Source organism: Bacillus sp. FSL K6-1106, from assembly GCF_038005245.1.
Classification (GTDB): Bacteria; Bacillota; Bacilli; order Bacillales; family Bacillaceae; genus Bacillus; species Bacillus altitudinis.
Genome location: NZ_JBBOSV010000001.1, coordinates 230,687 through 288,357, shown reverse-complemented (window position 1 = coordinate 288,357; position 57,671 = coordinate 230,687). Strand labels below are relative to the sequence as shown.

General features: G+C 41.4%; 55 protein-coding genes and 1 other annotated feature (2 of these 56 running past the window's edge). Of the genes, 1 reads left to right on the top strand and 54 read right to left on the bottom strand.

Annotation, left to right across the window (positions count from 1 at the left end; genetic code table 11):
- From pyrE to MHI20_RS01255, 51 genes are all read right to left on the bottom strand, one after another.
- A protein-coding gene (pyrE, locus tag MHI20_RS01505; RefSeq protein WP_017359346.1) for an orotate phosphoribosyltransferase crosses the window boundary here: on the bottom strand, positions 1–298 show its start. 341 nt of this gene lie to the left of the window's left edge; 298 of the gene's 639 nt are visible here — the first part of the coding sequence; it begins with the start codon at positions 296–298; its stop codon lies beyond the left edge, outside the window.
- A 7-nt stretch (positions 299–305) separates the two neighbouring features.
- Positions 306–1,010: an orotidine-5'-phosphate decarboxylase gene (gene pyrF, locus MHI20_RS01500; protein ID WP_178896656.1), complete on the bottom strand. Its 705-nt coding sequence runs from the start codon at positions 1,008–1,010 to the stop codon at positions 306–308.
- Positions 982–1,914 carry a dihydroorotate dehydrogenase gene (locus tag MHI20_RS01495; RefSeq protein ID WP_017359348.1) on the bottom strand — a complete coding sequence of 311 codons (933 nt, stop codon included), beginning with the start codon at positions 1,912–1,914 and terminating at the stop codon, positions 982–984. Before MHI20_RS01495 ends, pyrF begins: the two co-directional genes overlap by 29 nt.
- On the bottom strand, positions 1,908–2,684 hold the full coding sequence (locus tag MHI20_RS01490) for a dihydroorotate dehydrogenase electron transfer subunit (protein WP_163116150.1): 777 nt from the start codon (positions 2,682–2,684) through the stop codon (positions 1,908–1,910). Before MHI20_RS01490 ends, MHI20_RS01495 begins: the two co-directional genes overlap by 7 nt.
- Entirely contained in the window at positions 2,681–5,896 is a 3,216-nt protein-coding gene (gene carB / locus MHI20_RS01485) for a carbamoyl-phosphate synthase (glutamine-hydrolyzing) large subunit (protein ID WP_039166760.1), read from the bottom strand. The genes MHI20_RS01490 and carB overlap by 4 nt, the downstream gene beginning before the upstream one ends.
- Positions 5,881–6,975, bottom strand: coding sequence for a carbamoyl phosphate synthase small subunit (locus MHI20_RS01480; protein ID WP_340936380.1), 1,095 nt, complete (start codon positions 6,973–6,975; stop codon positions 5,881–5,883). Before MHI20_RS01480 ends, carB begins: the two co-directional genes overlap by 16 nt.
- On the bottom strand, positions 6,972–8,258 hold the full coding sequence (locus tag MHI20_RS01475) for a dihydroorotase (RefSeq protein ID WP_035392124.1): 1,287 nt from the start codon (positions 8,256–8,258) through the stop codon (positions 6,972–6,974). Before MHI20_RS01475 ends, MHI20_RS01480 begins: the two co-directional genes overlap by 4 nt.
- The gene (locus MHI20_RS01470) at positions 8,242–9,165 is read right to left on the bottom strand and encodes an aspartate carbamoyltransferase catalytic subunit (protein WP_024720323.1); all 924 of its coding nucleotides are present in this window, start codon (positions 9,163–9,165) and stop codon (positions 8,242–8,244) included. Before MHI20_RS01470 ends, MHI20_RS01475 begins: the two co-directional genes overlap by 17 nt.
- Positions 9,166–9,295: 130 nt before the next feature.
- Positions 9,296–10,624: a uracil-xanthine permease family protein gene (locus tag MHI20_RS01465; RefSeq protein ID WP_024720322.1), complete on the bottom strand. Its 1,329-nt coding sequence runs from the start codon at positions 10,622–10,624 to the stop codon at positions 9,296–9,298.
- Between the two features lie 155 nt (positions 10,625–10,779).
- On the bottom strand, positions 10,780–11,322 hold the full coding sequence (pyrR, locus tag MHI20_RS01460) for a bifunctional pyr operon transcriptional regulator/uracil phosphoribosyltransferase PyrR (RefSeq protein WP_007499718.1): 543 nt from the start codon (positions 11,320–11,322) through the stop codon (positions 10,780–10,782).
- A gap of 170 nt (positions 11,323–11,492) precedes the next feature.
- Entirely contained in the window at positions 11,493–12,407 is a 915-nt protein-coding gene (locus MHI20_RS01455) for an RluA family pseudouridine synthase (RefSeq protein WP_007499719.1), read from the bottom strand.
- Positions 12,404–12,871 (bottom strand): signal peptidase II, encoded by a 468-nt coding sequence (gene lspA / locus MHI20_RS01450; protein ID WP_008344942.1) that lies wholly within the window; start codon positions 12,869–12,871, stop codon positions 12,404–12,406. Before lspA ends, MHI20_RS01455 begins: the two co-directional genes overlap by 4 nt.
- A 94-nt stretch (positions 12,872–12,965) precedes the next feature.
- Positions 12,966–13,340, bottom strand: coding sequence for a TraR/DksA family transcriptional regulator (locus tag MHI20_RS01445; RefSeq protein WP_008344944.1), 375 nt, complete (start codon positions 13,338–13,340; stop codon positions 12,966–12,968).
- 160 nt (positions 13,341–13,500) lie between these two features.
- The gene (gene ileS, locus MHI20_RS01440) at positions 13,501–16,266 is read right to left on the bottom strand and encodes an isoleucine--tRNA ligase (protein ID WP_242731985.1); all 2,766 of its coding nucleotides are present in this window, start codon (positions 16,264–16,266) and stop codon (positions 13,501–13,503) included.
- A gap of 59 nt (positions 16,267–16,325) precedes the next feature.
- Positions 16,326–16,563, bottom strand: a binding site (T-box leader).
- Between the two features lie 59 nt (positions 16,564–16,622).
- On the bottom strand, positions 16,623–17,117 hold the full coding sequence (locus MHI20_RS01435) for a DivIVA domain-containing protein (RefSeq protein WP_008344947.1): 495 nt from the start codon (positions 17,115–17,117) through the stop codon (positions 16,623–16,625).
- Between the two features lie 26 nt (positions 17,118–17,143).
- A complete protein-coding gene (locus tag MHI20_RS01430; RefSeq protein WP_017367204.1) occupies positions 17,144–17,920 on the bottom strand; it encodes a YlmH family RNA-binding protein in 777 nt (258 codons plus the stop codon).
- 54 nt (positions 17,921–17,974) lie between these two features.
- The gene (locus tag MHI20_RS01425; RefSeq protein WP_024720319.1) at positions 17,975–18,256 is read right to left on the bottom strand and encodes a YggT family protein; all 282 of its coding nucleotides are present in this window, start codon (positions 18,254–18,256) and stop codon (positions 17,975–17,977) included.
- Between the two features lie 6 nt (positions 18,257–18,262).
- Positions 18,263–18,721: a cell division protein SepF gene (sepF, locus tag MHI20_RS01420; RefSeq protein ID WP_017359354.1), complete on the bottom strand. Its 459-nt coding sequence runs from the start codon at positions 18,719–18,721 to the stop codon at positions 18,263–18,265.
- Position 18,722: 1 nt separating this feature from the next.
- The gene (locus MHI20_RS01415; RefSeq protein WP_026050091.1) at positions 18,723–19,412 is read right to left on the bottom strand and encodes a YggS family pyridoxal phosphate-dependent enzyme; all 690 of its coding nucleotides are present in this window, start codon (positions 19,410–19,412) and stop codon (positions 18,723–18,725) included.
- Positions 19,413–19,418: 6 nt separating this feature from the next.
- A complete protein-coding gene (gene pgeF / locus MHI20_RS01410; RefSeq protein ID WP_268355681.1) occupies positions 19,419–20,282 on the bottom strand; it encodes a peptidoglycan editing factor PgeF in 864 nt (287 codons plus the stop codon).
- Between the two features lie 212 nt (positions 20,283–20,494).
- A complete protein-coding gene (locus MHI20_RS01405; RefSeq protein WP_008344958.1) occupies positions 20,495–20,731 on the bottom strand; it encodes a YlmC/YmxH family sporulation protein in 237 nt (78 codons plus the stop codon).
- A gap of 79 nt (positions 20,732–20,810) precedes the next feature.
- The gene (locus tag MHI20_RS01400; protein ID WP_024720316.1) at positions 20,811–21,587 is read right to left on the bottom strand and encodes an ABC transporter ATP-binding protein; all 777 of its coding nucleotides are present in this window, start codon (positions 21,585–21,587) and stop codon (positions 20,811–20,813) included.
- Positions 21,588–21,715: 128 nt separating this feature from the next.
- Positions 21,716–22,072 carry a PTS glucitol/sorbitol transporter subunit IIA gene (locus tag MHI20_RS01395; protein WP_007499733.1) on the bottom strand — a complete coding sequence of 119 codons (357 nt, stop codon included), beginning with the start codon at positions 22,070–22,072 and terminating at the stop codon, positions 21,716–21,718.
- Between the two features lie 26 nt (positions 22,073–22,098).
- A complete protein-coding gene (gene srlE, locus MHI20_RS01390) occupies positions 22,099–23,109 on the bottom strand; it encodes a PTS glucitol/sorbitol transporter subunit IIB (RefSeq protein ID WP_024720315.1) in 1,011 nt (336 codons plus the stop codon).
- A gap of 13 nt (positions 23,110–23,122) precedes the next feature.
- A complete protein-coding gene (gene srlA, locus MHI20_RS01385; protein WP_003210918.1) occupies positions 23,123–23,653 on the bottom strand; it encodes a PTS glucitol/sorbitol transporter subunit IIC in 531 nt (176 codons plus the stop codon).
- 31 nt (positions 23,654–23,684) lie between these two features.
- On the bottom strand, positions 23,685–24,101 hold the full coding sequence (locus tag MHI20_RS01380; RefSeq protein WP_340936369.1) for a transcriptional regulator GutM: 417 nt from the start codon (positions 24,099–24,101) through the stop codon (positions 23,685–23,687).
- A gap of 12 nt (positions 24,102–24,113) precedes the next feature.
- Positions 24,114–25,358 (bottom strand): NAD(P)H-dependent oxidoreductase, encoded by a 1,245-nt coding sequence (locus MHI20_RS01375; RefSeq protein ID WP_007499740.1) that lies wholly within the window; start codon positions 25,356–25,358, stop codon positions 24,114–24,116.
- Between the two features lie 243 nt (positions 25,359–25,601).
- The gene (locus tag MHI20_RS01370; RefSeq protein ID WP_024720314.1) at positions 25,602–26,540 is read right to left on the bottom strand and encodes a sugar-binding transcriptional regulator; all 939 of its coding nucleotides are present in this window, start codon (positions 26,538–26,540) and stop codon (positions 25,602–25,604) included.
- Between the two features lie 150 nt (positions 26,541–26,690).
- Complete coding sequence (sigG, locus tag MHI20_RS01365) at positions 26,691–27,470, bottom strand: RNA polymerase sporulation sigma factor SigG (protein ID WP_003211879.1); 780 nt, start codon at positions 27,468–27,470, stop codon at positions 26,691–26,693.
- A gap of 143 nt (positions 27,471–27,613) precedes the next feature.
- Complete coding sequence (sigE, locus tag MHI20_RS01360) at positions 27,614–28,333, bottom strand: RNA polymerase sporulation sigma factor SigE (protein WP_007499746.1); 720 nt, start codon at positions 28,331–28,333, stop codon at positions 27,614–27,616.
- Positions 28,334–28,392: 59 nt separating this feature from the next.
- On the bottom strand, positions 28,393–29,322 hold the full coding sequence (gene spoIIGA / locus MHI20_RS01355) for a sigma-E processing peptidase SpoIIGA (protein ID WP_017367198.1): 930 nt from the start codon (positions 29,320–29,322) through the stop codon (positions 28,393–28,395).
- Between the two features lie 249 nt (positions 29,323–29,571).
- On the bottom strand, positions 29,572–33,891 hold the full coding sequence (locus MHI20_RS01350) for a S8 family serine peptidase (protein ID WP_414642606.1): 4,320 nt from the start codon (positions 33,889–33,891) through the stop codon (positions 29,572–29,574).
- A 301-nt stretch (positions 33,892–34,192) separates the two neighbouring features.
- Complete coding sequence (gene ftsZ / locus MHI20_RS01345) at positions 34,193–35,338, bottom strand: cell division protein FtsZ (protein ID WP_007499752.1); 1,146 nt, start codon at positions 35,336–35,338, stop codon at positions 34,193–34,195.
- Between the two features lie 33 nt (positions 35,339–35,371).
- A complete protein-coding gene (gene ftsA, locus MHI20_RS01340) occupies positions 35,372–36,694 on the bottom strand; it encodes a cell division protein FtsA (protein WP_007499754.1) in 1,323 nt (440 codons plus the stop codon).
- Between the two features lie 159 nt (positions 36,695–36,853).
- The gene (locus tag MHI20_RS01335; RefSeq protein ID WP_003210988.1) at positions 36,854–37,222 is read right to left on the bottom strand and encodes a small basic family protein; all 369 of its coding nucleotides are present in this window, start codon (positions 37,220–37,222) and stop codon (positions 36,854–36,856) included.
- Complete coding sequence (locus MHI20_RS01330; RefSeq protein ID WP_007499758.1) at positions 37,222–37,947, bottom strand: DUF881 domain-containing protein; 726 nt, start codon at positions 37,945–37,947, stop codon at positions 37,222–37,224. The genes MHI20_RS01335 and MHI20_RS01330 overlap by 1 nt, the downstream gene beginning before the upstream one ends.
- Positions 37,948–37,967: 20 nt before the next feature.
- Positions 37,968–38,657 carry a DUF881 domain-containing protein gene (locus MHI20_RS01325; RefSeq protein ID WP_340936364.1) on the bottom strand — a complete coding sequence of 230 codons (690 nt, stop codon included), beginning with the start codon at positions 38,655–38,657 and terminating at the stop codon, positions 37,968–37,970.
- Positions 38,654–39,433, bottom strand: coding sequence for a cell division protein FtsQ/DivIB (locus MHI20_RS01320; protein ID WP_007499762.1), 780 nt, complete (start codon positions 39,431–39,433; stop codon positions 38,654–38,656). The genes MHI20_RS01325 and MHI20_RS01320 overlap by 4 nt, the downstream gene beginning before the upstream one ends.
- Before the next feature lie 136 nt (positions 39,434–39,569).
- On the bottom strand, positions 39,570–40,481 hold the full coding sequence (gene murB, locus MHI20_RS01315; RefSeq protein WP_340936363.1) for a UDP-N-acetylmuramate dehydrogenase: 912 nt from the start codon (positions 40,479–40,481) through the stop codon (positions 39,570–39,572).
- A 30-nt stretch (positions 40,482–40,511) separates the two neighbouring features.
- Positions 40,512–41,606 (bottom strand): undecaprenyldiphospho-muramoylpentapeptide beta-N-acetylglucosaminyltransferase, encoded by a 1,095-nt coding sequence (murG, locus tag MHI20_RS01310; protein WP_335350262.1) that lies wholly within the window; start codon positions 41,604–41,606, stop codon positions 40,512–40,514.
- Between the two features lie 198 nt (positions 41,607–41,804).
- Positions 41,805–42,905 carry a stage V sporulation protein E gene (gene spoVE / locus MHI20_RS01305; protein WP_007499768.1) on the bottom strand — a complete coding sequence of 367 codons (1,101 nt, stop codon included), beginning with the start codon at positions 42,903–42,905 and terminating at the stop codon, positions 41,805–41,807.
- Between the two features lie 59 nt (positions 42,906–42,964).
- On the bottom strand, positions 42,965–44,311 hold the full coding sequence (murD, locus tag MHI20_RS01300) for a UDP-N-acetylmuramoyl-L-alanine--D-glutamate ligase (RefSeq protein WP_414642620.1): 1,347 nt from the start codon (positions 44,309–44,311) through the stop codon (positions 42,965–42,967).
- A gap of 9 nt (positions 44,312–44,320) precedes the next feature.
- Positions 44,321–45,295 (bottom strand): phospho-N-acetylmuramoyl-pentapeptide-transferase, encoded by a 975-nt coding sequence (gene mraY, locus MHI20_RS01295; protein WP_007499771.1) that lies wholly within the window; start codon positions 45,293–45,295, stop codon positions 44,321–44,323.
- A 136-nt stretch (positions 45,296–45,431) separates the two neighbouring features.
- Positions 45,432–46,907, bottom strand: a complete 1,476-nt coding sequence (locus MHI20_RS01290; protein WP_024720307.1) for a UDP-N-acetylmuramoyl-L-alanyl-D-glutamate--2,6-diaminopimelate ligase — start codon at positions 46,905–46,907, stop codon at positions 45,432–45,434.
- A 211-nt stretch (positions 46,908–47,118) separates the two neighbouring features.
- Entirely contained in the window at positions 47,119–49,038 is a 1,920-nt protein-coding gene (locus MHI20_RS01285) for a stage V sporulation protein D (protein ID WP_019743279.1), read from the bottom strand.
- A gap of 125 nt (positions 49,039–49,163) precedes the next feature.
- Positions 49,164–51,314 carry a penicillin-binding protein gene (locus MHI20_RS01280; protein ID WP_045034300.1) on the bottom strand — a complete coding sequence of 717 codons (2,151 nt, stop codon included), beginning with the start codon at positions 51,312–51,314 and terminating at the stop codon, positions 49,164–49,166.
- 7 nt (positions 51,315–51,321) lie between these two features.
- Complete coding sequence (gene ftsL, locus MHI20_RS01275; RefSeq protein ID WP_025207292.1) at positions 51,322–51,669, bottom strand: cell division protein FtsL; 348 nt, start codon at positions 51,667–51,669, stop codon at positions 51,322–51,324.
- 36 nt (positions 51,670–51,705) lie between these two features.
- Positions 51,706–52,638 (bottom strand): 16S rRNA (cytosine(1402)-N(4))-methyltransferase RsmH, encoded by a 933-nt coding sequence (gene rsmH / locus MHI20_RS01270; RefSeq protein WP_007499781.1) that lies wholly within the window; start codon positions 52,636–52,638, stop codon positions 51,706–51,708.
- Between the two features lie 66 nt (positions 52,639–52,704).
- The gene (gene mraZ, locus MHI20_RS01265; protein WP_003211163.1) at positions 52,705–53,136 is read right to left on the bottom strand and encodes a division/cell wall cluster transcriptional repressor MraZ; all 432 of its coding nucleotides are present in this window, start codon (positions 53,134–53,136) and stop codon (positions 52,705–52,707) included.
- A gap of 128 nt (positions 53,137–53,264) precedes the next feature.
- Positions 53,265–54,884, bottom strand: a complete 1,620-nt coding sequence (gene bshC, locus MHI20_RS01260) for a bacillithiol biosynthesis cysteine-adding enzyme BshC (RefSeq protein WP_159159610.1) — start codon at positions 54,882–54,884, stop codon at positions 53,265–53,267.
- 65 nt (positions 54,885–54,949) lie between these two features.
- A complete protein-coding gene (locus tag MHI20_RS01255) occupies positions 54,950–55,843 on the bottom strand; it encodes a 2-dehydropantoate 2-reductase (protein ID WP_159159609.1) in 894 nt (297 codons plus the stop codon).
- A gap of 210 nt (positions 55,844–56,053) precedes the next feature.
- Here MHI20_RS01255 and MHI20_RS01250 point away from each other — a divergent pair, with 210 nt between their 5' ends.
- Positions 56,054–56,533 (top strand): N-acetyltransferase, encoded by a 480-nt coding sequence (locus MHI20_RS01250; RefSeq protein WP_007499784.1) that lies wholly within the window; start codon positions 56,054–56,056, stop codon positions 56,531–56,533.
- 53 nt (positions 56,534–56,586) lie between these two features.
- On the opposite strand, the gene gerR is transcribed toward MHI20_RS01250, so the two are convergent.
- The 3 genes from gerR to MHI20_RS01235 form a co-directional block, all read right to left on the bottom strand.
- A complete protein-coding gene (gene gerR, locus MHI20_RS01245) occupies positions 56,587–57,126 on the bottom strand; it encodes a sporulation-specific transcriptional regulator GerR (RefSeq protein WP_249856005.1) in 540 nt (179 codons plus the stop codon).
- A gap of 138 nt (positions 57,127–57,264) precedes the next feature.
- The gene (gene rpmF, locus MHI20_RS01240; RefSeq protein ID WP_008354700.1) at positions 57,265–57,438 is read right to left on the bottom strand and encodes a 50S ribosomal protein L32; all 174 of its coding nucleotides are present in this window, start codon (positions 57,436–57,438) and stop codon (positions 57,265–57,267) included.
- A gap of 21 nt (positions 57,439–57,459) precedes the next feature.
- A protein-coding gene (locus tag MHI20_RS01235; RefSeq protein WP_268355677.1) for a YceD family protein crosses the window boundary here: on the bottom strand, positions 57,460–57,671 show its 3' end. 307 nt of this gene lie beyond the right edge of the window; only the last 212 of its 519 coding nucleotides appear in the window; the start codon falls outside the window, past its right edge; it ends in the stop codon at positions 57,460–57,462.

The following is a 57,671-nucleotide window of genomic DNA, read 5'->3' as shown; positions in this document are numbered from 1 at the left end:
GTGCTTTTGGTTTACTTCTTACATAACACATCGGTACATTCAGACGATCAGCTGCTAATGCCGCATGAGGAATGCCAGCTGTAGCTGTACCTGCGACAACTTCCGCTCCTTCAAAATGAGTGAGAATCAAGTCTTTTAAACCTTCCGCAATGTCCCCTCTGACCTCAGGATAAGACAAGGTGAGGCGATTGTCACAGTAAATCGGTGATTTGATACCGCTCGCCCATGTAAATGGTTCGTCTGGTTTTAAAGAGACAGCTTTGATTTGTAATAAATGCTTCGCGATTTTCGTTTTCATCCGGCAGTCACTCCCACTCTTTCAAAATTTGTTGATAAGCTTCCACTGGGTTTGTGGCTTTTGTGATCGATCTTCCCACAACAATCTGTGAAACACCCTGCTCTTTGGCAAAGGTAGGTGTCGCCACACGCTTTTGGTCATCCGTTTGATCATTTGGTAAGCGAATTCCTGGTGTCACAGTGAGAAAGGAAGGAGAGATTTGTTCATGAAGCTGTTTTGATTCATGAACAGAGCACACCACACCATCAAGTCCACTTTCATATGCCAATTGTCCATAATGAAGCACAGCCTCTTGCAATGGGCGGTTAATTAGTAATTCCTTTTTCATCATATCTTCTGACGTGCTTGTCAGCTGGGTCACTGCAATAATGCCTGGGCGATTTTGCCCGGCAGGGGTTCCGCTTTCAAGCCCCTCTACGGCCGCCTGCATCATTCTTTTCCCGCCGGCTGCATGCACATTCACCAAATCAACACCAAGTGCAGCAAGCCTGCTCATCGCTTTTTGCACAGTTGTTGGAATGTCATGAAGCTTTAGATCAAGGAAAATACGGCAATTTTTTTCTTTCAGTGTGTCAATAATGGCAGGACCTTCTTGGTAAAACAGCTCCATGCCGACCTTTACGAATAATGGAGTGCCTTCAAAACGATCTATAAAGGCGTGCGCCTCCTGTCCTGATGGAAAATCAAGCGCGATGATGGGCAAGTGCTTCATGTTTCCAGCTCCTTCCGATGCATTCCTCTACAGATGAATACCCATAAGCCGCTAACACATTCGGTAGTTCATCAATGATTTCCGGGCAAATAAATGGGTTCACAAAATTGGCTGTCCCAACAGCTACCGCACTTGCGCCAGCTAGTAAAAATTCAAGTACATCTTCAGCGCTTTGCACCCCGCCCATCCCAATAATCGGAATAGAAACGGCCTGACTGACCTCATGCACCATTCGGATGGCAACAGGTTTTACAGCAGGACCTGATAATCCGCCTGTTTTATTAGCAAGAATGGGTTTGCCTGTTTTTAAATCTAAACGCATCCCAATCAAGGTATTGATCATGGTGAGTCCATCCGCTCCAGCCGATTCAATCGCTTTAGCAATCTCAACGATATTGGCTACATTAGGTGACAGTTTCACATAAACAGGAACGGAGGAAACTTCCTTAACAGCTTTTGTCAATGTAGCCGCCATTTCTGGATCGGTCCCAAAGGCAATTCCGCCTGTTTTCACATTCGGACACGAGATATTCAGTTCAAGGGCGTGAACATTGCTTGCTTGACTAATTTGCTTTGCTACTTCAACATAATCATCAACTTGTGATCCAGCAACATTGGCAATAATAGGGGTATCGAACTGCTCAAGCCAAGGTAATTCATGTTCAAGCACGCCTTTTAGACCTGGATTTTGGAGACCAATCGCATTCAGCATACCGGCTCCTGTCTCAGCTACCCTCGGTGTCGGGTTGCCAAATCTCGGTTCAAGGGTCGTGGCTTTAATCATGATGCCGCCCAGCAAGGAAAGGTCATATAATGATGCGAATTCTTTTCCAAATCCAAAACAGCCTGATGCAGGAATGATTGGATTTTTTAAAGATAAGCCGGGTAATTCGATGTTTAGCATGATAGCGCCACCTCCTCCGCTTTAAAAACAGGTCCATCCAGACAAACTTTAACGTACGGTTTCTCGTGCTGATCGGTATGACAGACACAAGCAAAGCATGCACCGATTCCGCAGCCCATTCGTTCTTCCATTGAAATATAGACAGGCTTATCGGGATAAGAGTCTTTTAATGCTTTTAACATAGGTGTCGGTCCACAGGAAAGCAAGACATCAAAGTCCAGCTCATTCTCTTCAATGACATTTGTCACGAAACCTTTCAAACCATATGTCCCATCTACGGTTGCGATAAACGTATCTCCGAGTGCTTGAAACTTCTCCTCATAAAATACATCCTTTTTCGATTGAAAACCGAGAACATGCTTTACGATGACGCCTTTTTTCGTTAACCGCTTAGACAGTTCATATAGCGGAGGCACACCGATTCCTCCACCGACTAATAATGCGGTCTGTCCGGCCTGAACGACTGAAGGGTCATAGCCGTTTCCAAGCGGTCCTAACACATCGACTGATTCTCCCGCCCGCTTTTGGGAAAGGAGCTTTGTGCCCTCTCCCTCTGCGCGGTAAATGATGGTTGCTTCTTGCTTTTCGGCATGAATGTTGGCAATACTGATCGGTCTTCTCAGCAGCGGTGTCATGGATTCACTGACCTTTATATGAAGAAACTGTCCAGCTGTTTGAAAGGATTCAACAAGATCACCCTTTAATGTCATTTCGTAAATATGATCAGCGATCTCTCGGTTTGAGACGACCGTCAAGTATGCTTTTTTCATATCGTTACTGTCACCTCAGCATTCGTTTTCACTTCTGGCATTTCATCTGCTCTAAATGTCATGCTCTCTAGCACTCTTAAAATCGCTTCCGCTGTATCTAGTGACGTTAAGCAAGCGACACCATTTTCAACAGATTCACGTCTAATTCTAAAGCCGTCTCTTGCTGGCTGTTTTCCTTTTGTTAAGGTGTTGATGACAAATTGGGCTTCACCATTTCGAATGACATCCAGCAGATTCTTTCCTTCTTCTCCTATTTTGCCGACAACACTTGATGGAATGGAAGCTTGTTTTAAGTAATTCGCTGTTCCTTCTGTTGCTAAAATATGATAGCCGATGGAATGGAATCTTCTTGCAATCTCAAGTCCTTCTTCTTTATCTTTATCAGCCACTGTCAGGAGAACCGTTCCGTCTTTTGGAATTTGAATGCCTGATGCAATCAATCCTTTGTAGAGGGCTTTTTCGATTGTGACATCTTTCCCCATGACTTCACCTGTTGATTTCATTTCAGGCCCTAGTGTAATATCTACTCTTCTTAGTTTTGCAAAAGAGAAGACTGGAACTTTAACATATACGCCTTCTTGCTCAACATGAAGCCCTTCTTGGTAGCCATAGTTTTTCAGTTTTTCTCCTAAAATAACCTTTGTAGCTAAGTTCGCCATTGGAATGCCTGTAATTTTACTTAAGAATGGGACAGTCCGGCTTGAACGCGGATTCACTTCAAGTACATACACTTCACCTTTTGATAGAACAAATTGAATGTTCAAAAGCCCAATGATGTTAAGGCCTTTTGCGAGTTTAATCGTGTATTCTGCGATTTTCGCTTTGATGTCCTCAGACAAAGTTTGCGGCGGGTAGACCGCAATGGAGTCTCCAGAGTGAACGCCGGCTCTTTCAATGTGTTCCATAATGCCTGGTATGACAACCGTTTCTCCGTCAGACACAGCATCTACTTCAATTTCTTTTCCTGTCAAATACTTGTCAATGAGCACTGGATGCTGCGGATTGACTTTCACCGCATTCTCCATGTAGTGAAGTAGCTCAGCTTCTTGATACACAATTTCCATTGCACGGCCGCCTAATACATAGGAAGGACGGACAAGCACGGGGTAACCGATTTGATTCGCAATCGCTACTGCCTCTGGCACAGACGTTGCTGTCTTACCATTTGGCTGCGGCACGCCGAGTGTTTCTAATGTTTGTTCAAACTTGTCACGGTTTTCCGCACGGTCAAGGTCTTCAAGCGAAGTTCCAAGAATCTTAACCCCTCTATTTGATAATTCATCTGCTAAGTTAATCGCTGTTTGTCCGCCAAACTGAACAACGACACCTTCTGGTTGTTCAAGGTCGATGATGTGCATCACATCTTCTACAGTGAGTGGTTCAAAGTAGAGCTTATCTGAAATACTAAAGTCTGTTGAGACGGTTTCAGGGTTGTTGTTAATAATAATGGCTTCATAGCCTGCTTGTTTGATTGCCCACACTGAATGAACGGTCGCATAATCGAATTCAACCCCTTGTCCGATTCTGATTGGACCTGAGCCTAGCACGATGACACTTTTCTTATCTGTTCGTTCGGATTCATTTTCATCTTCATATGTGCTGTAGAAATACGGTGTTTCTGATTCAAATTCTGCCGCACATGTGTCCACCATCTTATACACAGGAACGATGCCTGCTTCTGTTCTTAGGTTATAGACATCTGCCTCATTCATATTCCATTCGCGACTAATATAAATATCTGAGAAACCTTTTTCTTTCGCTTCTTTTAAAACGTCTACATTGCCTTTGTTTTCTTTTAGTGTCTTTTCAAAAGCGATGATGCCTTCCAGTTTATGAAGGAAGAAATAATCAATTTTCGAGAATTCATGAATCTGTTCGACAGTATAGCCTCTTCTTAGCGCCTCAGCGATATAAAACAGACGCTCATCTCCTGCTTTGATAATCCGCTTTTCAAGCACTTCGTTCGTAATGTCCGCTTCGTCTTTTAATTCAATGTGATGCACATCCGCTTCAAGTGAACGAACAGCCTTTAAAAGAGACTCTTCTAATGTGCGGCCAATCGCCATGACTTCACCCGTTGCTTTCATTTGTGTTCCAAGTCGTCTGTTGGCAGATTCAAATTTATCGAACGGCCAGCGCGGGATTTTTGAAACAATATAGTCAAGTGCTGGCTCGAACGCTGCATATGTTTTGCCTGTGACTGGGTTCATCATTTCATCAAGTGTTAGGCCGACTGCGATTTTCGCTGCAAGTTTTGCAATTGGATATCCAGTTGCTTTAGACGCAAGAGCAGAAGAACGGCTCACGCGGGGGTTTACTTCGATAATATAGTATTGGAAGCTGTCTGGATCAATCGCCAGCTGTACGTTACATCCGCCTTCAATGCCAAGTGCACGGATCAGCTTGAGTGACACATTACGAAGCAGCTGATATTCACGATCACTTAGCGTTTGACTTGGTGCCACAACGATACTGTCACCTGTGTGGATGCCGACAGGATCAAAGTTTTCCATGTTACAAACCACAATGGCATGATCTCCGCTGTCACGCATGACCTCATATTCAATTTCTTTAAAGCCTGCGATACTTTTTTCAAGCAAACATTGTGTCACCGGACTTAACTTCAGTCCATTCTCGACGATTTCTTTTAATTCTTGCTCATTTGTACAAATTCCGCCGCCTGTTCCGCCTAGTGTATAGGCTGGTCTCACAATGACCGGGAAACCGATTTGATCTGTGAATGCCATCGCTTCTTCAAGGTTATGGATGATTTCACTTTCTGGTACAGGTTCATTTAATTCATTCATTAGATTACGGAATAAATCTCTGTCCTCTGCTTTTTGAATAGCTGACAGCTTGGTGCCTAGTACTTCAACACCGCATTCAGCGAGTACACCAAGATCTGATAATTCAACAGCAAGGTTCAATCCAGTTTGTCCGCCAAGTGTCGGCAAAATCGCATCAGGACGTTCTTTTCGAATGATTCGTGTTAAAAATTCTGGTGTCAGTGGTTCGATGTATACCTTATCGGCCATTTCTGTATCCGTCATGATCGTCGCAGGGTTAGAGTTCACAAGAACGACTTCATAGCCCTCTTCTTTTAGCGCTAAACAAGCCTGTGTGCCTGCATAGTCAAACTCCGCTGCCTGACCGATGATGATTGGACCTGAACCGATCACTAAAATCTTTTTGATATCTACGCGTTTTGGCATACTTCTTCCCCTTCTTTCTCAGTTGTATGAATCATGTCCATGAACTCGTCAAATAAGTAGTTCGCATCTTCTGGACCCGGTGATGCTTCTGGGTGATACTGGACAGTGAATGCTGGTGCTTCTTTATGTTTTAATCCTTCAATGGTATTGTCATTTAGCGCAATATGTGTGACTTCAAGCACGTCTTCATTAATGGCGCTAACCGTGTAGCCATGGTTTTGAGACGTCAAGGTTACCTTGCCAGTTGCTAGTTCTTTGACTGGATGATTGGATCCTCTATGCCCAAATTTCATTTTTTCTGTACTTGCGCCGCACGCAAGCGCGAATAACTGGTGTCCTAGGCAGATACCAAAGAGTGGTACCTTTCCAATCAGCTGCTGAATCATTTCAACCGCTTCTGGTACATCGACTGGATCCCCAGGTCCGTTTGAAAGCATGATGCCGTCTGGTTTTAACTGTAATACTTCATCTGCCGTGATATTGTGTGGCACCACAATAACATCACAATCTCGCTTATTGAGTTCGCGCAAAATGCCATGCTTCATGCCGAAATCGACAAGCACAATTCTTTTGCCTCTTCCTGGGCTTGGATACGCATTTTTCACAGATACTTGGCTTACTTGATCTGTTGGTAGCTGCATCGTTTGAAGGCGGCTCACAACGTCTTCTACTTGTTCATCCGGTCCTGCAAAAGCTCCTCTTAATGTACCTGCACTTCGAATCATGCGCGTGAGCTTGCGTGTATCAATGCCGCTAAGGCCCGGGATATTTTTCATTTTTAAATACTCATCAAGTGAGTATGAAGAGCGCCAGTTTGAAGGCTTTTCACAAAGCTCTTTCACGATCAGCCCTTTCACAAACGGTGTGATCGATTCAAAATCATCACGGTTAATGCCGTAGTTGCCGATCAGCGGGTAAGTGAGTGTGACAATTTGTCCGCAGTACGACGGGTCAGACAAAATCTCTTGATAGCCTGTCATCACTGTGTTAAAGACGACTTCTCCGACTGACGGTTCTAAGCTGCCAAAGCCTGTTCCTTCGAATACTGTTCCGTTTTCTAGCACTAAGCGTCTCTTCATTTTACTAGTCTCCCCTCTTCATAAACGACTTTCCCAGATGCAAGTGTCATGACCGGCCATCCTGATACAGTCAATTTGTCAAACGGTGTATTTTGTCCTTTAGATAAGAAGCTTTTTTTGTCAATTGCCATTTCTTTATTTAAATCAATCAGTGTGATATCAGCGATTTGACCTTCTTCCAGCTTTCCGTATGGAAGAGCAAAGGCTTCTGCTGGTTTGATGGTCATATAATCAACAAGTTCTTTTAATGTCCATTCCCCTGTTTTCACAAAACGTGTGTACAGAAGCGGGAACGCTGTTTCAAGTCCGACAATCCCAAATGGTGCCCTCTGCATCGTTTCGTTCTTTTCTTCTTCTGTATGCGGTGCATGGTCTGTGGCAATAAAATCAATCGTGCCATCTAAAAGTCCCTCGATCAGTGCCTCGCGATCTTCTGCTCCTCTGAGCGGCGGATTCATTTTATAGTTTGTGTCAAGACCTGGAATGTCTGCATCACATAAGAGAAGGTGATGTGGAGAGACCTCAGCCGTCACACGAATGCCTGCTTTTTTTGCATCGCGTACCACTCGGACGGATTCCTTTGTACTGATATGACATACATGATAATGACAATTCGCTGCTTCTGCTAAGAGGACATCTCTTGCAATATGCACCGATTCACAAATTGACGGTATCCCATTTAACCCATTTGCTTTTGAAAAGTCTCCTTCATGAACGCATCCTCCATAAATGAGTGAGTTATCTTCACAGTGCGCCACTATGGCTTGATCAAGGCTTGCTGCCTTTTTCATTGCTTCGTACATCATGCCTGCGGTTTGAATACCAACACCGTCATCCGTAAAGGCAAAAGCGCCCGCTTCTTTTAACGCTGCAAAGTCTGTCATTTCTTCGCCAATTTGTCTCGTCGTGATGGAAGCGTATGGCAGTACTCTTACAGATGAGGTCTCTTTGATTCGATTCATCAGCCATTCCATTTGTTCTTTTGTATCTGGAACTGGCCGTGTATTCGGCATTGCTGCAATGGTCGTATACCCGCCTCTTGCCGCTGCCTTAGAACCTGTTTCAATGGTTTCTTTTTTCTCGCCGCCTGGCTCTCTTAAATGCACATGCAGATCAATCAAACCTGGTGATACAAATAGCCCTGCTGCATCAATGACTTCTTCTCCGTCTTCTCTTTCTAAGTGACCCATTGCTTGAATCACTTTTCCTTCTACCCTAATATCCTGCTGCACTCTTTCCCCTGTGCTTGTTAAGATAAAACCGTTTTTAATGAGATATGACATAGACAGAATCTCTCCCTTTTTGATGTAGTCTGCTATTTTGAAAAGCTCTTTTTAACACAGCCATTCGGATATACACACCATTTTCCATTTGTTTAAAAATCCTTGACTGTTTTGACTCTACTAATGAATCATCTATTTCAACACCTCTATTTACTGGTGCTGGATGCATAATAATCGCTCTTTCTTTCATTTTGCTTGCCCTGTCTACTGTTAATCCATAAGTAGATAAGTAACCCTCATTGCCCATCTTTTCTGAGTGTCTTTCATGCTGAATTCTCAGCAGCATCACCACGTCAGACCGCTTCATGGCTTCGTCCACTTCGACATACGTTCCTTGAGGATTTTGTTCATCTTGGAAGGAAGCTGGTCCTGAAAAGAGCACTGTCGCTCCTAGTCTTGCGAGGACTTCAGCATTGGACCTTGCCACCCTGCTATGTTTGATATCACCATGAATCGAGATCGTTAATCCTTCAAAGCCGCCAAACTCTTCGAAGATCGTCATCAAATCCAGCAATGATTGTGTAGGATGCTGTCCGCAGCCATCTCCAGCATTAATGATTGGAATCCCGACCTTCCCAATCAGCTCTTTGTAATATTCGTCGGTACTGTCTCTGATGACACATGCCTTGACTCCGATGGATTCAAGTGTTTTCACTGTATCGTAAAGGGTCTCTCCCTTTTGAACAGAGGTACTTGCTGCGTCTAGGTTCAGCACATTCATTCCAAGTTTCTTCTCTGCCACCTCAAAGCTAAAACGCGTTCTTGTACTTGGTTCAAAGAAGAGGTTCGCTACAAATTCACCTGCTAAACCATGTTCCTGTTTCCCTTTTTTCAATGCACATGCTTCTTCAATCAGCTGTAAAATTTCTTCCTTTGACAAGCTGCTCATTGTCGATAAATCATTCATTTTTTCTGCCCCCTCTAGTTTTTCATCACTTTCAGGTTCAAAAAAACCCTAAGCCTCGGCAGCTTAGGGTTCTCCAAAAGAAGCAGGGGTGCTTTCGCACGTTCTGCTCCGTTTAGAACCCTTGTCAGCCTCACTGGACTTCTTTTAAAAGGTTTTCGGTATTCGATTCATTTGACTCATCATCTTCTGCCTTCTGATGCGGCAGAATCATGTTTAACAGGACGCCAGTAATGGCAGCGAGTGCCATTCCTGACAGCGTCAGATTGATTTGTTTCACCTCAATGAATGCCCCGCCAATTCCAATGACTAAGATGACTGATGCGATAATGAGATTGCGCTTTTCTTCAAAGTTCACTTTATGATCAATCAGGATTCGCAGTCCGCTTGAGGCTATGATTCCAAAGAGCAGGAACGAAACGCCCCCCATAACCGCGGACGGTACTGTACTGATTAATGCTGAAATTTTCCCAACAAAGCCGAAGCAGATCGCAAACACCGCTGCTCCGCCGATGACGAAGATACTGAACACTCTTGTGATCGCAAGGACGCCAATGTTCTCTCCATAAGTCGTTGTTGGAGGTCCGCCGATGAGTGAAGCGAAGATTGTCGCCGCACTGTCTCCTAAAATGGAGCGATGAAGACCTGGCTTTTTAATAAAATCTTGTCCAACAACTTTGCTTAACACGACTTGATGGCCGATGTGCTCAGACATGGTCACAAAGGCAACCGGCACCATCACTGTGAGAATGCTTAAGGTCACAGCAGGTGTATAGTCGACAAATGGCACAACAAAGTCTGGTACAGCAAACCACTTTGCGTCAATGACCGGCTGGAAGTTCACAATGCCTTGTGTTAAAGCAAAAAGATAGCCGCTGATAATGCCGATTAAGACTGGAATCAAGCTAAGGAATCCTCTTAGGAAGATCATACTAATAATGGTGACAGCGAGCGTGAAGCCTGCAACCATTAAATGCTTCAGGCTGTAAACAAGCTCCTTTGCATTTGGATCGACGTACATCGCCATGTTTACAGCTGTTCCAGCGAGTCCGAGTCCGATGACCATAATGACGGGTCCTACAACGACAGGAGGCAGAAGCTTCATTAGCCAACCTGTGCCGAGCCATTTGATAAATAATGCGATGAGTGCATATGCCACACCCGCCATAAAGGCACCTACCATTGCGGCTCCAGGGCCGCCGGTGGCTTTTACATTCAAGATAGGGGCGATAAAGGCAAAGGACGATCCAAGATACGCCGGAATTTGCCCTCTTGTGATGATTAAGTACACAATGGTTCCTACCCCGCTTGAGATGAGCGCAACGGCTGGGCTCATATCAATGATCTTTGGTACAAGAATGGTTGCACCAAACATGGCAAACAAGTGCTGCAGGCTGAGTGACAGCCATGTGAACGGTTTTGGGATATCTCGAATGCCTAAATTGGCTTTTTGCTGACTCATGATTTTCCTCCTAGATGTGTCCTTTTTCATTAAAAAAGCCTCTTTGCGAGTATGCGCAAAGAGGCCTAGAAAAACCGTACACGTCACTTTAGTCGTGTGCTCGGTGTCTCTGTTATTGCCCTCTTTGCAAACTCTCTGGAATGCATTTAAAAAGGTTATTTTTCATATATAGCGACAAGGTCGTTTTGATCTACTTCATTGAGCTGAACCATGACTGTCTCTGCTTTTGATGTCGGAATGTTTTTTCCGATATAATCTGCCCGAATCGGCAGCTCCCTGTGTCCCCGGTCGACTAAAACAGCCAACTGAATGGAAGATGGTCTTCCTACATCCACAAGCGCATCCATAGCTGCTCTCACCGTTCTGCCTGTGAACAGAACATCATCCACGACAATGAGTGTTTTGTCATTAATGTCAGCTGGAATGTCTGCACCCTTGACAAGCGGGTCTTGATTCTCTGTCTTTTTTGTCAGGTCATCACGGTATAGCGTAATATCCAGTTCACCCACAGTCACGGGGTTTCCTTCAATTTGCTCGATGCGCTCTGCAAGGCGCTTTGCAAGATGAATACCTCTTGTCTTGATCCCGGCCAGGATGACATCCTTCATCCCTTTGTTACGCTCAATCATTTCATGTGCAATACGGGTAAGCGCTCGTCTTATCGCTTGTTCATCAAGAATGACTGCTTTTTGTTCCATCTTTTACACCTCTTTTTGACAAATAAAAAGCCCCTTCTGCAAAGGGCAGAGAGGGGCGCTCATTTGTGCATACTCGTGCACAAATTGATCCGTTATCCTTCTCAGCCTCTCTGGACTGTTTTAAAGAATCTCAATTTCTTCGTTTATTATTTCAAAAAAAGAACGGCCTGTCAATCGTTATTTCTTAATGAATCGATAAAGCCCCGCATATCAGCTGGAATTGGAGCTGTAAACTCCATATATTCTCCTGTTCTAGGGTGATCAAATCCTAACACGCCTGCATGCAGCAGTTGTCCATTGAAATCAACGGTTTTTCTCGGGCCATATTTTGGATCTCCGGCAAGCGGATAGCCAATGTATTTCATATGAACACGAATTTGGTGGGTTCTTCCTGTTTCAAGGCGGCATTCTACAACGGTAAAGTCTTTAAAGCGCTCCATCACATCAAAATGAGTGACTGCCTGCTTTGCATTTTCTTTTGTGACCGTCATGCTTTGGCGATCTTTTTTGTCTCGACCAATTGGTGCATCAATCGTTCCAGTATCATGCTGAATGATGCCATGAACAACGGCTGTGTATTTTCTAGTGACCGTTTTCGCCACCAGCTGATTGACGAGTGATTCATGCGCCATATCATTTTTTGCGACCATTAAAAGCCCTGACGTATCTTTATCAATCCGGTGGACAATTCCTGGTCTCATCACACCATTAATGCCTGACAAATCATTGCAATGAGCCATGAGGCCATTAACAAGAGTACCTGTCACATGTCCTGGTGCTGGATGAACGACCATTCCTCTTGGTTTATTAACCACTAGTACATCTTCATCCTCATAATAAATATCAAGATCCATTGATTCCGCTTCTACATCTAGTGCTTCTGGATCTGGAATCTCTACTTTGATTTGATCTCCAGCTTGTACTTTATAATTGGCCTTCACTTGTTTTCCATTTACTTCGATGAGCCCATCTTTCACCCACTGCTGGACTTGGGTTCTTGACCATTCTGGTTCAGTTGTGCTTAAAAATTTATCAAGCCGTTCACTCGTTTGTTCTTCTGAAACGGCAATATTTACTTGATTCATGTAGTTGACTCCTTATTTTTCTTTCCATCTAACAGCATTTGAATAAAGAGCAGAATGACCCCCACACATAGAGAGGAATCTGCGATATTAAAGATTGGATAATGATAATCCCCAAATACAAAATGAGCAAAATCAACCACTTCTTGACGGAAAATACGGTCAATAAAGTTTCCAATCGCTCCGCCAAGCATTAAGGCAAGCGCTACGCCAAGTAGCTTGTCCTTTTGTCCATGTTTTTGCAAATAATAAACAATTCCTGCAATAACAACGAGTGTGATCACATAGAAAAACCACATTTGTCCTTGGAGAATCCCCCATGCGGCTCCTGAATTTCGGTGGGATGTGATGTAAAAGAAGCCATCAATCACAGGAATAGAATCACCGAGCATCATATGTTTGACAATGAGCCATTTTGTTAATTGATCTAAACAAATTATCACGAATGCGATTATGTAATAGAACACACACGTTCCTCCATCTTCATACTTTGGTCTTTAAGCATTTTATCAAGAAAACAGGAAGGAGTAAAGAAACTTTAGTTGACAGACAAAAACCTCCCTACATGTGGAAGGCTTCAAAATGAGAATCGTTTGATTCATAAGGATAAGGGGTGAATGCTTTTTTCTCGTATTGCTTATGATATAAAAAGTCGTCAGTCGTACGAGCAGTCGGAAGAATACTCATTTGTTCAATAGGCATTGTATGCCCTGTCGCCTCACATATGCCATAAGTTCCTTGTTCAATTTTTGCAATCGCGAGCGAAACATCTTGTAGTTCTTCTTTGATGTGATAAAGAAGCGTGGTCGTTTTTGCTTGATCAAACGTGACATGTTCAGCGGGTGAACGCAATGATGCATATTCAAACAGTTTCGATTGCAGTTCTTCTCTCATTTGAAGGAGTTCCATGTAAATCGTCTCTAGATCGCCATTCATGTCGCTGTTTCAACTCCTGCCCTGTCGTGATAATCATATTGTTGCCCCGCCTGTTCACTTTAAAGCCAAAAGATTTTTCCTTTCGTTCTAAACGCTGTCATTTTCTCTATATCAAAAACGCCCCGCTATATGCGGGGCGCTAGTTGGTGATATCACGCTGTTAATTCTGGTAATATTTCTCCACGATTTCAGCATTTTTGAGCGACAATGTTGGGTATTTTGGATTTGCGCCAACATCTTTTGAAATAATGCGGGAGCGTTCGCACAGTTCGCCTTCTGCTTTTTGAACAACAATACGTCCTGATGTGTATTCAGGCGCTGATGCGTCTGCATGCTTCTCATCTTCTACTGTTAACTCAGAAATGATAAACAGCTGCTTCACATCTTCTTTAATGGATGCAAGAAGGTTTTTCACTTCCTCTGTTGCATAAAGGGTCACACTCGCTTCAAGTGAACGTCCGATGACTTTCTCATTACGCGCAATTTCCAGCGCTTTTAGCACATCGTCACGTACTTCCATAAAGCTGTCAAACTTCACTTCTGTAGCTTCTGCTTGAGGAACAGCTACACCTTCTGGCATATCTGTTAACTGAACACTTGGCTCTTCAACAAAGCTTAAGTGGCTCCATAGTTCATCTGCTGTATGCGGAAGAATTGGTGCTGTTAGCTTCACTAACGCCATTAATGTTTCATAGAAAACCGTTTGCATGCTGCGGCGGTCTGGATGATCCGCATGCTCAATGTATACCACATCTTTTGCAAAATCGAGATAGAAAGAGCTAAGCTCAATCGTACAGAAGTTGTGGATGGCATGATAGACAACCGCAAATTCGTAATCATCATAAGCTTTTTTCACTTTATCAATCAATTTGTTTAATTTGATTAAGATATATTGATCCACTTCGCGAAGCTCTTCGACTGGTACTGCATTGACTGCTGGATCAAAGTCAAACAGGTTACCATGCAAGAAGCGGAACGTGTTACGGATTTTACGATAAACTTCTGCGACTTGTTTTAAAATGTCGTCAGACACTGGATGATCGGCTTGATAGTTGACAGAAGATACCCAAAGTCTAAGAATCTCCGCACCAAGCTGCTTCGCCACTTTCGTCGGATCAATCGTATTGCCTAATGATTTACTCATCTTGCGTCCTTCTTTATCAAGCGTAAAGCCATGGCTGAGAACACCTTTATATGGCGCTTTTCCAGTGACAGCAACTGCTGTAGATAAAGATGAGTTAAACCAGCCGCGATATTGATCAGAACCTTCAAGGTAAAGGTCTGCCGGACGAACGAGGTCATCTCGTTCTTCTAATACCGCTTGGTGAGAAGAACCAGAATCAAACCATACATCCATGATATCTTGCTCTTTTGTAAATTCACCGTTCGGGCTGCCTGGATGTGTAAAGCCTTCAGGCAATAATTCTTTTGCTTCTTTTTCAAACCAAATATTCGAGCCATGTTCTCTAAATAATTGAGAGACGTGCTGAATCGTTTCATCTGTGATGATTGGCTCACCATTTTCAGCATAGAAGACTGGGATTGGAACGCCCCATACACGCTGTCTTGAAATGCACCAGTCACCTCTGTCACGCACCATATTGAACAGGCGCGTTTCGCCCCAAGCTGGAACCCATTTCGTTTCTTTAATATTATCTAATAGTGCTTCTCTGAAATCTTTAATGGAAGCAAACCACTGAGCAGTTGCACGATAAATTGTTGGTTTTTTCGTTCTCCAGTCATGCGGATAAGAGTGCGTGATAAAGTCGAGCTTTTTCAATGCGCCTTTTGCTTCAAGCTGTTCTGTGATGGCTTTATTGGCATCCTCATAGAATAGTCCTTCAAAACCAGGTGCTTCTTCTGTCATCACACCTTTTTCATCTACTGGACATAACACATCAAGACCGTACTTCATACTTACGATAAAGTCATCTTCCCCGTGACCTGGCGCTGTGTGAACACAGCCTGTTCCTGCATCTGTTGTGACGTGATCGCCAAGCATCACAAGAGAATCTCTATCGTAAATTGGATGTGCTGCAACGACCTTATCTAATTCTTTACCTTTTAAGGTTTTCACAACTTCGTACTCTTCAAAGCCAAGTGTTTTTGCCACTTGTTCAACTAGCTCAGATGCGATGACATATCGCTCAGCACCCACTTGAAGCACGCTGTACTCTAGGTTTGGGTGAACACAAATGCCAAGGTTTGCAGGAAGTGTCCAAGGTGTTGTTGTCCAGATGATGAACTGCTCGCCGTTTTCAAGTACGCCTTTACCATCTTTCACTTTAAATGATACGTAAATCGATGGTGAACGTTTGTCCTTGTATTCAATTTCTGCTTCAGCAAGTGCTGATTCACTTGAAGGAGACCAGTTAACAGGCTTAAGACCTTTGTAAATATAGCCTCTTTTCGCCATTTCACCAAAGACAAGAATTTGCTGCGCTTCGTATTCAGGCTTCAATGTCACATATGGATTATCCCAGTCTGCTCTTACGCCCAAACGTTTAAACTGATTGCGTTGACCTTCTATTTGTTTCCAAGCATACTCCTCACATAGTTTACGGAATTCTGCTGTCGACATTTCTTTGCGTTTGACTTTTTTATTTTTCGTAAGGGCTGTTTCAATCGGTAAGCCATGTGTATCCCAGCCCGGTACGTACGGTGCATGGAATCCATTCATTGATTTAAAACGGACAATAAAATCTTTGAGGATTTTATTGAGTGCGTGCCCCATATGAATGTCACCATTCGCATATGGAGGTCCATCATGCAAAATAAAGGTTGGGCGTCCTTTTGTTCGCTCTAAAACCATTTGATAGATGTCTTTTTCTGCCCACTCCTCTTGGATTTCAGGCTCTTTGTTCGGCAAGTTCCCTCTCATCGGGAATTCTGTTTTTGGCATTAATAAGGTGTCTTTGTAGTTCATACCTATTCCTCCACATGCAAATTCGTATTAAAAAACAATAAAAAAAGCCCTCTCATCCCATAAGGGACGAGAAGGCTTGTCTCGCGGTACCACCCTTTTAGACAAGCGCTTTGAAATTGCCGCTTATCCACTCTAAAATCGTAACGTGATCTGACGCCTTTTCTTACTCATTCATTTCAGAAAAGGAACTAAAGGGGTGATCTCATTGCAGCGTTTCGTAATGTCAGGCTTCCACCGTCCCTGATTCGCTTTATTACGCATGTAACCGCTGCGAGTGTCCCTTTCAAACGTTTATCTCTTGTTAATTTATGATGGTATTATATGCAACATGAGCACGTCATGTCAAGGTGATGCGCTTATTCTTTTTCGTCAAAGACAGCGTCAACTTCATATTCCAGCAAATGATCCCAATCATCATTTTTCAGAAGATCAAGCTGAGCTTCGATGAGCATTTGGAAACGAGTTCTAAAGACTTTCGACTGTTTCTTGAGCTCTTCGATTTCCATTGCAATCTTTCTTGATTTTGATAACGCTTCGTTGATAATACGGTCTGCATTTTTCTCAGCTTCACGAATGATCAATTTCGCTTCTTTATCAGAATGACGCTTCACGTCTTCTGCTGCTTCTTGCGCCACAAGAATGGATTTGTTTAATGTTTCTTCAATTGTTGCAAAATGGCCTAGTCTTTCATCAAGCTCGTTGACTTTGTCTTCAAGCTCGTTCTTTTTGCGAAGTACGATCTCGTAATCTTTACGTACTTGGCTTAAAAACTCATTTACTTCATCTTCGTCATAGCCGCGAAAACTTTTTGTGAATGTTTTATTATGAATATCATTAGGTGTTAATGGCAATCTTGCCACCTCCAGATTCAAATTCGTTATGTCAGAAGCTCAAATGTTACTTTGAATTTATCTTTTTTCGTCTTCCCATCAATTGTTTTTAAGCTAAAGCGGCCAAATCCCCTGACAGAGAGCTGATCACCTTCACCAATTGTAAAGGAAGGGTCTTCAGTGACTTTCCAGTTTACTTTGACAAGACCATTTTTGACCAAAAGCTGTGCTTTTTGCCGAGACTGACGGCTGACAGCAGCACATACAGCGTCAAGCCGCAGTGAAGAAATCGTATCTTCTTTGATATCGGTTTTGCTGATGACTGGCTGAAGATCTGCCTTGCTGATTTCCTCTAATGAAACAGATGCTCTGCCGACATGCGTCAGCTGAGCCCGAACAAAATCGGCAACATCGCTTGTACAAATAAATTGCACGTTGTCCTCTGAAAACAACAAATCACCGAATTTTTGACGCTTCAGGCCTGTCCCAATGAGCGAACCGAGAAGGTTGGGGTGTTCTATCGAAATAAACTTTTTCGCATAGTTCACCTGAAAATAAGTCAGTTCAAAATCCTGTATGGTCGGTGCTAAATAGTCAGGATAGATCAAAGCCCTTTTCCGCTCCGCTTCCTCATAACCGCCAAAAAACATGAGACCCAGTTCATCAGAATGCTGAATCACGGACTGGGTAATGAACTGCTCACGCGGATCAAGAAAGTCTGTTAATTTCATTCGATATTGATCGAGTGCGATGTTTTTCCAGCCTAATACTTGGTCGACAAATGGCTGTTCGTCTTTTCTAAAATGTTGATAAATATCGCTCATTTTGTTCCCCTTTTATGTAAAAGAGCCTGGCAGATGCCAAGCCCGGCAGCCTGTTTACATGAATCGTACAATCATATTATAAAGACCAGTTAGTCCATACAATGATGCGAAACGAATCACAAGCAATGCCACAATTGGCGAGATGTCGATCATGCCAATTGGCGGAATAATTTTACGGAATGGTTCTAAATACGGTTCGCAAATGTTTGTCAAGAAGCGGCCAATCGCTGTTTCTCTTGCAGATGGTACCCATGACATAAAGATGTAAATAATGATCGCGAATGAGTAAATCGTTAATACAGTCTGTAGAAACTGAAAAATGTAATATAGAGTCACTTTGGTTTACCACCTCTGAGGTTCTTCCTCTGTCAATAGCTCTGATATTGTGCCAGATACATCCACATTATCAGGAGTGCAGAGGAATATATTCGAGCCAATACGCTGAATGTCTCCACCGATTGCATAAACCGTTCCGCTTAAGAAGTCGATGATTCGCTTTGCTTGATCGTGCTGAATGCGCTGCAAATTGACGACGACTGCACGCCGATTTTTAATATGATCTGCAATCTCTTGAGCCTCTGCATAAACACGCGGCTCACTTAACACCACTTTAGAGGATTTTTGCACGCTTTGCAAGCTGACGACATTTTGTTTTCCTGCCTGAGGACGCTCTTGAAATGCCGCTTTATCTTTTGTGTTTTTTTCTTCTTGTGCTGGTTCTCTTTCTTCATCAATATATTCGTACTCATACTCTTCATCATCGAGTGTGAAGAAGCTTTTAAACTTATTTTTTATGCTCATGTCACGCACCTCCTGTTTCATTTCCAACAAGTGAAGAGCCAATCCGAACAAATGTCGCACCTTCTTCAATTGCGATTTCAAAATCGTTTGACATGCCCATCGATAAATGCTGACAAGGTGCATTTACTTGGTTCAGTTGTTTTACCTCTTGTTGAAGGCTTTTTAATGTTTTAAAACAGTTTCGTATCACCGTGTGATCATCTGTAAATGGAGCCATCGTCATGAGTCCAGCAATTTCAATATGTTTGAAATCAGCCAGCTGTTTGACAAATGGAATCACGTCTTCGCTTTGTAAGCCGTGTTTTGACTCCTCAAGTGATGTGTTCACCTGTACAAAACAGCGAACCGTGTGATCCGCTCTTTTTTCAATTTCATTCGCAAGGGACATTCTGTCTAGCGAATGTAAGTAGTCAATGGTCTGAATGACAGATTTCACTTTTCGCGTCTGTAAACTGCCGATGAAGTGCCAGCTAATGTTTTCATCGGTTATGGCTGCCTGTTTTTCAAGTAACCCTTGGTCACGATTTTCACCAAAGTGCAAAATTCCGGCATCCTTGGCTTCTAATGCTCGTTCAATCGAGACATACTTTGTGACAGCGACAACCGATACATCGTCTGGATGTCTACCTGCTCTTTTACATGCTTCGTTTATTTGTTCATTTATTTGTCTGAGATTCTCTCGTACATTCAATTGCACTTATGCCTCCTTAAACCCGACAAAAGACATCATACGTCCTGTTTTCCCTTGATCACGCCGGTGTGAGAAGAAATGCTGCTTATTGCAACTTGTGCACATCGAACTGACATGTATGTTTTCTTCTTTTAATCCTGCATGAAGTAATACGTTTTTGTTTAGTGTTTTTAAGTCAATTTTGTATTGTCCTTGTGACATCTCGGAATACACATCCTCTGTTGAAAAAGGAAGCTGTTTCACTTGATCTATGACAACATCATCTACTATGTAGCAGCAGCTGCCAATGGATGGTCCAATGACGACTTGTATATGATCGGCATCAGCGCCTTCTTGGCGAACCCATGCATCAACCATGTTGGCGCCAATTTGTTTGACGGTTCCTTTCCAGCCGGCATGAGCCGTTCCAATCAGCCCAGATTGCGGCGCTAGAAAATAAAGCGGAACACAGTCAGCGAAACAAAGAGCGAGCATGATGTTTGGTTCAGAGGTGTATAAACCATCTGTTCTAGAGAGTGCTTCATCATACTGAAGACTTCCTCTTCCCTTTTGTTCCTTCGTGACTTTCATGATGCGATCCTCGTGTGTTTGGTCAGCAAACACCCAATTAGAGAGCGGCACAGCAGTAGCATCTGCAATGACTTGACGATTCATTTGGACACTAGAAGCATCATCTCCTACATGGAGTCCAGTGTTCATTGATTGATATGGAGAAAGACTAAAGCCGCCATTTTTTGTCGTAAAACCGGCCAATATCTCTTTTCCAGAACATGTCATGTTCGTCCAATCATGAATTAGCATTGCATAAGGTGATTTCTGCTGAAAGGGGTCATATTTGTCTATCAAAGCTGCCTCCCACCTTTCATTCATCTCTCTTTATATCGCTCCTATTTTACCACAAGACCTGCTAAGACAGTTAGTGGGATTCATTAAATATTACACTCAAATGTGCCCTTTCTACAGGTTTTTTTTCAAATTGATATGAAAACGTAATCTTTTTACCCGAAAAAGACATTGATTGCTGAGAATGGAGAGCTTGTTTTAAGGAAAATTTGATCTATTAGTTGAGGAATTTACACAAATTAAGAAGACAAACGGACAAGTATCACATCTTCGCCAATTTTTACTATATTTCGCCACGGGACAATCATTTCCTCTTCTTTTCCGAAAAATCCCATCATTTTACCTGTACCGCCAATGATAATCGCTTGTATTTTACCGCTCGTGACATTGATATCAATGTCTCCAATAGTACCTAATTTTTTTCCGCTGGACACATCGACGACATCTTTGATTTGGAATTCAGAAATACTGATCATCTGTCCTTCCCCGCCTTTCGTTTTCTACTATAATATGTATGATGGAAAAGCAGGGAAGCAGACCAATAGTTTCTCTTATCTACAATTTACTTAAGTGAGGACGGCCGTTTTGCCACATGACTTCGACTGGACATTCAAAAAAGGAAGAAAGCAAGTCACTTGTCATTATCTGCTTTGTCTCCCCTTTATGAAACACAGTACCTTCTTTTAATAATAAGGTGTGCTGAAAAATCGGGAGAATCTCTTCTGCATGGTGGGTCGTATAGAGCAATGTGGGCGCATCTGGTTTTGATGCAATCAATGAGATCGTCTCTAGCACCTGTTCTCTTGCTAAAAAATCAAGGCCCGTCACAGGTTCATCTAATATTAGGAGCTTCGGATCATTCATTAAAGCTCTTGCGATGAGCACTTTTTGTTTCTCTCCTTGCGACAGGGTTTCATACGTGCGATTGGCATATTGAAACGAGCCAAATGTTTTTAATAAATCAATCGCCTTCTCTCTTATCTCATCTGTCGGTGTTTCATAAAGTCCGATGGAAGCAAATGCCCCGCTCAAAACAATTTCAAATGCATTGTCATCTCTGTGCAGCTTCTTTTCAAGACCAGCAGAGATGAGACCAATTTTCTTCCTTAGTTTTTCACCAAGCGCTTCCTTGCCAAACACATGGCCTAACACCGTCATCTCACCTGACGTTGGAAAATAATATGAGCAAAGCATATTTAATAAAGCCGTTTTCCCAGCACCATTTAAACCATAAAGCACCCAGTGTTCCTGGTTTTTCACCTGCCAGTCAATAGAACGAAGCAGCCATTTTCCATTTCGTTTTAAAGAAACATCCTTCAAGTCAAGCGACACGATCTTTTCCCCCTGAATAAAAATTCTGAATATACAAATAATAACGTCTACAGCATATCGCAAATGTTTCAATCAGTAAACCTAACGCAAAAAAGCTGCTCCCTATAAGGAACAGCTTTTTTCCATGGTTACGAAATTTCAATTCGTACGCCTTCTTTAATATCAGGAAACGTATGTGGGGATGCAAAGACAGCTCCCGGTAATACATCATCAAACGGCTCTTGGAAGTAGATCGAAATATGGCCGAGTTCCTTAAAGTTGTCATTTGCTTTATTGCCTAAAGCAGTAATGGTATAAGTTTGGTCGCCCACTTGAATCGTTCCGCCTAATTTCAGCGGCTCTTCTTCTAAGTGTTCAAACTCATGAATGACAGACATATCTCTTAATTCCTGCGGCGCTGCTGGTCCAAATAAAACAATCAGCTTATCTTCTTTAAACTGCGGGACTAATATCCCAATTTCTTTTACGACAGATTGTGTTACCATGTATCTCGATTCCTCCTTTAATACGTTTAATACATACCGAAGCTAGCAACGTATGCGATCACAACAGATAGAACGCCTGTAATGAGACGGCTATACAAAACAGCTGGTACCCCATATTGTACCGTTTCCGGCTTCGCTTCACCAAGTGATAGCCCAACCGGGATAAAGTCACACCCTACTTGACCGTTGATTGCAAACAGTGCTGGAAGAGCAAATTGAGGCGGAATGTTTCCTAGTGCAATTTGACTACCAATCAGTACACCGATGACTTGTGCGATGACTGCCCCAGGTCCTAAGACAGGCGATAGGAACGGTAAGGTACAGACAACAACGAGCAGTAAGAGCCCCCATAAAGATCCTGCCAAAGGTGAAAGGAAATGGGCAATCAGATCACCGATTTTTGTATAATTGATAATTCCAATTAACATACTGACAAAGGCCATGAATGGAATAATGTTTTTAAGGAGCATATCAACAGAATCACGACCAGCTTGATAGAATGTGCCGGTTACTTTTCCGATTCCTCTTGAGAATCTCATGAGGAAATTCCCTTTTTCTTGACGCTCGATATTTTCCTCTTTCAGTTTTGAATAGGTTTCTTTGAAATTCTCTTTGTCAATTGGGCCGCTGCTTTCTTGACCTTCTACATTCCCTTCACTATCAGATGCTTCAGCAAAGGAAATATCTTTTTCTGTGACACCTGATACGAAGATATCCTCTGTAATGTGTTTTGCAAGCGGTCCAGAAGGAGAGGATGCCAGCACATCGACAGTAGGAATGCGTTTCATTGGATAAAGCCCAATTCGCGCTGTTCCTCCGCAGTCAATGACAACACACATCATTTCATCTTCTGGTATAGAATTTTTAAAGCCATCACATGCTTCTGTCCCTGTCATTTCTGCAATTTTTCGTGCAACTGGGTGAATGCCTCCTCCTGTAATGGAAACGACCTTTCTTCTTTTACCGGTTGGTTCAAGCTCTAATCCTTTTCCCCATCCGCCAGCACCTTTTGCAACAAATACTTTGTGGTTTGTCATGTCTAACCCTCCCCTATTGTGAATTCGCTTTCATTTTTCCTGCTAAGTACTTTGTGATCCATTCCGTAATGATTCCGCGAAGTAAAATGACAACGATCCCGACTAAGAAGTAACGAACAGCCAGCTCTGACATAGAGTATCCAGCTTCTTTAATCCCGTTCGCAATTCCTAAGTAGACAAACAGTTCTCCTGCGTTGGCATACGGGAACAGCGATGTCACCGGATGAACAAATGAAACAGCTGAATCATAGAATGCTGGTTTTTGTTTTTCAGGTAAGAAGCGGCCAAACGTATAAGCCATTGGGTTTGTCAAAATAAGAACGGATAAGATCGGCATTAACGTATAGCGCAAAATGGTATATTTCGCTGCAAACTGAATCGCTCTATTCACTCGCTCTTCTCCAATAAACTTCATGACAGCATAAGTGAAAGTAAGTAACACAACAAGCGTTGGAACGATACCTGTAACAAGACCCATGAACTGCTTTCCGCCGGCTTCAAACATCCCGATAAAGTGCTCTCCAAACCATTGAATCCATTCCATGTTTCATCTCCCCTTTCTTAGTTCACATTTGTTATATTTTTTTAGAAATCGAGACAAGCGCCTGCTCCGCTGCCATGGAGAGTGCTTGCATGACAGCTGGTCCCCTTTTGCGCTTTTTCAATGTTTGTTTCATCATGTGATGCTCATCAAGCACAGCCCCCACATGTTTTCCTTCATAGGAAGGCAGTTCCTTAAATTTAGACAAAATCGAGACGCCGCCCAGCACATGACACTTTTGAATGATGTATGATTCATCGACAATGATGAGCGCAATGGCTCCAGGACCAAATTTGCGCCGCTCCATTCCTGAAAACAAGTGATAGCCTTGTTTCCCTTTATAGTCGTCAATCAGTGAATCCATGCTCTTGCGGTAGTACTTGATTTGAATAAACGATAAACCATACTGCACAATCAGAATAATACAAAGTACGATTGCTAATTTTTCCATAGCCTCACGTCCTTATGATTGAAATAAGTGATCTTGTAATGAACGCAGCTTCCAGACCGTTGTGCTTGCATCAAGTTCTACATCATCATGAGATAGGAATTGCCCCAATTTGATATCTTTTTTCGCTACCACTTTTCCGCTGATTAAGCCAATTGGGATGTGGCCGTTCGCTTTCATGTCTTGATGTGTTTCAAGTACACCTCTTACGGAGTATCCGCCAATACCATCAAGTGTTTCTCCTGCTTTAATATCTCTTTTCGCCACAGCGACAGTTTCTGATACTGGTACACCAATTGGATGGATTGAAGAATCGTGTTGTAAGACTGCTTTTGCGATCGTCACTGGTGTTTCAAGACTTGCTAAGTGGAAAGGACGATACAGTGTGTAGTGAGGACCTTTTCCAACTTTTAAGTAGCGAAGTTCTTCATCTACTGGCTCAAGATCACTCTTGACGATGACAAAGACACCTGGTGCAAGTCCGTTTACATATTCAACGACTCCGAAGTTATCCAGTACGCCGCCTTGCTGTTTTTGATTTAATTTATCTGCTACATTTTCTAAATTCGCTTCTACTCCATGCATGCCGACTTTATCAGGCAAAAGTCCTGTTGCATTACTTAATAGGTTCATTTCTGCCATCGTTTTTGTTCCGTCTTGGAATGCTGCCAGCATGTGGGCACTCATATGTTTACTATCTGCTTCAGCTTTACACGTATCTGGGTTTGCTTCTGGGAAGAATGGGTTGTTCTTACCTTTCCCAGCAACCAATACTTCAAGCCCCATTGTTTTTGCAAATTCGTATAGTTCTAGCGTTGCTGCTGGTTCATCTCCAGCTGATCCAGAGTAAACAAGTCCTGCATTCGTGAATAATTTATGCATGACCAAGCCGATCGTAATATCGACTTCTACATTTAAAAGAACGAGATGTTTTTTTGAATTAAGCGCTTCCAAAGAAATGTTTGCTCCGACCTCTGGAACACCTGTTGCATCCACAACGACTTCCACAGAATCTGATTGAATCACTTCTCTGTAATCATTTGTGACGACCATTTGATGTGGTTTCGCATGTTGCTTGTAAAAATTCGCTGCTTTCTCAGCTGCACTAAGATGAATATCACAAACACCTGCGACAATCATGCCTGGAATTTTAGAAATTTGTGAAATGAGTCCAAACCCCATTTGACCTGCCCCGATAATCCCAACTTTGATTGGATCTCCGCTGCGTTCTCGTGCTAACAATTGTTGATAAATTGACATCTAAATCATCCTTTCAGGTTTTCTTGCTTCACAATAGATTGCTAGAAAAATAATCTGAAACTTTTAACAAATGTTATAAAAATTAACAAAAATCTGTTTACTGTAACATTTGTTATTTTATTTATCATTTGTTATGAACTTAGTTTATATGATGTGTCAACTTTGTGTCAAGATAAAATCGATAAAATTCTCAATCTTTTTGAGTCTAAAGACTCAAAAAAACTACCTAATCGGCTTAGGTAGTTACTTTAATAGGGCATCTCCGGTTTGTTCATCTGTAATTAACACATGAATTAATCCACCTTCTAACGCTGCCCTGATCGCTTCAATTTTCTCTTCTCCTCCAGCGACACCAATCACAAGAGGGATCTCTTTCAGTTTTAGAGGACTGATCCCCATCACCCGGTCGTTCCACGGATGCGGATACACTTCACCTTTATGATCAATAAAGTTATAACAAATGTCGCCCGCAACATCTTTCGCTTGCAGGATATCTTCCTCACCACTTGTCATATAGGATTTCACCATCGTTGAATGTTGCGGAACCCCGCCTATTCCTACGACCGCGATATTTGATGATTCTCCTAATTCAATGACTTTTTTGATCGACGGCTGTCTAATGAGTACATCTTTCGCTTCTTTCGTATCAAGCATGACAGGCACATGTAAAAACTCACATTTGGATTTGAGTGCTTCTGAGCATCTTCCAATAATATAGTTGGCATGAATATCAACATCTTCATTTCCGACGCCTCCGACAAGCGGAACAAATGTCACAGATGGAAAATGCTGAACAGACGTAAGCGCTTTCGCCATTTCATGCAAGGTTGTCCCTGATGAAAAACCGATGACTTGTCCATCCTTCATGACTTTTAATAAAAAGCCCGCAGCCGCAGCTCCTATTCGACTTTTTGTTGTTTCTTGACTGAGAGATTCCACACACACGACTTCTCGCAGCCCGTATTTTCGCTCTATTTTTCTTTCTAACGAACCATATTGTTGATTTACTTCATCATGAATAATGATTTCCACGATTCCTGCTTCACGTGCTTTTGCCAAATATTTCGATATGAGCGAACGGCTAACCCCAACAGCTTCTGCAATTTTAGATTGAGTGGCGCCTTCTTCATAGTACATATGCGCAACCTTAATGAGCAGCCTTCTTTCATCATGGAATGTCATAATAACCCTTCTTTCCGCTTCTCTATTCCCTCACAAATGATATTTTAAATAACATTTGTTAAAAACAGATTAAATGAAAAAAATAACAGAGTCAATACTACAGATGGGTTCTCTAAAAAGAATGAAAAAAGCCGCACATCAGCGGCGGCTTTAAAAAATATTTTTATTCATTTGTTTGATTGCTGCTTTTTCAAGCCTTGATACTTGTGCTTGAGAAATGCCGATTTCTTCTGCCACTTCCATTTGTGTTTTGCCTTGGAAAAAGCGTTTACGAAGAATCATTTTTTCTCGATCATTCAATCTGCGCATTCCCTCTTTTAAGGCCAATTCTTCTACCCATTGTGTATCTTTGTTCCGTTCATCACTAATTTGATCCATCACATAAATCGGATCTCCTCCGTCATTATAAATCGGCTCAAACAAAGAAACAGGATCTTGAATGGCATCTAGGGCAAAAACAATTTCCTCATGAGGGACTTCTAACACTTTGGCAATGTCTTCTGCCGTTGGTTCCTTGCTTGTCTCACTAATCAGTCTCTCACGGACTTGAAGCGCCTTATAGGCAATATCTCTTAGTGAACGAGACACCCGGATGGGGTTGTTATCGCGCAAGTATCGACGGATTTCTCCTATGATCATAGGGACCGCATAAGTTGAAAATCTGACATTGTGGCTTAAATCAAAATTATCAATTGATTTCATTAATCCGATACAGCCTACTTGGAAGAGATCATCAACATACTCGCCTCTGTTGTTAAAACGCTGAATCACACTTAAAACCAACCGCAAATTGCCATTGACTAGCTTTTCTCTTGCTGTATCATCACCTTCATCTTGCAGCTGTCTGAATAATTTTCTCATCTCGTCGTTTTTCAGAACAGGCAGTTTGGAGGTGTCGACTCCGCAGATTTCCACTTTATTTCTGGACACTTTTTTCCCTCCCTACAGGAGCTGTTGTACAAAGTTCAGTATCTCCGTGGGATGGAAAAATATGCACGGTCTACGACGAGAAAGATGTGAAAAAATGGTGATCCCTTTGACAGTGCAGGGATAAAGCTTTCAAAAAAAATTTTTTAGACCATCTTATTAAATTCTTTTTGCAATCGTTTAATAATTCTTTTTTCGAGCCTTGAAATATAGGACTGAGAAATACCAAGCATGTCGGCAACATCTTTTTGGGTTTTTTCTTCACCGCCAACTAAACCGAACCTCAGTTCCATGATCTGTTTTTCACGATCGTTTAATTGTTCTAACGCTTTTTTCAGTAATTTTTTATCGACATTTGCTTCAATATCCCGGGTGATAATATCATCATCTGTCCCAAGTACATCTGATAAAAGCAATTCATTTCCGTCCCAGTCGATGTTAAGCGGTTCATCAAAGGATACTTCTGAACGGATTTTATTATTTCGGCGCAAATACATCAAAATCTCATTTTCAATACATCTAGACGCATATGTGGCCAGTTTGATCTTTTTTTCTGGATTAAACGTATTTACTGCCTTGATGAGGCCTATCGTTCCGATACTAATCAAATCCTCAATATTAATGCCTGTGTTTTCAAATTTTCTTGCGATATAAACGACCAATCGCAAGTTTCTTTCGATCAAAATGGCTCTTGCTGTTTGATCCCCTTTAGGTAATTTAACGAGCAATTCTTGTTCTTCATCCTTTGATAACGGCGGAGGCAGTGCCTCACTTCCACCAATATAATAAATCTCATCACTCTTTAGCCCTAGCTTCATGAGAAGTTTATACCAGTAGTAAGTGAGTTTAAATTTTAATTTTTTCATCTTCTTCTCCCTTCTAAATGTCCAGTTGACTTCGTAAGATAAAAGACATCACAAAAAAACTACGACACCCCTTGTATCATTTTTCCGTCTAACATCTCTGGATGAATGATGGATTGAAATTCCTGATCTGCTGATAATCCACTTAGACTCATCCCAACAAAACACTTCGCTGGCTGGATCATATGCGTTTTTGTATAAAGGACGACCGTATCTGGTTTAAAGCATAGTAGAAACCCGTGATCATGACCGACTGCGCGATACGGAACGAGTCTTAAACGATCAAGCAGCGGAAAATGGTCATCAAGCTTTTGCATCACTTCAACAGGATGAAACTGTTTCATTTTTTCTATAAATGGCTCTCCGAAAATAGATGTGAGCTGATCGAGCTGGACGATCATGACAGGTGTTTTCGTCAATGGATCATACAGCTGATTTCCAGAATCGACCAGACCATTTAAGCGGATTGTTTCTCCTTGAATGTGTATCTCCACAAGTACTTGTTCGTCATATTGTCTTTTTTTCGCACCAACCTCTCCTAATCGTTTCTTTGAAAACAGCCAAATGGCCGGAAAGCCAGTGAGAACAAAAAGCCAGCTAATGGGATCACCAAATCCATCATTTTGTGAAATAAGCAGTCCATCTTGAATGACTGTATTTGTCTGCAAAAACGAATGAACCCCGATCATGCCCCCTCCCATCAAAAATGTGACAAAGTAAAAAGCAAACAGGTTTTGAAAAAAGGAACGAAATCTTTGAAAGCCAAAGGTTCCAAGCACGATCAAGACAGAAAAAAGCAGTTTGCCTAAAGGGTGCGACACAATCATTGCAAATGGCGTAAAGAGCAAGAGAACAATGCTCGATCCAATGAGAGCTCCTAACATATATCGCCTTTTTTTCACTTGTCGTTTGAGAATAAATGCCGTGAGTAAGAGCAGCAATAGATCAAAACAAAAGTTTAACAGCCAAATGACATCTAAATAAATGACCACCTTCTGCTCCTTTCATCTGAAACAAAGAATCAAAAGCAGTACTTGCACTTGTTTGTACCAGTATAAAACAGTCATCGGATGGAAGTCTGTCAATTCTTGTAGGGGATGATAGAGAACTTTTGGTGGATTGTTATCGTTTTTGTCGACGTATGAGACAGAAAGAACATCCGAATGATTTGTTGGACAAGTGTCTCCTCTATCAATTACACAAAAAAAGACACGCTCCGAAGAGTCGTGTCTTTTTCGCTGTCATTCTTTCTCATTGATGGTGAGTGTTCCTTCTGCCTTCTGTCTTGTGACATTTCCATAATCATCTTTGACAATGACTTCAATCACTGCACCTTTTGCTTTTGCAATAGATGTCGCCGTCCAGTAGCCTTCATACGTTCCCGGTGCTACTTCACGAATCGGCAGTTCGGTTGTGTTTTGAAGTTTTGATCTAGCATTTGTCAGCGGCATATGAAGAACAAAGGTGGCATCTAGCTTTTCCCTGCTTTTAAATGAAATCTTAACCGATTCACCTGATGATAGATTCATATTGTCTTTTGGCGTTAATTCAGAAATGACAGGTGCATCATATTGTACATCGATGTCGACCTTTTTAGTCGTTTTGTTTCCAGCCGCATCTTTTGCTGTCACTTTGATTGTATTTTTCCCGTTCTCAAGCAGCACCCTTGCAGAATATGCCCCATCCTTTACGGTCGCTTTTTTTCCATTGACTGTGACTTGATCTAGATAATCATCCGCTACTTTCCCTTCCACCGTGAGTGATTCTCTATTAGACTTGTCGCCTTTTTTCGGTGTATCAATGGTCAACGTCGGTGCTGTTTGATCGATGATCACCTTGACTGGCTTGGAATGTTTTGTTGAGCCTTTATCCGTTACAGTCGCCGCCGTGAAGACATGCTCTCCACTTGGAACAGATACATTTTCTTTGAAAGTACCCGACTCATCTGATTTGACGTTGGCCACCTCTTCATCATTCTGATAAATGGCCACATCGAGATCCGGAGAGGCTGTGCCTTCAATCGTCAATTCACCTTTATTTGTAATGGTTCCTTCCTTTGGAGAAGTGATTTCTGGTACATCTGCTTCATAGTTTACGAGCGCACGAATCATATAATTCCCCTCTTCTTTCGGAGAAGGAGAAAAAGCACCGCTCGTCAGCTGCCAGCTTCTTTCAGCATTAGGGCCATCTTCATCTGTGGCAAGTCCCGGAGATTCGGTATTCTTTTTCGTTTGAATATAAACAAGATAGAAATCACCATCTACTGTAATGGCTTGATCTTCTAAATCTACTTTTGTCCATTCACCATTACGCAGCGCATTTGCTTTTAAAGGTCCTGCGATTTTCTCACCTGGTGCGCCACCCTTCCCAGAAGCATCATATACTTCAACAGCAAATTCATCGCCTCCAGGAGCTGGCCATTCTGATGTCCAAAACCGGAAAAGACCACCTGTGACTTGTGCTTGTTTCTTTCCTTTTTCTAATGAAAACTTTACAGCCCAGCCATTGCCAGGATCGTAGAAAGCCCGCGCATTTTCAGCCGTGCCATCATCGTAGCCAATCTCTCCCGGAAAGCCGATAAAAGGCTCAAGTTTCACTGACTTTTCAAGTGGCTTTTCCGTCACATCCGCTGTAAACGTATAGCCTTTAAACCCCTTTGCAAAAATTTTGACTGTATAGACACCGCTTAATGCCTCTAGAGAAAATTCACCGGATTCATCTGTTTTCACCGGCTCAATTTTTGCGTCCTCCACAAGATAAACAGTTGCATTCTTCACCTTTTCACCAGTTGTTTCATTGACGACCGTGCCGGAGATCGTTCGTTTCTCTAGCGGCTGTAAAGAGAAATTCGCTTCTGCTGTTTCTTTTGATGCCACTTTGACTTTTTGGGACCGTGATTCAAAGCCGTAAGCTTCCGCTTTCACTGTCCATTCTCCTGCTCCTTGAGACAGCTGATATTTCCCTGTCGCTTCATCGGTGGAAGTTGATTTTCCGCTTTCTAGAACACTGATTTGTGCTTTCATTGGAAGTGCTTGAATAGACGGAGCATCATGACTGTTTTGCTTTTGAATGTGTACATGTTTATTTTTTACTTTAGCAGGCTTTGCCTTTTTTGGATCAACTGATTTCTTATTCTGGCTTGTGGATTTTTCTTTTTTGATCACACCTAGCTGGTTCTTGGCTTGTTGAGACAAAGCCTCATCTGTGATTTTCACATCATCTAAATAAAAGCCATCTTTTGTGACACTGCCATCTGTTCTTATCTGAAACAGGACTCTCACTTTTTGCCCTTTATAAGCAGATAAATCAACTTCGCCTGCTGTCCACGCATTTGTTTTCCCCGTATAAGCTGTCACTTGAACGGCGTCTTCACCCTCTGGCTGTACATAGACATGCACATAATCATAATTGGCTTCGAGATCATGCCAGTATTGATATTGCAGGTAGGAAGAACCTGAATCTGGTACAGCAATGAGCGGCATAGACAAATTGGCGTCCGTTTTATTTTCATAAGGACTGTCTAAATTGGTGGCATAGACATGTTCCCCGCTAAATGCTTGTTTTGGACCTGTGGACGGTTTTCCCCACTGCCACGGATCTTTTGTTCCACCACTGAACCATCCACTTGGCCATGCTTCAAAATCTTGTGAGTAGCCAGTGGTGATGGATGTTTTAATTGGAAGTGTATAAGAATCTGATGCCGCTTCATTTTCTCCAAAATCTTTCACAATCCATCGGTACGTCACGTTTTCCCCCTCAAGTTCAGGGAGCTGCACCGTATAGGTTCCTTTCAAATGATTTCCATCCGTGCGGTTGGCTTGCAACGTCTCCCATTCACCTTGATCTACTCGGTAAGTCAAAGAAACATTTGCCACTGCTATCCCATCTTCTGCAGTGATGGTCAATGGGGTTGGCGTTGCAGCAAAAATTTCATTCGGACCTTTATGTGAAAAAACAGGTGGTTCTGTATCTTCTCCCTCTTTTGTCACCTGGCCTTCAATCGTACCGATTCCATTGGTTAAAGCAGTAATCGCCTCTCTTGCATCAACTAACCCTGCCCCATAGCCGTTGTTAGGGGATTCAGGAAATTGCTGATCTGTCAGTGGTTTCGCTGTCTCAATGAGAATTTGCTGAATTTCATCAACAGAAAGGTCTGATTGCACTTGGCGAAGAAGAAGAACAACAGCTGAGACATGCGGACCTGCCATCGATGTACCATTCCACCCATCCTCATATCCTTTTCCCGGGATCGAAGAACGAATGTTTACTCCCGGAGCAGCAATATCTGGTTTCATTACGCCATATGGAGATGGACCCTGAAGGGAGAAAGACCCTAACTTGTTGTCCTGGTCTGTTGCGCCTGTAGCAAACGCTTCCTGATAGTTAGCGGGATTTGCAATCGAACCCGCGCCGCCTGGATTGAATAAATCGGTATTACCGGCTGAAAATTCTGGAAAGATGTCTGCTGCTCTCCAAGCATTCACTACATCTTTATACCAATCATCAAGACCTGGCCCACCGCCCCACGAATTATTCACAACATCAGGTGCCTTTTCTGGGTGAGGATTTCCGTTTTGATCTTTCGGTGCTAAAATCCATTCACCGGCATCTAACAGATCAGCATCTGTACCGCCATCTTCTGAAAAAGCTTTCACTGCAATCCATTCTGCTCCCGGTGCGACCCCAATTTGATTCTTTCCATCTGGCTCAGAACCAACCATTGTGCCTGTCACATGGGTCCCGTGCTCCAAGTCATCATAAGGGACTTCAGAGCCTGTCGTGGCATCATACCAATTCAGTTCATGAGATGGTTCGTTCGGACGAGCAGGATTAAACCCGCGGTATTTTTCTTTTAGCGCAGGATGATCCCATTCGACACCTGTATCAATACTTGCCACAACGGTTCCAGTCCCGTCATAGCCTAAATCCCACGCTTCAGGTGCATGCACCTGAGCAATATTCCATTCGACTCCATCTACTGCTTTGATTTGTTTGTTTGGCTTAGCATGCTTCAAATCAACAGGACGATGAAGTTGACGTGTTTCATTCGGCAGCACATGAGCTACTTCTGGAAAAGAAGCAACCTTTTCCATCACTTCTTTTGTTGCCGTCACAGCTAGACCATTCACAATATAGTAGGAATGAATATCTTTCACTTGCTTATTCTTTTTTTCCTTTTGTAAATACGCTAGGAGCGCTTGCTGCGTTTCATCAGATGTTGCTCTCAGCTCAGATACAACGGCTGATCTTTTTGTGTACTGCATTTTAGCCGCGGTTAATTTTTGTTTTTTTGCTTTTGATACAGCTTCTTTTGCTACTTTTTGTACATTCGTTTGTTCCTTCATTTTGACTAAGAAGGTCACCTTATCTTCCTTTTGAAACTGCTTCTTTAATCTCGAAGAAATCTTGGCTTTTGTTGTCTTAGAGGAAACGGCTTCCTCCTGATATGAGGTAGAAGTCGATTTTGCTTGAACCATCCCAAAGCTTGTCATCGTTAAAGTACCAATCACCAAAAGACTCATGAAACGATAGACGGCGGTTTTGCGAAACTTCACTTTCAATAAAATCCCTCCTCCTCAAATGGTCAAACAGTGTGTATCCTGCCCCTCCCCCTTCTTTTTGATCATGACAAGTTTCATGGTGTTCTCATTAATGTAGTCAAATAAAGTTCAACATTTTGTCGTTTTTTGTAAAGGGAATTAAAAATGATTCTTTTGACTTAAAAGACTCAAACCAAAACACATACGATAGTTCCAAATAACACGTCGGAAACAAGACTTTTATATCAATCAGGCTCAGGATCTTCTCACCATGCAGACATAAAAAAACCCCTTCCAAAGGAAGGGGATGAATCGTGCTTGCTTATCGTTTGTTGCGGTTACGTAAGAACGTTGGGATATCCAATGTATCATCACTTGACTGTGTATTTTGTCTTGGTTGTGATGATGTTTGCTGATGTTCCTCACGTTTTACTTCACGCTTTTGTGGAATGGATTGATTTTGCTTTAATCCTTGTCCTAATGGATTTCTTTGAGGTTTTGTCACTTCCGGCTCTTGCTCAATAAAACCGGTTGCGATGACTGTGACCACAATTTCATCCTTCAAGTTATCATTAATGACAGATCCAAAGATCATGTTGACATCTTCATCAGAGGCTGATGCAACAATATCCGCTGCTTCTTGTACCTCATAAAGACTAAGGTTCGTACCACCCGTAATATTCATGATAACACCTTGTGCTCCATCAATCGCTGTTTCAAGAAGTGGTGAAGAAATGGCTTTTTTCGCTGCTTCAGCAGCACGGTTTTCGCCTGTTGCGACACCAATTCCCATAAGAGCTGAACCTTTGTTAGACATGATCGTTTTCACATCAGCAAAGTCAAGGTTAATTAAACCTGGTGTTGCAATGAGATCTGAGATCCCTTGAACACCTTGTCTTAACACGTTATCTGCTGCACGGAATGCTTCAAGCATTGGCGTGTTTTTATCGACAATTTCAAGCAGGCGATCGTTTGGAATCACGATTAACGTATCAACTGCTTCTTTCATAGAAGCAATCCCTTCAACTGCTTGAAGCTGACGCTTTCTTCCTTCAAATGTGAAAGGACGAGTCACAACTCCAACTGTCAAGGCTCCAGAATCTTTTGCGATTTTCGCAATGACAGGTGCAGCACCCGTACCAGTTCCACCGCCCATACCGGCTGTCACAAAGACCATGTCAGCGCCTTTTAGGACTTCTTCAATTTGTTCTTTGCTTTCTTCAGCAGCTTTTTTACCGACTTCAGGATTCGCACCTGCTCCAAGCCCTCTTGTCAGCTTAGCACCGATTTGCATTTTTGTTTCTGCTTTTGATAAGTTTAACGCCTGTGCATCTGTATTCACTGCAATAAAATCGACACCCTGTACGTCATTTTCAATCATTCGGTTGACAGCGTTATTTCCGCCGCCACCTACACCGATTACTTTAATTGATGCTAGGCCGTCTATATTTGTTTCAAACTCCAACATGCTGAATCCTCCTAATCCGTCGAAAATCTAGTTCTATTCCCAGAACATATTAAATAGTTTTTTCATTTTGCCCGGTTTTTTATTTGTCTCTTGTTGCGCTTTTTGTTTCACTTTCGGTCTTGGCTGAGCTTCTTTTACTTGTGGTGTAGAAGAAACCGGCTCCATGGACGCGCCTACTTCATGAAATGCTTCATCCGGCATTTGGAATCCAACCTGTCTGCCCTGAATCTTTGCATTGCGATAAGCAAAATGGATCAGGCCCACTCCTGTCATATATTGAGGTTCCCTGACCCCAATATAATTAGGACTTGCGATTCTTACATTGTTTTGTAAGACCGTTTGTGCCAGAGAAAGGATACCTGGTATAGCTGCCTGTCCACCTGTTAGAACGAATCCGCCAGGCAAATCATGGACACCCATATTGCGTAATTCCTCTGCCACAAAAAGCAGAATCTCTTCTAATCGTGCTTCAATGATATTGGCTGCTTCAAGTTGTGTATACGTCTGTTTTTGGTCCGTACCGATGACGGAAACTTCAAATGTCTCCTCAGACGATGCCTCATCATAGAATGCATGCCCAAATTGCTTTTTGATTCGTTCAGCTTCTTCAGTGGAAGTTCTAAGTCCTATAGACAAATCTTTTGTAATGTTCTCTCCGCCCAATGGGATACTGTGAGTAGAATAGAGATGCCCGTTTTCAAATACGGATATCGTAGTAGAGCCGCCGCCAATATCGACAAGAGCTACCCCTAGATTTTTTTCATCTTTCGATAACGCCGCTGAACCCGATGCGAGTGGCTGCAAGCAAATATCCATAATTTCAATACCAGCCCGCTCTACACACCGGAGCCAGTTATGTAGAATCGTTTTAGAACCTGTTATTAACGATCCATCCACTTCTAGCCGTACACCTAGCATTTTTTTCGGATCTGTGATCTCATCTCTTCCGTCGACGATAAATTGTCTCGGAATTACGTCTACTACGAGATGTTCTTGCGGAATAGATACTACTTGTGCAGCATCCAAGACACGTCTCACATCTTCAGCATGTATTTCTTTATTTTCACTAGACACTGCGACCACGCCGCTCGTATTCTGAATATGAATGTGGTTTCCGTTAATTCCGACTATCGCCTTTTGTAAAGGAAAACCTACCATTCTCTCAGCCTGTTCAAATGCTTGTCTAATAGAATGAACTGTTTCATCTATATCAACAATCGATCCTTTTTTTAACCCCTCTGAAGGGACATTTCCAACACCTATAATGTTAAGCGAATCATCCGCCATTTCTCCGACGATGACTTTTATATTGGATGTACCGATGTCAAGGCTGACGTAAATTTCATTGTTGTTCATTCTATGGCACCTCCTCACATATCAATACTTTCTATTCTATTATTTGCTGAACAACAATACAATGAATGTGTTTTTACAAGTGTGTAACAAAACTTAAAAAATCAACATTTTTTATTAGGATTACTGAAAATATTCGTTACATCATATGTATATCCTTTTTTATGACTCACTTTTTTTCTTTTTTTCTCTAGAAATTGTCCATTTTGTTAGTAGAATTCTTCGAATAACGGCGATATTTTGAAACAATCTAACACCGAATGCAAACATTCCGACTAAATACAAGTCTACACCAAGATGGACGCCCAGAAAAGCTAAACTTATTGCGAGTATAATATTAAAGAAGAAACCTGATACAAACACTAGTTCATCGTATGCCCCTTGCAGATGTGCTCTGATTCCACCAATCAATGTATCAAGCGCAGCAAGTACAGCGAGGGAAAGATAGTTAGAATACTCATTCGGTATCGTAAAATTCGTTAAGAAACCGATCGCAACTCCTATGATTAAACCAAGTACAGGAAGCCACATTAAGATTTTCCCTCCTTTACATCGTCAAGAGGCTTCAATTCATTTAATTGAATTGTACCGTCAAATGCTTTTAAATGAATTTTTTTCTTCGGCGGTCTAATACTCAAACTGAAATTTTCCTGAGCAAACAAATCACCAATATCTGATACATTTAAACGGCTGTATAATTTATCGGCCTGCTCACTGACCATCTTAATCGTGACTGTATCACCATCTATGCTGTAACCATCCATTTTAGTCGTACCATTAATATCTCGAATAACACTGGTGTTAATCACCCGGTGTTCATTAATGGAAATATGTTTTGCCCCAAACATATTGGCTTCGTTGATTAATTTTTTCAGAAGATCAGGTGGTATATTTTTGACTTCTTCTCCGGTAAGTTCCTTAGAAAAAAGCTGAGTAATTTCTATTTCAACTCCTTCACCCGTTACCTCTGTAAAACCAGCCTTTTCTTTCAAATCCTTCAACGTTTTTGTTAATTGTGCTTCTTTTGATTGATCTTCTTGGTTGCCATACTTTTTTAGCATTTCATCATATTTATCAATTTCTTTCAATAAATCCAGTTCTTTACTTTTAGATGCAGATAAATCCTCTCTTAATTCCCAAACGTCTCGAGTATCGCGAACTTTAGGCTTTTGTAGAGAGTTAAACTGGATGGAGACCATGATGCCAAATATAACCATCAGGACTGTCAAACTAAGTAATGGCTTCTTTTTCCTCAACACCACTCACCTTTTCACATTTAATCTTTGTTTCTTAGAAGAGGATTCATACGAATATCCTTCTTTTCAATCGTCATGGAAATATGATCACTTGTCAGCTGATCAACCACCCCGCCTGCAATGTTTAATGCAGGAATTAAAACAGCTGGATCTCCAATAGCAGAAATGACAAATGGTGCTGGATGTTGAACACCATCAACCGTGACGACTGGACCGTTACAATGTATGTATGATTGGTGTGTGATTCTTTGTCCGTTTATAGCTACAGCAGATGCCCCTGATATAAATAGTTCGTTTATCACATGGAAAATGTGGCTCTCATGCACAATGTAATTATTGACATTTTGTCCACTCGGGATATAAGATGCATCTTCAAGAGATACTTTTACCCCTTTCCCTTTTACACCTACTTCTCCTGTAAACATTCTGTATTTCTCAACATCTTCCAAAACATTAAAATACTGCTCTTTTTCATTTTTCAAACCAAACTCTGTTTCTTGGACCTTTGATTGAAGACGATAAAGTTCTTTTTCAAGTTTTTGATTCGCCTTTTCTTGCTTTGTTAGCTGACTTTTCAAAGAATATTCTTTTTTCCATTGTTCTGTTCGATTGACATCTGCTCGATGCTGCTTCGTATATTGGTATGAAAAAGAAATCAGAAATCCAAGAACAAGCATTACAATTGAGAATATGACGGTTTTGCCTCTCAACGTTCATCTTCCTTTTTCTTAGATTTAAAAGCTTCAAAATATGTGGCTACTTCCATATGAATCGTACCTTTCTCAGAGGAGGAAAGCTCTTTGACAATGGCAGGGTACGTCGTCATTTTATCTGCGAATGTTTTAATTGATGCAATAACGGTGTTTCCATCATTCATATAAAATTTAACGAGCCACTGATTGGAGCTAGTCGGTACGTAATATACTTCTGAGATTAGTTCCTGAATAGAAGCCGGCAGTTGATTCAGAGCTTTCACTGTTTGCTTCAATTTCTCTTTATTGTCCCAATCGACAAAAATAGGTCCTGCGTGACTTGGCGTTACTTCATCTGGCAAAGCCGTCCCGTTTTCAAGAAGCTCATAATAAAAATGTCCCTTTTGCAGATACGCAATATTTGCATACTCTTTGACAGCAATACTGACCTTATTAGGGAAATGTTTTTTGATACTGACACTTTTAATCAATTTATTTTGCTTTATATGGTCTGCTGTCATATCTTTATTTAAGTTCCAAAACTCTGTCTCGCCTTCTTTAATTTGCGAAAGTTTAACGAGCTGTTTTGTTGGTACATGTTCATTACCGGTAATGGTTAAAGAAGAAATTTTACTGATTGGTGTTTGCAAATAGACAATAATTAAAACCATGATAAAAAACAGCAAAATAAAAGAGATTAATCTCCGATTCGCTTTCTGCTTCCTTTGTTCTTTAATTTTAGGGATTCGCTCTTCTATATTGACGATCTTTTCATTTTCATGATCAGGCCGCATATATACTCTTCACCTCATTCAAAGCTGCTTGTCCGCACCTTTGGATCATTCTTTATCTCATATTGATTAGAAAACAAACGGCATGAAAAAATGCCGTTTGTTTTCCTGTGATACCATCATTCATAAGTAGTAGCCTTTAATTTGCTTCACCAATAATTTCTACTTCTGTATGCATCTCTACATTGTAGTCATCTTTGATTTTCTTTTGAATGTACTGAATTAAGTCGAGCACATCTTGAGCCTTCGCCCCACCAGCATTGACAATAAAGTTTCCGTGCATATCAGAAATTCTAGCGCCGCCAACCTGATATCCTTTTAAATTCGCCTTTTCTACAAGCTGTCCTGCATATTCAGGTAATGGATTTCGGAAAATACTGCCGGCGCATGGTTTATTATACGGTTGAGTTTCCTTGCGATAATCTTTATTTTGCTGCATTTTCTTTGTGATTTTCTCACGTTCGTCCTGTTTAAGCTTGAACACTGCTTCGAGAACAATTCCAGGGCGTTCCTTTTGAAGCACAGAAGTTCGATAGCTAAAGTTCATTTGCTCATTAGTTAACCACTCGATCGTTCCATCTTCAAATAAGACTCTCGCTTTCACAAGAATCTTGCTAATGTCAGATCCATGTGCCCCTGCATTCATATAAACAGCGCCACCAATAGATCCTGGAATACCAGCTGCGAATTCCAATCCTGACAGCCCCTGCTTACTAAGAGACGTCGCGAGTCTTACAACTGAATAGCCTCCACCAACTGTAATTTCTTCATCATTGACAGTTAAGTGATCAAGCCCAGCGCCCAGCTTTAAAACGACCCCTCGAATTCCTTTATCAAGGACAAGTAAATTGGATCCTCTCCCAATGACCGTCCATTGAGTATCATGTTTTTTTACCTGATCCATAATTGTTTTGACAGCATCGATATCTTTAGGGATGACTAATAGATCGGCCGGTCCGCCTATTTTCATTGTCGTATGATTTGCAAGCGGTTCATTTTCAAGTACTTTACCAACTTGCGCTTCTAATAATTCATTCTTCAAGTTCTCCATATTACCCTCCGCCTTACCTCATATCATTCATCATGAAGTCGTAATTTCTTTTAACACATTATATAAACGTGTGGACGCATCTGGTACTCCAAGTTCTTTTGTTAAACGGCTCATTTGATGTAGTTTCTCGTCATTACCAGCAATTTCATCAATTGCATGAAGCAAGCGATCTCCAGAAAGCTCTGATTCTCTTAAAACGATCGCAGCATCATGTTTTTCAAGTGATCTAGCGTTAATTTCCTGATGATTTGCGGTCACGTATGGACTTGGAATGAAGATAGTCGGAATTCCAAGTGCCGTCACTTCAGCAATCGTTGTGGCTCCCGCTCTTGCAACAATGACATCAATTGATTTTAAATACTCCGGCATTTGATGCAAGAAAGGCTTTGTGATCATATTCGGTGCTTCACCTTTTTCTTTTAATTCGTTCAGCACTTTTTCATAATGAACCTCACCTGTAATATATAAAAGCTGATAGTTCTTTGCCTTTAATTCATCTTGCATGTCAATCACTGCTCGATTGATTGGAGCTGCACCTCTGCTCCCGCCAAAAATAAGAACCGTTTTTTTCTTCTCATCCAGCCCAAACTCTTTAAGAGATTTTCCCTCTTTAATAGAGACGACTTCAGAGGCTCTTGGGTTTCCCGTAAAAACAACCTTTTCTGAAGGAAAGTGTTCCTTTGCTTCTTCAAAACAGATGGCTACTTTATTCACATACCGTGCCAGAAACTTATTTGTGATGCCTGGCAGGCTATTTTGTTCGTGAATGATCGTTGGGATTTTTAGCTTAGACGCAGCATAAACAACTGGACCACACACATAACCACCTGTTCCAATAACAGCATCCGGCTTAAATTCTTTTAAATAAGATTTACTTTTTTGGACGCCCTTTAGAAACCTCATCACTGTTTTTACATTATCAAAGGAAAGCTTTCTTTTAAAACCTGAAATTTCAATTGATTTAAAAGGGATATTTTCTCTTTCTACAATTTTCTTTTCAAGCCCATTCTCAGTGCCAATATATAAAAATTCCACATCAGGATGCAGTCTTTTCACTTCTTTAATAAAAGCTAGAGCAGGATAAATATGCCCGCCTGTTCCGCCTCCACTAATAACTATACGCATTATACCATTTCCCCTCAATTTTTTTCTGCTCTGAACAAAGTATAAACCCTGTTTTAAACAACAGGGCTCCGTCAAAACCTGTAAAGAAGAGTCAATCATCATGTTTTCGAAACAGAAACTGCCATTTTCACTCTTCAAATCATTTTTTCATACTTTTGCAAAATAAAAGTCTATATGGTTACATGAACTATCAGCACATTAATATCTAGCATATCTGCTTACATTCAAAAGTACGCCGATTGCCATCAGCATTAATGTCAGTGATGAACCGCCATAACTTAAGAATGGGAGTGTGATGCCCGTCACAGGGATGAGACCAGTGACAACTGCGATATTAATCATTACTTGAATGGCAACCATTGAGATGATACCCACTGCCAAGAAACTTCCATATAAATCTGGTGCCCCGAGGGCTATTCTAATGCCTCTCCACAATAGAACACTAAAGAGAAGCAAAATGAGTGATCCACCTATAAATCCAAGTTCTTCAGACAATATAGCAAAGATAAAGTCTGTTTGAGGCTCAGGCAAATAGAAGAATTTTTGTCTACTCTGACCTAGCCCCATTCCAAACAGACCGCCTGGACCGACAGCGTATAAGGATTGAATAATTTGAAATCCGCTGCCAAGTGGATCCTCCCAAGGATTTAAATAAGATGTAATTCGTTTTATTCGATAGGGTGCTGATAAGACAAGTGCGGCAAATCCGCTAAGCCCTAAAAGACCGAGAAAGATAAAGTGAGCGATTCTCGCACCTGAAACAAATATCATAATAATACAGGTTCCAACCATAACCGTTCCTGTACCTAGGTCCGGCTGCAGCATAATGATGGCAAATGCAGAAAACACAATGCCTAGTGCTGGGGCGAAACCTTTACGAAAGGATGTGATATTCTTTTGCTTTTCAGATAAGAATTTTGCAAGAAACGCAATCATCGCAAGCTTCATAAATTCAGAGGGCTGAATACTAAACGCACCGACACCAATCCAGCTTCTTGAACCATTTCTCTCCATACCGATACCAGGAATCAAGACAAGCACGAGGAGGAGAAAACACACTGCAATCAGTATCTTTGACCAAGTCCGCCACGTCCAATAATCGACCCGCATAATGAAAAACATTGCGATAACTCCGATTCCGGCAAACAAAAGCTGTCTTTTTGCAAAATAAAACGAATCATCAAATTTATACGATGCCCACACAGCACTTGCGCTGTACACCATAATTAAACCAATCGTCAATAAAAGTAACGTAATGACAACAAGCAAAAAATCCGGAGAAGTTTTCTTATTCGTCAAGAGACCGACACCCCAAGCATAATTTCATTTGGGCTGTCAGTCATATGAGAGACAAGCCCTTATTTAAGCATATGCACGGCGTTTACAAACATGTCTCCTCGTTCTTCAAATGTTTTATGCTGATCCCAGCTTGCACAAGCTGGAGACAATAAAATCACGTCTTCTTCTTCAGATATGCTAAACGCCGCAGGTACTGCTTGTTCAACATTATCGACATGTTTTACGTGATGTATTCCCAGCTCTTCACCAAGCTTCACAAACTTAGGCGCAGTCTCACCAAATGTAATTATTCCTTTTACATTCTTCATAAAAGGTTTTAATTCATCAAATTCATTGCCACGATCCAGTCCACCTGCTAGTAAAATGGTCGGCTGCTTGAAGGCAGACAAAGCTTTACTTGTTGCCAGTATATTGGTCGCTTTACTGTCATTATAAAATTTTCTATTTTGAATCGTCTCCACAAATTGCAAACGATGCTTCACTCCACTAAATGTAGTAAGAACTTGCGCAATCGCTTCGTTTGAGCAGTCTGCATTTTTTACAACACAAATAGCTGCTAGAATATTTTCTTGGTTATGCTCACCAGGAAGAACAACATCCTTGAGGTCAATGACATGTTCATTCATATAGTAGATGGCACCATCTTTAATAAACGCTCCATGTGCTACCGGCTCTTTAACTGAGAAAAACACTTTTTGCGCTTTCGAATCTTCTGCTAGTTTGACAACAGATGGATCATCTAGGTTAACCACAGCTACGTCATCTTCTTGTTGATGTGCATACACTTTCTGTTTTGCTTTTTCGTATTCTTCACGCGTGTGATGATAGTCTAAATGTGCGTCAAAAATATTTAATATTAAGCTGATTTTAGGTCTGAATTCAACGGTTCCCATTAACTGAAATGAAGAGAGCTCAGTTACGATCCATTCATCGCCCGCTGCACGCGCGGCAACTTCACTTGCGACCGTTCCGATATTACCTGCTACCAATGTTTTTTGGCTGTCTTTTTTCAACATTTCATAAATCAAAGTGGTCGTGGTCGTTTTTCCATTTGATCCGGTAATCCCAATAAAAGGAGATGAGGTCAAATGATACGCCAATTCTATTTCAGTCCAAACTGGAATTTTTCGGCGAAGCGCCTCTTGAACCATCACATTCTCATAAGGAATTCCAGGGTTCTTAATTAAAATCGTAATTTCTTTATCGTCGAACATACGAAGAGGATGACTGCCACAAATGACATCAATCCCCTTTTCAGAAAGTAACTGAGCAGGCTCGTTTTCTTCAAAAGCTTTTTGGTCATTGACCGTCACGTTTATTCCGTGCTCGTGAAGAATTGAGGCTGCCGCATATCCGCTTTTTGCAAGGCCTAATACTAGTACATGTTCGTCTTTTAACATTTGCATCCTATTCAATTATAACCACACCTCGATGTAAATTCCTAAAACAGCAAGCAATAAACCAGCTGTCCAGAAGGTGACAACTACTCTCCACTCAGACCAGCCAACTAACTCATAGTGGTGGTGAAGCGGGCTCATCTTAAAGATTCTTTTTCCAGTTGTTTTAAAGGAGATGACTTGAAGGATAACGGATAACGTTTCAACAACAAATACTCCTCCAATAATGACGAGTAAAATCTCAAGTTTCGTTAAAATGGCAATGGCCACTATGGCACCGCCTAAAGCAAGCGATCCCGTATCACCCATAAATACTTTTGCAGGATGCGCATTAAAGACAAGGAACCCAAGGACAGCGCCTGCTACTGCTACCGAAAAGATCGCCACATCATACTGAGATTGATTCCAAGCCAATATAGCAAAAGCTCCGAATGCAATAGCAGCTGTTCCAGATAATAAACCATCAAGTCCATCCGTGAGGTTTACCGCATTAGAACCACCGACAAGCATGAAAACGACGAGGATAAAGTATGCCCATCCTAAGTCAAAGCTGACATCTGTTCCTGGAATGCGAATAGTCGTTGCAAACTCATAATAATGGAAGACTGCATAGAAAATCACAGCAATCACAATTTGCCCGATCAGTTTTTGTTTCGATGTTAAGCCAAGATTTCGTTTCATCGCTACTTTAATATAATCATCTAAAAATCCTAATAATCCGTAGCCAAGGGTGACAAATAACAATAAAAACATTTCTGGACTAATCTCAGAGAATTTGTTAATCATCACGATCGTTGTAATTGTAATAGAAAAGATAATCATAATTCCACCCATTGTTGGGGTACCAGATTTCTTTTGGTGAGACTGAGGTCCTTCTTCTCTAATACTTTGACCAAATTTTAGTCTTCTTAAAAACGGAATAAAAATCGGGGATAAAAGAACACTGATTAAAAATCCCATTATGATTGTAAACAATATCACCTGTTCAAGCATTGTTCTTTACTCCTTCCGAATTTCCAAAGCCGTTTTCCATTAGAAAATAGCATTCATTATTATGATATTCATTCGTGTCTTTCGTATGTTGTTTTTGTACAAAATGCTTCATTTCATTACACTCTTTTCATCATTTTTAAGATTTGTTTAGATCTAAAATAGCGTCCGCTGCCACCTTGGCATCATCAAAGTCATAGACTTGATCACCAATGATTTGGTACGTCTCATGGCCTTTTCCAGCTATTAAGACTGTATCGCCCTTTTTTGCATTAGCAATGGCAAAAAAGATGGCCTGTTTCCGGTTCACAAAGCTGTGATAATAGGTGTTTGGCACGCCATTTTCCATGTCTTTCAAAATGGCTGATGGATCTTCACTTCTTGGATTATCTGATGTGAAAACAGGCTCATCTGCATATTTCACAGCGATTTGGGCCATCTGAGGGCGCTTGGTTTTATCACGGTCGCCCCCGCAGCCAACTACACAGAAAATTCTACCTTCTGTTAATTCTCTACACGTAGTCAGTACATTTTCTAAACTGTCAGGTGTGTGCGCATAATCAACGATGACTGGGAAGTCTTGATCAAAATTCACAAGTTCGAATCTTCCTTTGACTCCCTCAAGTTCTTCAATGGCACTAACGATCGTTTCAAACGTTAAGCCTGATACAATTCCTACTGATACAGCTGCTAGAATGTTATACACATTGAATTTCCCAATAAGGGCAACCGTCACATTTTTTGTGCCGATTGGGGTGATCAAATCAAATTGTGTTCCCTTTGGTTTAATTTGAATGTTCTTTGCCATTACATCTGATTCTTGCTCTAAGCCATACGTCATAATTTCAGCAGCTGTGACTTTTTCAAAATAACTAGACGCTTCATCATCTGCATTTAAAATGGCATGCTTCGGCTTATCGTGCTGAAAGGCACTTCCGAGCTGGGAAAAGAGCAAGCTTTTTGCATGTTTATATTCTTCCATTGTGTTGTGGTAGTCCAGATGATCTTGGGTAAGATTTGTAAAGACGGCAATATCATAATCACATCCATGAACACGCCCAAGATGCAAAGCATGTGATGACACTTCCATAATGGCCGTATCTACGTCTTGATCAAGCATCTGCTTAAAGGTCTTCTGAAGGGTGACACTCTCAGGTGTTGTGTTTTTCACTTCGAGAATTTCATCGTTTACCTTCATATACATCGTACCGATTAAACCTGTTTTTTTATCGGCTTTTCTCATGATTTGCTCAATCATGTGTGTTGTGGACGTTTTCCCGTTCGTTCCTGTAATACCAATTAGATTGAGTTTATGAGTTGGCTGTTCGTAAAAAGCATCTGCCATTCTTGCAAGTGCTCTTTGAGAGTGTTTTACAATAATGACTGGTACATCTGTTATGTGAAGTGGGTGTTCTGCTACAATCGCTACAGCCCCGCTTTTCACTGCTTTTTCAGCGTAATCATGTCCATCTACTGTATAGCCTTTTATACAGACAAAAAGACTCCCTTTTTTCACTTCTCTTGAATCCATTTCAATGGAAGTAATCTCCGGATTTTCGTTTATCAGTTCACTGTTTTCACTTTTAAAGTATGTAAGGAGTTCTTGTAATTTCATTTCATATCAAACCTCTCAAATTCGTTCACGTGCATGTCTTGTGAAAAAAACACACAGTCTATATTTTATCGTAAAAAAAAGGATACATCCAGCGTATTCCTTAAGTTTCTCTTGGAAAAAACACACTTTATGCTCTTTTTTTAAAGCGACCCTTCACTTTCAACAAAAAGAGGCAGCCGAATGAGTGCGGCTACCCTCTGTTCATTCTTTATTATTCATCATTTAAGTATAATCGGATCGTGGAACCTTCTTTGACCTTTGTGCCGGCAGCAGGCGATTGCTTCACCACTTTACTGCCAGTTCCTGAAGCATCAATCTTTAAATTAATCAGGAGTGATTCAAGGTCAGAAACAGATCCTCCTACAAGATTCGGTACCTCAATGGTTTTTGTGTCCAGCCATTGGTACTTCTTTTCAATTTGTCCTTTTCTTTTTTTCACACCCATTTCAGGCAGACTGTCTCGCATAATATGGCCCACAATAGGTGCTGCTACTGTCCCACCAAATTGAATCGTGCCTTTTGGGTTATCTACTGCTACATATACAACAATGCTTGGATCATCCGCAGGTGCAAACCCGATAAATGACACAATGTGGTTATTTTCCATGTACTTTCCGTCTTTTACTTTCTGTGCTGTTCCTGTTTTTCCGCCCACCCGATATCCTTCAACGAATGCATTCCGGCCAGTTCCTTGAGCGACTACACTTTCAAGGGCATACCTGATTTCTTTAGACGTCTCCGCTGAAATGACTTTCTTCTTGGCAATTGGTGATTGCTTTTTCACCACCTCTTTTGTAATTGGATCGATCCATTCTTTTGCAATATACGGCGTGTAAAGCGTTCCTCCATTTACTGCGGCTGCCACTGCAGCTACTTGTTGAATCGGCGTAACAGATACACCTTGACCAAAGGCTGTTGTTGCCTGTTCTACAGGACCAACACGATCAAGCGGGAACAAAATTCCTCTACCTTCTCCTTGAAGGTCGATGCCTGTCTTTTGACCAAAGCCGAAATTTTTAATATAAGAAAATAATTTATCTTTTCCAAGACGGTCGCCTAGCTCGACGAATCCTGGGTTACAAGAGTTTTGTACCACTTCTAGAAACGACTGTGATCCATGTCCTCCCTTTTTCCAGCATCTGAGCCTTGCGCCATCCACTGTCACAGATCCGCTGTCAAAAAATTGATCACGTTTTAAATTTACTTTATTTTCTTCCAGAGCAGCTGCCAGTGTAATGATTTTAAACGTCGATCCTGGCTCATATGTGCTCCACACCGGTAAGTTTCGGTTAAATACTTTTGAATCAACTGATTGATAGTCAGCCGGATCAAAGTCAGGTCTGCTCGACATTCCCAGCACCTCACCATTTTTCGGATTCATGGCAATGGCAATCATGCCATCTGGGTTATATTTTGCCTGAGCATTGTCTAGTTCTCGTTCGATGATGGTTTGCACTTTTGAATCAACTGTTAATTTCATATCAAGGCCATCTTTAGGCGGTGTATAATCATCTGCTTCATCTGGCATTTTCTGCCCTTTTGCATCAGAATAAAATTTCACAGAGCCTTTTTCACCTTTTAGGTCATCATCATAGTACGCTTCTAGCCCAAGTAAGCCTTGATTATCAATTCCAGCAAAACCTAATACATGAGATAAGAAACTTCCAAACGGGTAATGTCTGATGCTGTCTTCTGCTACATAGACTCCATCTAAATCAAGTTCTCTGACTTCTTTTGCTTTTTCATGAGATACTTTTCTCCCCTCTGGGGAAATTCGTTCTATAGACGTTTTCTTGGTGACATGCTTGTACGCTTTCTCCTCAGACATATTCAGTACTGCAGCTAATTTTTTGCTTGTTTCTGCTGGGTCTTTCACCTGCCGCGGCACGACTAAAATAGAGGGAGCACTTTTGTTCGTCGCAAGCTCCACCCCATTTCGGTCCAAAATATCTCCTCGTTCTGGTTCAAATGGGAGGTTACGGCTCCATGAATCTTTCGCTAAACTTGTCAGCTTCTCGCCCATAATAAACTGCACATATCCTAATCTAGTATCTATGATGAAAAAAATGATCACCCCAAACAGCAGCACGAAAAGCAATCGTTTTCTCACTGTTACACTTGACACTCGCACGCCCGGTTCACTCCTTACATATGGCTTGTTTTCATCATATGCAGGCTCGTCTTTTTATAGAACGATCTCGTCCATCGCTCAAGCAAAAGAAAAAAACCTAGCAAATGATTTGCTAGGTTTTCAAGTTAATTTGGACTTTTGAAGGTCACTGTGACGACTTTATCTGAAATCTCCGCTCCACTTTTCACGCTTTGTTTGACAGCATATCCCTGTCCATTTGTTTCAATATGCACACCTGAAATAGACGCATATTGAAGAACTTCCCTTCTGGACCAGCCTGTCATATCAGGCATTTTAATGGTTTTCCCTGCTGTTTTCAAAAAGACTTTCTGGCTTTCAGAGAATTCAGAGCCCGCACTTGGCCATTGGCGTTTAATGGATAAACCGTCACCAATAACAACAGGTGATAACTTTTTGTTTTTTGCTTCTGTTTCTGCCTGTTTCACTTCTAAATCTAGGAATGACGGCATTGTTTCTTGTTTTATTTTCTGTTTGCCAGATTTTTTATCGTCTGTTTTTGTTGGTGCAATATTTAAATAGAGCAAACTATTTTTCATCACAGGGTTAAAGATTTCTGAAACAGGGGCAGAGCCCGTTTGTGTTTCAGATAGCTGAGGCTGTTGGACAGCCACATAAACGAGCAGCTTCGGATCATCTTTTGGTGCCATTCCCATAAATGAAAAGACGTAATCGTTTCTCCCTTGAAGGTAGCCGCCAGCACCGCCAATTTGTCCTGTACCCGTTTTCCCAGCGACATCAAAACCTTTGATTTGGTATGGCTGTCCTGTGCCAATTTTTGAGGAAACGACCTCACCTAAAATGTCACGGACTTGCTTCGCTGTATCAGAAGAAATTGGTTTTCCTGCTACTGTTGGTTCGTGCTGTAAAATTGTTTTGTTTGTGTTCGGGTCTGTAATATGATCGATTACATATGGCTTCATCATCGTTCCACCGTTTGCAATGGCTGTCGCCGCTTCAATTTGCTGAATTGGGGTAATCGCGGACGCCTGACCATAAGCAGTCGATGCTTTGTCATATTCGTATCTGAAATTGATTTTACTAGACGCTTCGTTCGGCAAGTCTATGCCTGTTTTGTCATAGAAATGGAATTTTTGCAAGTATTGTTCATAGCGTGTGAAACCTAATTTTTCTTTTGCCAATTTCGCAAAAGCTACGTTTGAAGAACGTAGAACACCTTCATGAAAATCAATTTTTCCCCAGCCATTTCCGTTGTTATGGTCTCTTACAAGACCGCCGCCTACTTTATAAGTACCAGACTGATACTTGTCACTGCCTTGGTACACTCCTTCTTGGATAGCAGCAGCGAGTGTGAAAATTTTCATCGTTGAACCTGGTTCAAATGCGTAAGAAATGACATCGTTGTTATAATTCGTAATGTCGAGTTCATTTAAATTAAAGCTTGGCCGCTGTCCCATTGCAAGAACTCTTCCAGTTTTCGGATCAACGACTGTCGCAATGATTTTCTTCGGCTTATATTTTTTAGCGACCTGCGTCATACTTTCTTCAAGAAATGCTTGAATTTTTTGATCGATGGTCAGTGTGACGTTTTTCCCGTCTTTCGGGGCAACGATGTCTTCTTTACTATTCGGAAGTGCCCATCCGCTTCTGTCGCTGTTATACGTTACATAGCCATCTTTTTCTTTTAAATATTTATTCAGAGCCTTTTCTAGACCCATTGCGCCTGACATGTCCTTGGTGGCTTCATCTAATCTAGCATAACCGATTAAGTTCGAAGCAAACATGCCGTTTGGATAATACCTCTTTGTATCTTTTTCAAAGGCGATCCCAGGAAGTTTTAGCTTTTCAATTTTTTCCTTAGTTGAAAAACTAATATCCTTTCCGGCTTTACCAAACTCGACTTGGAATGCATCTTTTGTATTCAGACGCTTTAAAATTTCACTCTCACTCATATCAATGACTTTTGACAGCTCTTTTGCTGTCTTTTCTTTGTCAACGACATGCATCGGATGCTTTGGATCGACCGTCATTTTCTTGCTCATGATCGCAATCAGTTTATACACAGATGTATCTTCTGCAATCACATTTCCGTTTCTGTCTAAAATGGACCCTCTTTTGGCTTCAAGTGTTTTTTTCGATTGATATTGTTCATTGGCTTTTGCAGCTAACACTTGTCCATCGACGGTTCCCGTAATCTGAATATAAATAAAACGTGCAAGGATGATAAAGAAAAACAGGGCGAAGCAAATACTCGCAATTGCCGCGCCTCTGTTCATCATTTTATTCTTTTTAGGCATCGCCATGTTAATCGACCTTCTTAACATCTTTCGACATGCTTAAGCCTGCTTTTTTAGCGGCTTCAATGATTCTCTCTGGTTCACTTAGTAAATCTTTTTGCTTTTGCAGTTCAGTGATCTTTTTCGATTCTAAAGACACTTGCTGTTCTAGCTTCTGCACTTCGATATTTGCGTGATAAACAGCAAAGGCTTTAGAAATAATGAGGATCGAGCTGCACATGAGAGCCATGACAAACATGACAAGTAAGATTTTTTCACCAAGTGTAATAGAACCTCTTCTTCTAATCACAACCGATTGACCTTGTTGCTCGGTTTGATGTTGCTTTACTTCTCTTTGGTAAGCCAAATTACTCATAAGAAACCTCCTTTTTATCATCATCTATGGTGTCGTTTACTTTTTTTCTGCAATTCGGAGCTTCGCTGAACGGGCACGGTTGTTATATTCCAGCTCTTGTTCTGATGCAACGATTGGTTTTCTCGTGATCAGCTTCAGTTTTGGTTCAAGTCCTTCTGGAATTACTGGCAGTCCGTGCGGAAGTTCTGGAAGAGAAGACATTTCTTTAAATGTACTTTTACATATCCGATCTTCAAGTGAATGGAATGTAATGACAGAAATTCTCCCCTTCGGATTGAGTAACTCTATTGCTTGTTCTAGTGCTTCTTCAAATACTTTCAATTCATCATTTACGGCAATTCGGATCGCTTGAAATACTCTTTTCGCTGGATGTCCGCCTTTTCGTCTTGCAGGTGCGGGAATTCCTTCTTTAATAATGTCGACAAGCTCTCCTGTTGTTTCAATTGGCGCTTTTTTTCTGGCTTCTTCAATTTTGCGTGCGATTTGCTTGCTGAACTTTTCTTCCCCATATTTGTAGAAAATCCGAACTAGATCTTCAAATGGCCATTCATTCACCACTTGTTTTGCCGACAAAGCAGCGGTTTGATCCATTCGCATGTCAAGAGGTGCATCATGGTGATAACTAAAGCCTCTCTCTGGTGTGTCAAGCTGAGGTGATGAAACCCCAAGATCAAAAATCACACCGTCTACGCTTGTAATTCCTTGTTCATTCAGACGTTCTTTTAAATATCGGAAGTTGCTTTTTATGAAAAGAATGTTCGCTTTAACATGTGCGAGCTTCTCTCGTGCATGATCCAGTGCAGCATCGTCTTGGTCAAACCCAATCAATGTACCTTTTTCTGATAATTGAGATAGTAAATATGAGCTATGACCTGCGCCGCCTAGCGTGCAGTCCACATATGTACCGTCTTCTTTGACGTTTAAACCGTCAACTGTTTCTTTTAATAATACTGTCTCATGTTGAAACATGATGATATGGTCCCACCTTTTTCAAATAGAAATGAATGTGTAGAAAGCTTGCTGCACAAGGGATTATTATATATCAAATCCAATCATGTTTTCAGCAATTTCAGCAAAAGAATCTTCTTGCTCTTCTGTATATTGTTCCCAGATCGACTTACTCCACAACTCAATTCGATTTGAAACGCCGATGACCACACATTCTTTTTCGAGTTTTGCATATTGGAGTAGGTTGGATGCGATGTTAATGCGCCCCTGCTTGTCCAGATCACATTCAACTGCGCCGGAGAAGAAGAACCGGGTAAACGCACGTGCATCTTTTTTCGTTAGCGGCAGTGCTTTGAGTTTCTCTTCAATTAGTTTCCACTCACTCATAGGGTAGCCAAATAAACATTGATCAAGCCCTCTCGTCAGCACAAACTGTTCTCCGAGACCGTCTCTAAATTTAGCAGGGATGATCATGCGCCCTTTTGTATCAATCGTATGTTGGTATTCACCCATGAACATGATCATCAGAGCCCCACTTTCTCACCTATACTCTCCACTATCCACCACTTCTCTCCACAAAACTTATTTTACACTGTTTCTACATAAAAAAAAACCCTGAACTAGTCAGGGTTCATTAAAACTTTATTTCAAAGTTTGACAATTTGTTGCTTGTTTTGAAATGAAAATGGCAGATTTTTGAACGTTTTGAAGAATTCTGGACCATATTTGTTTAAAAAGTACATGATATTCCAAATTCTTTCTTGTGGTGCTTCGAGTGGTTTTAAACTATTTTCAATCCGTTCAAAATCTCGAAGGATATATCCTTCCTTCTCTTCCACACGCTTTGCAACCTTTTGATAAACAAATTGAAGCTGGTCTTCTATAAATTTGGCATTTTTATCTAATAGCTGTTCAAAGCTTGGTTCGATCTCTAGCGCTTCTTGTCTCATGGCCTCATGAACATTCGCTAATTCACGTTTGGCATGTTGAACCGATTGAACGAAGCTGTCTGGAAGACTTTGCTGAAAGTGCGCATCCTTTTTTTCTTTCACGCCTTTTGTCAGCACTTCTTCAACCGACAATTCTCTTATCGGCAGCTTCTTATCAATGTGCCGTTCAAGAATGGTGACATGCAGTCTTGGAAGAACGGGTGCCATTTTGACATCGAAGTACTCGAAGATGCCTTTCAGCTCACCCCAATAGTTCACTTCACCGTGTCCAGCCATAAAAGCAAGCGTTGGAAGAAGGGTTTCCTGCATCAATGGACGGGTCACCACATTATTGCTAAACCGCTCTGGGTGCTCCTCGACTTCCTGCAAAAGCTCATCTTTTGTCCAAGTAAGCCCCACTTCAGATATAGAAAATTGGCCATTCTCTTGTTCAATGAGGAAACGCTCATCATCATATTCGTAAAACAAGTTGGCTTGATGGTCACCAGCTTCAATAATCGGCTGATACCCCGCTTGTTCCATGGCAGCCTGCGTGTTATTTAAGTGAGCCACGATCGCATCACTCGACTCCACAATTTGCTTGAATAACGTACGTTCAAGTGGCTTCACGCCAAAGTCTCCTGAATTCAATAACAGCAGTCCATCTTCTTCAAATAGATCGCAAACAATCCACTCAAAGAAATCAGTAAACGTTTCTGATTTGCGTAAACATCGAAGAAGCTGATCAAACAAGTCATTTGTGTAAGCAGATTCCTCATAGGTTGAAAATACATCACGAAGCCATCTCTCTGTTTTCTCTTGGTGTAGAGGTGTTCTTTTCGCAGCTGTTTTTTTCACATGATGTAATGGAAGCTTTTGTTTGACTGGGCCTTTTTCGCCAGACGTGTACACAAAGTTAATTTCGTCTACGTCGTGATCTTCACCCGCTACCCAAAAGACCGGAATAACAGGAATGCCAAGCTCTGATTCTTTTTCTTTGGCAAACTGAATAATGGAAATGATTTTATGTATGGTATAAAGCGGACCTGTTAAGAGACCTGCCTGCTGTCCTCCAACCACCATGACACTCCGTTCATCACGGATCTTCTCAATATTCTCACGCATCGCAGCCGAATCAAATTTTGCATGATATGCGCTCATATAATCCGCTAAAGCCTCGCGCGGGAAGCTCCTTTCCATGAGATCGTCGTATCTCTTTTTCCATGTGTGCTCAGAATGTATATCATAATCAAAAAAAGCAGTCATCTCTTTTTTTTCTTCTATATAATCACGTATGAATAAATTCTGACTTCGGATGGAAAGTTCAGTCAATTGCATGTTTAGAACTTCCTTTCTTCAATAAATAGTTAGTTTCCCGAAAAAAGTATAGCATGTAAATGAGCTCACTCAAAAGATTTTGTTTGCTTTTTTTCCAATACTTCCAAGCTTCTATTCAAGAAAGTGAGGAATGGCGGCGTCATCCCTTGACCTTGAGCTTTTTTTAAAAGGTAGCCAATGATTGCTTTTCTTTCAGTTTGGCGGCCTTTGACGATATCTTGCAGCATCGACGATTGATTGGCAGCCGTTTGATGGCAAATTGATTTCACATGAGCCCATAGACGATCTTTCTCAAGCAACCCTAGAATGGAAACCGCTTCTTCAAATGCACATGTCATCATATGTTCATATGACGGGTTCGATACCAATTCCCCATTATTCACATGTAATAAAGCCGTCAACGGATTAATACACACATTGACGAGCAGTTTTTCCTCCAGTACTTTCTTCCATTCATCTGTATAAACCATTTGAAAATCGACCGTTGATAGTTCACTACCCATAGGTTCTTTTTCCTCATGCAGAAATGCTCCCCACTTGATGACACCAATTCCTGTATGGTTTACTGCGCGATCAGACACCTTCATTGCGCCATGCTCTACTACACCAATATATAACTGATGTGCCGTTTTCCAGTTCTTTAAATCGACGAGGTGGGCCATTCCGTTCTGCAAAAATAAGATCCGATGACGAGGCAGTCCCGATAATTCCCCTAGAACATCTTGCAGATGATGATACTTCACTGTCACAATCAGCAAATCAAATATTCCTTTGACCCCCGTATCGGCCCCAACAGCTGATTGAATGGTTTCCCCTCTTACCATTCGTTCGATGCCTAATGCTCGAATTTCTTCTGCCTGCTGTTTTCTTCTTGTAAAGACGGTGATGTCATGATGCTCTGATAAATAACTGGCACAAAGCAGACCAATCGCACCACCGCCAATGATTCCAATTTTCAATTGCCGCACTTCCCTTTTTCTGTTTACTTCATATTATCAACTATTTTACCAGTTTCGTGCTACGATGCAAAAAGCAGATAACGCGCTATGATTGAATTTTTTTAATTAAAAAACTATAATAATAAGTGTAAAAACTTTTTTAGGCGGATGGGATGAAAACGCCTTCAATGACATCACTGTCAACATTATGTGTGTAAGGGGGAAGATCACATGACACAAGTAAAACGTCTTCTGATTAACTACAAAACATTAGAGGAATTTAAACAATTTAAGGAATATGGCATACAAGAACTTTCCATGCTTGAAGACCTAGAAAGTAATATGATTGAAAATGACAGCAACTCTCCATTTTATGGGATTTACTTTGGAGATAAGCTTGTGGCACGTATGAGCCTCTATCAAGTAGATGGCTCGACGACGACGTATTTTGACCATAATCATGATTATCTAGAGCTGTGGAAGCTAGAAGTGCTGCCAGGATATCAGCGTAAAGGTTACGGCGAAGCACTTGTTGATTTCGCAAAATCTTTTGGCCTTCCAATTCGAACGAATCCACGCGTCAAATCTGCCGGTTTTTGGGATAAAATGGGCTTTGAAGCGGTGAAATATGATATGGAACGCGATAAAGGAGAAAACCCACTCATTTGGGAGCCTGCACATATTCAAAAGAACACAGGTGAGTCCGCTTAATCATTTTAATCATTAAGAAAACGCCCCTCTGTCCATCTGTGAGGGGCGTTTTCTTATTTTGCGTAATCTTTTAAGCTGATATTCTGTTTGACTCTTTCAACAATACCAATAAGTGCCCGGTAATCTTCTTCTGTCATTTTTAATTGACGTTTCAGCTGTTCATTTTCTTTGGTGAGTGATTTTAATTGATGCTGTGCATCTTTAAGCTCCTCCCGTAAATAAGCTGGACCAGATGGTTCTTTCTCAAGCTGCTCTAGAAACCGAATTACTTCTCGAAGCGTCAGTTCAGTCTGATCAGAAGATTTCTTCTCCTCTATGGTGAACGCATGCTGCGGTAAACCCGAAGAATGGATACCAATTTTTTTACGCAGTTCTTTTCGCTGTTTTTTGGCAAGCTCAATGCCTGCCTGGTACTGCTTTCTGACGTAAGAATTCCACCTGAATCCACATGCTGCTGCTGTTCTTGACAATGCTTTTCCAACCTCTTCAAATGCTGAAAGCTGGGTACCCCCATCTCGGATATGCCTTAAAACAACTTCTGCTAAAAGTAAATCTTCATCTTGTGTCCATGCGTCCTGCCGTGTAATCGTCAACTCATCATCCCCCCTGAATCTGAATACCACATCATATGCGCTTACTAGAGTAGATAGACTATTTGCAGGAGAGAAACCTAAAAAATAGATCAATAAAAAAACGCAAGGGAAGATTCCCTCACGTTTTTTTATCAAGCATTAGTTGCTTTTTACGTCTTTGCCTTTGTATGTTCCGCAAGATTTGCAGACACGATGAGAAATTTTCATTTCACCGCATTCTGGGCAAGCTACCATACCAGGTACTTGTAGTTTGAAATGCGTACGACGCAATCTTTTTTTCATTTTAGAAGTTCTTCTAAAAGGTACAGCCATTATTCCCACCTCCTTAAAGAGTTAAGATTCATTATTTTCTTCTAAGAGCTTCTTCAAGCCTTCCAGACGAGGATCAATTCGGTTTTGATGTGCATCTTCCGAAATGACCGCCCAGTCATTCCCTTCCTGTGGTGCAGCACCTTTTACGTCAGCTTGGTCGCAAAAGATTTGCATGGGCACTTCAAGAAGAATTTCTTCCTTGACTATAGGCGTTAAGTCGATGATATCGTCTT

Excerpts from the sequence above, each read along its gene's own strand:
- pyrF (WP_178896656.1), bottom strand. The coding sequence starts at position 1,010 with ATGAAGCACTTGCCCATCATCGCGCTTGATTTTCCATCAGGACAGGAG.
- MHI20_RS01495 (WP_017359348.1), bottom strand. The coding sequence starts at position 1,914 with ATGCTAAACATCGAATTACCCGGCTTATCTTTAAAAAATCCAATCATT.
- MHI20_RS01490 (WP_163116150.1), bottom strand. The coding sequence starts at position 2,684 with ATGAAAAAAGCATACTTGACGGTCGTCTCAAACCGAGAGATCGCTGAT.
- carB (WP_039166760.1), bottom strand. The coding sequence starts at position 5,896 with ATGCCAAAACGCGTAGATATCAAAAAGATTTTAGTGATCGGTTCAGGT.
- MHI20_RS01480 (WP_340936380.1), bottom strand. The coding sequence starts at position 6,975 with ATGAAGAGACGCTTAGTGCTAGAAAACGGAACAGTATTCGAAGGAACA.
- MHI20_RS01475 (WP_035392124.1), bottom strand. The coding sequence starts at position 8,258 with ATGTCATATCTCATTAAAAACGGTTTTATCTTAACAAGCACAGGGGAA.
- MHI20_RS01470 (WP_024720323.1), bottom strand. The coding sequence starts at position 9,165 with ATGAATGATTTATCGACAATGAGCAGCTTGTCAAAGGAAGAAATTTTA.
- MHI20_RS01465 (WP_024720322.1), bottom strand. The coding sequence starts at position 10,624 with ATGAGTCAGCAAAAAGCCAATTTAGGCATTCGAGATATCCCAAAACCG.
- pyrR (WP_007499718.1), bottom strand. The coding sequence starts at position 11,322 with ATGGAACAAAAAGCAGTCATTCTTGATGAACAAGCGATAAGACGAGCG.
- MHI20_RS01455 (WP_007499719.1), bottom strand. The coding sequence starts at position 12,407 with ATGAATCAAGTAAATATTGCCGTTTCAGAAGAACAAACGAGTGAACGG.
- MHI20_RS01445 (WP_008344944.1), bottom strand. The coding sequence starts at position 13,340 with ATGAATGGCGATCTAGAGACGATTTACATGGAACTCCTTCAAATGAGA.
- ileS (WP_242731985.1), bottom strand. The coding sequence starts at position 16,266 with ATGAACTACAAAGACACCTTATTAATGCCAAAAACAGAATTCCCGATG.
- MHI20_RS01430 (WP_017367204.1), bottom strand. The coding sequence starts at position 17,920 with ATGAGCGATATTTATCAACATTTTAGAAAAGACGAACAGCCATTTGTC.
- sepF (WP_017359354.1), bottom strand. The coding sequence starts at position 18,721 with ATGAGCATAAAAAATAAGTTTAAAAGCTTCTTCACACTCGATGATGAA.
- pgeF (WP_268355681.1), bottom strand. The coding sequence starts at position 20,282 with ATGAATGAAAGGTGGGAGGCAGCTTTGATAGACAAATATGACCCCTTT.
- MHI20_RS01405 (WP_008344958.1), bottom strand. The coding sequence starts at position 20,731 with ATGATCAGTATTTCTGAATTCCAAATCAAAGATGTCGTCGATGTGTCC.
- MHI20_RS01395 (WP_007499733.1), bottom strand. The coding sequence starts at position 22,072 with ATGGTAACACAATCTGTCGTAAAAGAAATTGGGATATTAGTCCCGCAG.
- srlE (WP_024720315.1), bottom strand. The coding sequence starts at position 23,109 with ATGACAAACCACAAAGTATTTGTTGCAAAAGGTGCTGGCGGATGGGGA.
- srlA (WP_003210918.1), bottom strand. The coding sequence starts at position 23,653 with ATGGAATGGATTCAATGGTTTGGAGAGCACTTTATCGGGATGTTTGAA.
- MHI20_RS01380 (WP_340936369.1), bottom strand. The coding sequence starts at position 24,101 with ATGGAAAAATTAGCAATCGTACTTTGTATTATTCTGATTGTGCAGTAT.
- MHI20_RS01375 (WP_007499740.1), bottom strand. The coding sequence starts at position 25,358 with ATGTCAATTTATCAACAATTGTTAGCACGAGAACGCAGCGGAGATCCA.
- MHI20_RS01370 (WP_024720314.1), bottom strand. The coding sequence starts at position 26,540 with ATGACATTCCATGATGAAAGAAGGCTGCTCATTAAGGTTGCGCATATG.
- sigE (WP_007499746.1), bottom strand. The coding sequence starts at position 28,333 with ATGAAAAAATTAAAATTTAAACTCACTTACTACTGGTATAAACTTCTC.
- ftsZ (WP_007499752.1), bottom strand. The coding sequence starts at position 35,338 with ATGTTGGAGTTTGAAACAAATATAGACGGCCTAGCATCAATTAAAGTA.
- ftsA (WP_007499754.1), bottom strand. The coding sequence starts at position 36,694 with ATGAACAACAATGAAATTTACGTCAGCCTTGACATCGGTACATCCAAT.
- MHI20_RS01335 (WP_003210988.1), bottom strand. The coding sequence starts at position 37,222 with ATGTGGCTTCCTGTACTTGGTTTAATCATAGGAGTTGCGATCGGTTTC.
- MHI20_RS01320 (WP_007499762.1), bottom strand. The coding sequence starts at position 39,433 with ATGCGGCCTGATCATGAAAATGAAAAGATCGTCAATATAGAAGAGCGA.
- murB (WP_340936363.1), bottom strand. The coding sequence starts at position 40,481 with ATGGAGAACTTGAAGAATGAATTATTAGAAGCGCAAGTTGGTAAAGTA.
- murG (WP_335350262.1), bottom strand. The coding sequence starts at position 41,606 with ATGCGTATAGTTATTAGTGGAGGCGGAACAGGCGGGCATATTTATCCT.
- murD (WP_414642620.1), bottom strand. The coding sequence starts at position 44,311 with ATGCAAATGTTAAAAGACGAACATGTACTAGTATTAGGCCTTGCAAAA.
- mraY (WP_007499771.1), bottom strand. The coding sequence starts at position 45,295 with ATGCTTGAACAGGTGATATTGTTTACAATCATAATGGGATTTTTAATC.
- MHI20_RS01290 (WP_024720307.1), bottom strand. The coding sequence starts at position 46,907 with ATGAAATTACAAGAACTCCTTACATACTTTAAAAGTGAAAACAGTGAA.
- MHI20_RS01280 (WP_045034300.1), bottom strand. The coding sequence starts at position 51,314 with ATGCCTAAAAAGAATAAAATGATGAACAGAGGCGCGGCAATTGCGAGT.
- ftsL (WP_025207292.1), bottom strand. The coding sequence starts at position 51,669 with ATGAGTAATTTGGCTTACCAAAGAGAAGTAAAGCAACATCAAACCGAG.
- rsmH (WP_007499781.1), bottom strand. The coding sequence starts at position 52,638 with ATGTTTCAACATGAGACAGTATTATTAAAAGAAACAGTTGACGGTTTA.
- mraZ (WP_003211163.1), bottom strand. The coding sequence starts at position 53,136 with ATGTTCATGGGTGAATACCAACATACGATTGATACAAAAGGGCGCATG.
- bshC (WP_159159610.1), bottom strand. The coding sequence starts at position 54,884 with ATGCAATTGACTGAACTTTCCATCCGAAGTCAGAATTTATTCATACGT.
- MHI20_RS01250 (WP_007499784.1), top strand. The coding sequence starts at position 56,054 with ATGACACAAGTAAAACGTCTTCTGATTAACTACAAAACATTAGAGGAA.
- rpmF (WP_008354700.1), bottom strand. The coding sequence starts at position 57,438 with ATGGCTGTACCTTTTAGAAGAACTTCTAAAATGAAAAAAAGATTGCGT.